The organism is Pseudoxanthomonas sacheonensis, from assembly GCF_031455975.1.
Classification (GTDB): Bacteria; Pseudomonadota; Gammaproteobacteria; order Xanthomonadales; family Xanthomonadaceae; genus Pseudoxanthomonas_A; species Pseudoxanthomonas_A sacheonensis_A.
Map to the genome: position 1 here is coordinate 1,074,607 of NZ_JAVDTT010000002.1, position 57,671 is coordinate 1,132,277.

General features: G+C 62.2%; 42 protein-coding genes (2 of these 42 only partly in view). 30 read left to right on the forward strand and 12 right to left on the reverse strand.

Features of this window, described 5'->3' with window-relative positions; translation table 11 throughout:
• The 6 genes from J2W94_RS11975 to J2W94_RS12000 all read left to right on the forward strand — a co-directional run.
• Positions 1–1,654, forward strand: partial view of a DUF885 domain-containing protein gene (locus J2W94_RS11975; RefSeq protein WP_430540589.1) — the 3' portion only. The gene continues 116 nt to the left of window position 1, outside the view; only the last 1,654 of its 1,770 coding nucleotides appear in the window; its start codon lies beyond the left edge, outside the window; it ends in the stop codon at positions 1,652–1,654.
• Between the two features lie 55 nt (positions 1,655–1,709).
• Complete coding sequence (locus J2W94_RS11980; RefSeq protein WP_310093525.1) at positions 1,710–3,125, forward strand: amino acid permease; 1,416 nt, start codon at positions 1,710–1,712, stop codon at positions 3,123–3,125.
• A 50-nt stretch (positions 3,126–3,175) separates the two neighbouring features.
• Complete coding sequence (locus tag J2W94_RS11985) at positions 3,176–4,714, forward strand: DUF5597 domain-containing protein (protein WP_310093745.1); 1,539 nt, start codon at positions 3,176–3,178, stop codon at positions 4,712–4,714.
• 134 nt (positions 4,715–4,848) lie between these two features.
• A complete protein-coding gene (locus J2W94_RS11990; RefSeq protein ID WP_310093528.1) occupies positions 4,849–7,212 on the forward strand; it encodes a Tat pathway signal protein in 2,364 nt (787 codons plus the stop codon).
• Between the two features lie 639 nt (positions 7,213–7,851).
• On the forward strand, positions 7,852–10,731 hold the full coding sequence (locus tag J2W94_RS11995) for a TonB-dependent receptor (protein ID WP_430540604.1): 2,880 nt from the start codon (positions 7,852–7,854) through the stop codon (positions 10,729–10,731).
• A gap of 95 nt (positions 10,732–10,826) precedes the next feature.
• Positions 10,827–13,187, forward strand: coding sequence for a glycoside hydrolase family 127 protein (locus J2W94_RS12000; RefSeq protein ID WP_310093532.1), 2,361 nt, complete (start codon positions 10,827–10,829; stop codon positions 13,185–13,187).
• Positions 13,188–13,359: 172 nt separating this feature from the next.
• Here the strand turns inward: J2W94_RS12000 and J2W94_RS12005 are convergent, their stop codons facing one another.
• A complete protein-coding gene (locus J2W94_RS12005; RefSeq protein ID WP_310093534.1) occupies positions 13,360–14,412 on the reverse strand; it encodes a HAMP domain-containing sensor histidine kinase in 1,053 nt (350 codons plus the stop codon).
• Position 14,413: 1 nt separating this feature from the next.
• Positions 14,414–15,109: a response regulator transcription factor gene (locus J2W94_RS12010; protein ID WP_310093536.1), complete on the reverse strand. Its 696-nt coding sequence runs from the start codon at positions 15,107–15,109 to the stop codon at positions 14,414–14,416.
• 133 nt (positions 15,110–15,242) lie between these two features.
• Here J2W94_RS12010 and J2W94_RS12015 point away from each other — a divergent pair, with 133 nt between their 5' ends.
• From J2W94_RS12015 to J2W94_RS12030, 4 genes are all read left to right on the forward strand, one after another.
• Positions 15,243–16,697: an efflux transporter outer membrane subunit gene (locus tag J2W94_RS12015; protein ID WP_310093539.1), complete on the forward strand. Its 1,455-nt coding sequence runs from the start codon at positions 15,243–15,245 to the stop codon at positions 16,695–16,697.
• A gap of 29 nt (positions 16,698–16,726) precedes the next feature.
• Complete coding sequence (locus J2W94_RS12020; RefSeq protein WP_310093541.1) at positions 16,727–17,812, forward strand: efflux RND transporter periplasmic adaptor subunit; 1,086 nt, start codon at positions 16,727–16,729, stop codon at positions 17,810–17,812.
• Positions 17,809–20,934, forward strand: coding sequence for an efflux RND transporter permease subunit (locus tag J2W94_RS12025; protein ID WP_310093542.1), 3,126 nt, complete (start codon positions 17,809–17,811; stop codon positions 20,932–20,934). Before J2W94_RS12020 ends, J2W94_RS12025 begins: the two co-directional genes overlap by 4 nt.
• 339 nt (positions 20,935–21,273) lie before the next feature.
• On the forward strand, positions 21,274–21,735 hold the full coding sequence (locus tag J2W94_RS12030; RefSeq protein WP_310093544.1) for a DUF3617 domain-containing protein: 462 nt from the start codon (positions 21,274–21,276) through the stop codon (positions 21,733–21,735).
• A 308-nt stretch (positions 21,736–22,043) separates the two neighbouring features.
• Here J2W94_RS12030 and bamA read toward each other — a convergent pair whose 3' ends face one another.
• The 3 genes from bamA to J2W94_RS12045 all read right to left on the reverse strand — a co-directional run bounded on the left by bamA (position 22,044) and on the right by J2W94_RS12045 (position 26,431).
• A complete protein-coding gene (gene bamA, locus J2W94_RS12035) occupies positions 22,044–24,476 on the reverse strand; it encodes an outer membrane protein assembly factor BamA (RefSeq protein WP_430540590.1) in 2,433 nt (810 codons plus the stop codon).
• On the reverse strand, positions 24,473–25,645 hold the full coding sequence (locus tag J2W94_RS12040) for a hypothetical protein (protein WP_310093549.1): 1,173 nt from the start codon (positions 25,643–25,645) through the stop codon (positions 24,473–24,475). Before J2W94_RS12040 ends, bamA begins: the two co-directional genes overlap by 4 nt.
• Before the next feature lie 84 nt (positions 25,646–25,729).
• On the reverse strand, positions 25,730–26,431 hold the full coding sequence (locus J2W94_RS12045; RefSeq protein ID WP_310093550.1) for a hypothetical protein: 702 nt from the start codon (positions 26,429–26,431) through the stop codon (positions 25,730–25,732).
• Between the two features lie 142 nt (positions 26,432–26,573).
• Here J2W94_RS12045 and J2W94_RS12050 point away from each other — a divergent pair, with 142 nt between their 5' ends.
• The gene (locus J2W94_RS12050; protein WP_310093553.1) at positions 26,574–27,245 is read left to right on the forward strand and encodes a response regulator transcription factor; all 672 of its coding nucleotides are present in this window, start codon (positions 26,574–26,576) and stop codon (positions 27,243–27,245) included.
• A gap of 1 nt (position 27,246) precedes the next feature.
• On the forward strand, positions 27,247–28,608 hold the full coding sequence (locus tag J2W94_RS12055) for a sensor histidine kinase (RefSeq protein WP_310093555.1): 1,362 nt from the start codon (positions 27,247–27,249) through the stop codon (positions 28,606–28,608).
• A gap of 113 nt (positions 28,609–28,721) precedes the next feature.
• Here the strand turns inward: J2W94_RS12055 and J2W94_RS12060 are convergent, their stop codons facing one another.
• Entirely contained in the window at positions 28,722–29,216 is a 495-nt protein-coding gene (locus J2W94_RS12060) for an Ohr family peroxiredoxin (protein WP_310093557.1), read from the reverse strand.
• Positions 29,217–29,286: 70 nt separating this feature from the next.
• Positions 29,287–30,057, reverse strand: a complete 771-nt coding sequence (locus J2W94_RS12065) for an SDR family oxidoreductase (RefSeq protein WP_310093559.1) — start codon at positions 30,055–30,057, stop codon at positions 29,287–29,289.
• 507 nt (positions 30,058–30,564) lie between these two features.
• Here J2W94_RS12065 and J2W94_RS12070 point away from each other — a divergent pair.
• From J2W94_RS12070 to J2W94_RS12095, 6 genes are all read left to right on the forward strand, one after another.
• A complete protein-coding gene (locus J2W94_RS12070) occupies positions 30,565–31,044 on the forward strand; it encodes a carboxymuconolactone decarboxylase family protein (protein WP_310093561.1) in 480 nt (159 codons plus the stop codon).
• A 74-nt stretch (positions 31,045–31,118) separates the two neighbouring features.
• Positions 31,119–31,529 (forward strand): cupin domain-containing protein, encoded by a 411-nt coding sequence (locus J2W94_RS12075; protein ID WP_310093562.1) that lies wholly within the window; start codon positions 31,119–31,121, stop codon positions 31,527–31,529.
• A 297-nt stretch (positions 31,530–31,826) separates the two neighbouring features.
• Positions 31,827–32,444: a glutathione S-transferase family protein gene (locus tag J2W94_RS12080; RefSeq protein ID WP_310093564.1), complete on the forward strand. Its 618-nt coding sequence runs from the start codon at positions 31,827–31,829 to the stop codon at positions 32,442–32,444.
• 121 nt (positions 32,445–32,565) lie between these two features.
• Entirely contained in the window at positions 32,566–33,873 is a 1,308-nt protein-coding gene (locus J2W94_RS12085; protein WP_430540605.1) for a cytochrome b, read from the forward strand.
• Between the two features lie 11 nt (positions 33,874–33,884).
• Positions 33,885–34,943 carry a bestrophin family protein gene (locus tag J2W94_RS12090; protein WP_310093568.1) on the forward strand — a complete coding sequence of 353 codons (1,059 nt, stop codon included), beginning with the start codon at positions 33,885–33,887 and terminating at the stop codon, positions 34,941–34,943.
• Between the two features lie 20 nt (positions 34,944–34,963).
• Entirely contained in the window at positions 34,964–35,767 is an 804-nt protein-coding gene (locus J2W94_RS12095) for an SDR family oxidoreductase (RefSeq protein ID WP_310093570.1), read from the forward strand.
• Between the two features lie 11 nt (positions 35,768–35,778).
• On the opposite strand, the gene J2W94_RS12100 is transcribed toward J2W94_RS12095, so the two are convergent.
• Positions 35,779–36,762, reverse strand: a complete 984-nt coding sequence (locus J2W94_RS12100) for an alpha/beta fold hydrolase (protein WP_310093572.1) — start codon at positions 36,760–36,762, stop codon at positions 35,779–35,781.
• Between the two features lie 289 nt (positions 36,763–37,051).
• Between J2W94_RS12100 and J2W94_RS12105 the strand changes: the two genes are divergently transcribed.
• Both J2W94_RS12105 and J2W94_RS12110 read left to right on the forward strand, forming a co-directional pair.
• Complete coding sequence (locus J2W94_RS12105) at positions 37,052–38,086, forward strand: HlyD family secretion protein (RefSeq protein ID WP_310093574.1); 1,035 nt, start codon at positions 37,052–37,054, stop codon at positions 38,084–38,086.
• Positions 38,083–39,714 carry a DHA2 family efflux MFS transporter permease subunit gene (locus tag J2W94_RS12110; protein WP_310093575.1) on the forward strand — a complete coding sequence of 544 codons (1,632 nt, stop codon included), beginning with the start codon at positions 38,083–38,085 and terminating at the stop codon, positions 39,712–39,714. Before J2W94_RS12105 ends, J2W94_RS12110 begins: the two co-directional genes overlap by 4 nt.
• Positions 39,715–39,766: 52 nt before the next feature.
• On the opposite strand, the gene J2W94_RS12115 is transcribed toward J2W94_RS12110, so the two are convergent.
• Together J2W94_RS12115 and J2W94_RS12120 are read right to left on the reverse strand one after the other, a co-directional pair.
• Positions 39,767–40,393, reverse strand: coding sequence for a response regulator transcription factor (locus tag J2W94_RS12115; RefSeq protein WP_310093577.1), 627 nt, complete (start codon positions 40,391–40,393; stop codon positions 39,767–39,769).
• Complete coding sequence (locus J2W94_RS12120) at positions 40,386–43,463, reverse strand: sensor histidine kinase (RefSeq protein WP_310093579.1); 3,078 nt, start codon at positions 43,461–43,463, stop codon at positions 40,386–40,388. The genes J2W94_RS12115 and J2W94_RS12120 overlap by 8 nt, the downstream gene beginning before the upstream one ends.
• A 113-nt stretch (positions 43,464–43,576) precedes the next feature.
• Between J2W94_RS12120 and J2W94_RS12125 the strand changes: the two genes are divergently transcribed.
• The 5 genes from J2W94_RS12125 to J2W94_RS12145 all read left to right on the forward strand — a co-directional run bounded on the left by J2W94_RS12125 (position 43,577) and on the right by J2W94_RS12145 (position 50,938).
• Positions 43,577–43,972, forward strand: a complete 396-nt coding sequence (locus tag J2W94_RS12125) for a hypothetical protein (protein ID WP_310093581.1) — start codon at positions 43,577–43,579, stop codon at positions 43,970–43,972.
• A 72-nt stretch (positions 43,973–44,044) separates the two neighbouring features.
• Positions 44,045–45,088, forward strand: a complete 1,044-nt coding sequence (locus tag J2W94_RS12130) for a LysR family transcriptional regulator (protein WP_310093584.1) — start codon at positions 44,045–44,047, stop codon at positions 45,086–45,088.
• Between the two features lie 199 nt (positions 45,089–45,287).
• Positions 45,288–46,280 (forward strand): N(4)-(beta-N-acetylglucosaminyl)-L-asparaginase, encoded by a 993-nt coding sequence (locus tag J2W94_RS12135; protein ID WP_310093585.1) that lies wholly within the window; start codon positions 45,288–45,290, stop codon positions 46,278–46,280.
• A gap of 521 nt (positions 46,281–46,801) precedes the next feature.
• The gene (locus J2W94_RS12140; RefSeq protein ID WP_310093587.1) at positions 46,802–49,756 is read left to right on the forward strand and encodes a TonB-dependent receptor plug domain-containing protein; all 2,955 of its coding nucleotides are present in this window, start codon (positions 46,802–46,804) and stop codon (positions 49,754–49,756) included.
• A gap of 693 nt (positions 49,757–50,449) precedes the next feature.
• A complete protein-coding gene (locus J2W94_RS12145) occupies positions 50,450–50,938 on the forward strand; it encodes a hypothetical protein (protein ID WP_310093589.1) in 489 nt (162 codons plus the stop codon).
• A 293-nt stretch (positions 50,939–51,231) separates the two neighbouring features.
• Here J2W94_RS12145 and J2W94_RS12150 read toward each other — a convergent pair whose 3' ends face one another.
• On the reverse strand, positions 51,232–52,290 hold the full coding sequence (locus J2W94_RS12150; protein ID WP_310093591.1) for a DUF5694 domain-containing protein: 1,059 nt from the start codon (positions 52,288–52,290) through the stop codon (positions 51,232–51,234).
• A gap of 332 nt (positions 52,291–52,622) precedes the next feature.
• Here J2W94_RS12150 and J2W94_RS12155 point away from each other — a divergent pair, with 332 nt between their 5' ends.
• From J2W94_RS12155 to J2W94_RS12175, 5 genes are all read left to right on the forward strand, one after another.
• On the forward strand, positions 52,623–53,738 hold the full coding sequence (locus J2W94_RS12155) for a sensor histidine kinase (RefSeq protein ID WP_310093593.1): 1,116 nt from the start codon (positions 52,623–52,625) through the stop codon (positions 53,736–53,738).
• Positions 53,735–54,511: a LytR/AlgR family response regulator transcription factor gene (locus J2W94_RS12160; protein WP_310093595.1), complete on the forward strand. Its 777-nt coding sequence runs from the start codon at positions 53,735–53,737 to the stop codon at positions 54,509–54,511. The genes J2W94_RS12155 and J2W94_RS12160 overlap by 4 nt, the downstream gene beginning before the upstream one ends.
• Before the next feature lie 104 nt (positions 54,512–54,615).
• The gene (locus J2W94_RS12165; protein ID WP_310093598.1) at positions 54,616–55,116 is read left to right on the forward strand and encodes a nuclear transport factor 2 family protein; all 501 of its coding nucleotides are present in this window, start codon (positions 54,616–54,618) and stop codon (positions 55,114–55,116) included.
• Positions 55,113–56,702, forward strand: a complete 1,590-nt coding sequence (locus J2W94_RS12170; protein WP_310093601.1) for a serine hydrolase domain-containing protein — start codon at positions 55,113–55,115, stop codon at positions 56,700–56,702. The genes J2W94_RS12165 and J2W94_RS12170 overlap by 4 nt, the downstream gene beginning before the upstream one ends.
• 71 nt (positions 56,703–56,773) lie before the next feature.
• Positions 56,774–57,064 carry a hypothetical protein gene (locus J2W94_RS12175; RefSeq protein ID WP_310093603.1) on the forward strand — a complete coding sequence of 97 codons (291 nt, stop codon included), beginning with the start codon at positions 56,774–56,776 and terminating at the stop codon, positions 57,062–57,064.
• Positions 57,065–57,194: 130 nt separating this feature from the next.
• On the opposite strand, the gene J2W94_RS12180 is transcribed toward J2W94_RS12175, so the two are convergent.
• Positions 57,195–57,671, reverse strand: partial view of an alpha/beta hydrolase gene (locus J2W94_RS12180; RefSeq protein WP_310093605.1) — the end only. 477 nt of this gene lie beyond the right edge of the window; 477 of the gene's 954 nt are visible here — the last part of the coding sequence; its start codon lies beyond the right edge, outside the window; it ends in the stop codon at positions 57,195–57,197.

The following is a 57,671-nucleotide window of genomic DNA, read 5'->3' on the forward strand; positions in this document are numbered from 1 at the left end:
CGAATGGGACTGGCGGCAAACGCAGTTCGCCGGCGCAGACGACGAAGACAGCGAGGGAAAGACGGCAGACCACTTGCCGAAAGTAGATCCCGCCACCCAGGCCGAGCGTACGCGCTACTGGCAGGACGTACTGCGGCAACTGGATGCCATTCCGGTTTCGGCGCTGCCAGAACAGGAACAGGTGAACTATCAGGTCTATCGCAACCAGATAGAAGTGCTGCTGGACCAGCAACGGTTCCATGCCTGGGAAATGCCGTTCAACAGCGATAGCGCCTTTTGGACCAATCTGGGATTCACGGCGCGCAAGCCGCTGCGCGATACCGAAAGCTATCGGTCCTACTTGGCGCAGCTGGCCGACGTTCCGCGCTATTTCGACGAACAGATCGACAACATGCGCGCCGGCCTGGTGCGCGGTTTCAGCGTGCCACAAGTGACGCTTAAAGGGCGCGATCAGTCCATCGCCGAAGTGATCGACGCCAAGGGCGAAGCCAACCTGTTCTACACCCCGTTCAAGCGGATGCCGTCCGTAATTTCCGCGACCGAACAGGCGCAATTGCGCGAACAAGCGTTGCAAACGATCGAAACCAAGGTGGTCCCTGCCTATTCCAAGCTGCTGGCCTTCATCCGCCAGGAATACACCCCGCAGGCGCGCACTAGCCTGGCGGCCCGATCCATGCCCGACGGCGAAGCCTATTACCAGGCGCAGATCCGCGAATTCACCACGCTGGACATGAGCCCGGACGAAATCCACGCGCTGGGGCTGAAGGAAGTGGCTCGATTGCGCGCGGAAATGGACGAGGTGATCGCGCAAGTCGGCTTCAAGGGCGACTTCGCCGATTTCCTGCATTACCTGCGCACCGATCCGAAGTTCTATCCGAAGACCGGCGAAGAGCTACTGATGCGCGCTGCCTGGATCGCCAAGCGCGTGGACGGAAAAATCGGCGAGTACGTCGGCCGTCTGCCGCGTCAGCGCTTCGCGATCGAGCCGGTGCCGCCCGACCTGGCGCCGTTCTACACCGGCGGTCGCGGCGGACCGACCACCTATCTGGTCAACACCTACAATCTGCCGTCGCGGCCGCTTTACAACCTCACCGCGCTGACCCTGCATGAATCCTCGCCCGGACATTCGCTGCAGATGTCGCTGGCCGCGGAGCAGGACGCGATGCCGGATTTCCGCCGCTACACCTATATCTCCGCGTACGGCGAAGGCTGGGCGCTGTATTCCGAATACCTGGGCATCGAAATGGGCATGTACGACACGCCCTACGACCGTTTCGGCTACCTGACCTATCAAATGTGGCGCGCGGCGCGGCTGGTGATCGACACCGGCGTGCACCACCTCGGCTGGAGCCGCGAACAGGCGCTGGCGTTCCTGCGCGACAACACCGCGTTGAGCGAGCACGAGGTCACCACCGAAGTGGACCGCTACATCGCCTGGCCCGGACAGGCGCTGTCCTATTACCTGGGCGAACTGACCATTCTGCGGCTGCGTGAAAAAGCCGAGCGGGCGCTTGGCGGCAAGTTCGACCTGCGCAACTTCCACGATGCGGTACTGGCCCAGGGTTCGGTGCCGTTGCCGGTGCTCGAACAGCGCATCGATCGCTTCATCGCCGAAGGCGGCAAGTCGCCCTGGCCGGAGAAGGACAAGAAATAGATTTCAGGCACACCGCATTTCCACCGCCAGGACGGCCTAACCGAGAGAGAACGCTATGGGCTTGCTGAACGACATGATCCGCCGGAAATCCGTGGAGACGATGCAGACCGAAGTGCGGAGCCGAGGCGAGTTGCGCCGCGTACTCGGGTTATGGCAGCTGACCGCGATCGGTCTGGGCGGAATCATCGGCGTCGGCATCTTCGTGCTGACCGGTACGGTCGCCGCGACCCAGGCCGGACCGGCGGTGGTGCTGTCGTTCCTGATCGCCGGCATCGCCAGTGCGGCGGCGGCACTGTGCTACGCCGAATTCGCTGGGCTGATTCCGGTCAGCGGAAGTGCCTATACCTACGGCTACGCGGTGCTGGGCGAGTTCGCCGGTTGGATGATCGGTTGGGACCTGTTGCTGGAATTCGCGCTGATCGCGGCGGTAGTGGCGGTGGGTTGGTCGGGCTATGTGCAGGCGCTGCTCGATGCCGGCGGCGTGCACCTGCCGCTATGGGCTCAGGGCGCCTACGGCACGGCGCCCGGCCGCTTCATCAATCTGCCGGCAGTGTTGATCTCGGTGCTGATCACCGCCTTGCTGGCGATGCGGATGGAGTGGGGCGCGCGTTTCAATATGCTGATCGTGGCGATCAAGATCGGCGCGGCGGTACTGATCGTGGCGGCCGGGGTCGCTTTCGTCGACCCGGCGCGCTGGCATCCCTTCATGCCGTTCGGCGTGCACGGCGTGGTCACGGGTGCGGCGGTGGTTTTCTTCGCCGTGTTCGGCTACGAGATGATGACTACCGCCGCCGAGGAAGCGATCAATCCGCAGCGCGATCTGCCCCGCGCGGTGATCCTGTCGCTGAGCATCGCGATGATCCTGTATTTCGCCATCTGCCTGGTGCTGACCGGAATCGTGCCGTACACCACGCTCGACAACGACGCGCCGGTTGCCCACGCCTTCACCGCCATCGGCCAACCCAAAGTGATGATCGCCATCTCGCTGGCGTCGATCTGCGGTATCACCAGCGTGATCTTCGCCAACCTGCTGGCCGGGGCGCGAATCTGGTTCGCCCTGTCGCGCGACGGTCTGCTGCCGGGCTGGTTCGCCAAAGTGCATCCGACCTGGCGCACGCCGCACCGCACCACCGTGCTGATCGGCCTGGTCACCGCGGTCGCCGCCGGCTTCTTCCCGCTGGACGAACTGGCCAAGTTGGTCAACATCGGCGTACTTGGCGCCTTCATCGTGATCTGCTCTTCGGTGATGGTGCTGCGCTGGAAGCGTCCCGAGTTGCAGCGTCCGTTCCGTACCCCGCTGGTGCCGCTGGTGCCGCTGATCGGCATCGGCTTTTCCGCATGGCTGATCTGGGGCCTGCCGACGATCACCTATGAGCGCTTCCTGATTTGGCTGGCTATCGGTTGCGTGGTCTATTTCGCCTATGGCATCCGCCACAGCAAGCTTGCCGGGCGGCCGGAGCCCGCGGCGTGAGGCGGCGCGGCGCTGTCTGGCTGGCGGCAACGCTGAGCTTGTTGCTGGGCATGGCCGCGCATGCGGCCACGCGCGAGATGCCGCGCTACGTCAGCGAAAACGGGCGCCACGCCTTGTTCGTCGACGGCGCGCCGTACAGCATCATGGCGGCGCAACTGCATAACTCCAGCGCCTGGCCGCAAGTGCTGCCGCAGGCGCTGGACCAGGTGGAGGCGCTGCACGCCAACACGGTGGAAGCGCCGGTGTACTGGGAACAATTCGAGCCGGAGCCCGGCCGCTACGACTACACCAACATCGATGCATTGATCGCGCAGGCCCGCACACGCGGCCTGCGCCTGGCGTTGCTGTGGTTCGGCACCTGGAAGAACGGTCAGATGCACTACGTGCCGGACTGGATCAAGCGAGACCGTGCCACGTATCCGCGCATGCTCGACGCCAATGGCGTGCCGGTGGACGTGCTCTCGCCGCATGCGCAGACCAACCGCGACGTCGATAGCCGTGCGTTCGCCGCGTTGATGCGTCATTTGCGCAAGGTGGACGAGGGTACCTACACCGTCATCCTGGTGCAGGTGCAGAACGAACCGGGTGCGATCGGCACCGTGCGCGACCATGGCGAAGCCGGCGAGCGCGCATTCCGCGAACAAGTACCCGAAGCGGTCGCCCGCGCGCTGTCCAAGCCTGCCGGTACCTGGACCGAAGTCTTCGGCCCCGGCGCCGCCGAGGCGTTCAGCGCCTATGCCAACGCTGTCTACATCGAACAGGTGGCAGCCGCCGGCAAGGCCGAATATCCGTTGCCGCTCTATGTGAACACCTGGCTGCGCTACAAAGGCAAGATCCACCCGGGCTTGGATTATCCCAGCGGCGGCGCGACCTGGAACGTGTTCGATCTGTGGCGCGTGGTCACGCCGTCGATCGACTTCATCGGCACCGACATCTACACCAGCGACTACAACGAATACACCAAAGTCGTGGACCAATACGCACGGCCGGACAACCCGGCCTGGGTTTCGGAAACCGGTTTCGAGGCCGCCACCGCGCCGTATCACTTCTATGTGTTGGGAAAAGGTGGATTGGGCTTCTCGGTGTTCGGCATCGACGGCAACGAAGACACGCCGGAGAACCGCGCGGCGACCGAAGCGTACGCCGCCGCCTTCGGGTTGCTGACGCCGATGCAGAGGATGTTGGCCAGCGCCGCGTTCGAAGGACGACTGCAGGCGGCGGTGGAAAAGCCGGGTACTCCGCAGCAAGACCTGCGCTTCGGTCCCTGGCAGGCCCGCGTTTCGTTCGGCGCGCCGATGTGGGGCGATGCGCCGGCGATCCTGCCGGGCACCCCCGACCACGCCGGTCGCGTGCTGGTGGTCCAACTGGAACCCGAGGTGTTCCTGGTTACCGGATTCCAGGGGCGAGTGGAATTCCAGCGCGATACCACCGATGGCAAATACGGGCAACTGCTGAAGGTGGAGCAGGGCCGCTACGTGGACGGGAAGTGGCGGACCGTGCGCTGGTTGAACGGCGATGAGACCGACTACGGGCTAAATTTCCGCGTGCGCGATCCGTACGTGCTGAAGGTCACCGTAGGCACACATTGAATCGGCGGCTGCGGATCGAAATGAGCTTATCTGTGTGCGATTCCGCACGGATACGCAAGGTCGCGGACAAGACGCCATCGGGTGCTTGCCGCAGCATGGCCGGATACGGGCTGTAGAAGTTCGGGAGCGTGGAAATGGACAGAAGGCGATTTCTGCAACATGGCTTGACCGCCACCGCAGTGGCCGGAGCCGGCTTCGTTGTCGACGGCGCAGCGGCGGCCGCTACGCCCGCTGTTACTGCGAAGCTGCCCAAGCCCAAGCTGCAACCTTTGGCGGAGGATGCACTGCAAGGTCATACCCGTCTCTGCGCGTTCCGCGAGGAGGGCGTCGAGTGGACCGTGTATGAAGATCTGCGTACGCCGGACGGTGCGATCAGTTTCGTCTGCGCCGATGGCATGGTGACCCTGGGCAAGCGCACGGAAGCGGCGTTTCCCAGCGACAAGCCGCCGTATTTCGGCATGAAACTCGCCGACGTGGCGCTGGCCGACGCCGACCTGCTGGCCAACCACTTGTTGCGGAACGGCGATCCGTCGGCGGAAGAAGTGCGCGATGCCGCACCGCCGCCGGCGTCGCTGCTAGATCCCAAGGATCATGATGGGCGCTGGCCTTGGACCACCTTCGTCGGTACGCGTGAAGCCGTCGATACCATGCCCATCCTGCCCAATGGACGCAGCCGCACCTGGCGTCCGGAGCATGCCTTCGCTCAACTCGGCGAAGTCGCGCTGATCAAGCGCAGGCATGAAGGACTGTTGGGCGGCTGGATGCCGGCGGTGCACAAGGTGATGCCGGTGTCGGCCAACCGCCACTACGACCTGTTGGTATTCGCCGACGTACGCGCCGAGGATCGTTTCATCGTCCAGACCTGGCACCGCACCGTGCTGGTGGAGAACGGCAAGGCGCTGAAGACGGTGTACACGCACAGCTATCCCGACTATCTGCCGCGGCGCGGGGGTGCGACGGCCGAGGATTTCTATCGCGGGCTGCTGGCGTTCGCGGGTTACTGGCAGGACCTGCTTGCCGGCACCGTCGAAGCCAGTCTGCCGGATCCGAGCTGGAACGACATGGCGCGCTTCGCTTTCGCCCGTGAACTGGTAGTGCGTCCTGGCGGTACTTATCCCAAGTACGGTGCGGTGGATCGCGACTATTACGGTAACGAGTACGACGGGTTCCAGGACACCTTCACCAGTTCGCTGTACGCCAATCTGGAGTGGGGCCGCTTCGACCAGGCCGCGGCGGTACTGGACGGCTACTTCACCTATTTCGTGCAGCCCGACGGCATGCCCAACATGCGCGGGCCGGAGACCGGGCAGTTCGGCCTGATCCTGTCGCTGATGGCGCGCTATCTGCACTACACCGGCGATGCGCCGCTGTTGCGCAAGCATCGCGGCAAGATAGAAGCCACCGCGCAAATCCTGGAAGAATTGCATGACCAGAGCCTGGCGCTGCCATCCGATGCGCCGGGCCATGGCCTGATCCACGGCTGGAACGAATCCGACGCCTGCCTGTTCCCCGATCCCACGCTGTGGTGGAAGCCCTACTACGCCAATAGCGCGTTGGCCGCGCGCGGCTTGGCCGATATCGCGCCGGTGTGGACGCATATCGGCGGCGCGGACGCACCGGCGACCGCGCGGCGTTGGAACCAGCGGTCGCAACGCCTGACTGCGCAGACCGAGCGCACGCTGCGCGCCAATGTCCGTCGCGATCTGAAGCCGCCTTACATCGGCCCGCTGCCGGGCGTGAAGCTGACGTTCCGCCAGTCGCTGCTGCAGGAAAATCCCAGTGAGCAGGGATGGCCGCACCGCGTCTATGCCGAACTGTTGCAGGCCGATGTGTTGCCCGACGATCTGGCGAACCTGGTGATCGACTGCGTACGCGGTCACGGCGGCACCAGCCTGGGTGTGGTCGCCAACATCGCGCCGCCGAGCAAGGACGCGCGCGACCTGCTCGGTTTCATTTCCTACGGCTATGCGCAGCAATTGCTGCGCCTGGACCGGATCGAGGAATACCTGCTGTTCCTGTACGCGCACCGCTATCACGTGCACACGCGCGGCGGCTGGACGGCGGGCGAGGTGAGCGGCATCACCGGCGGCATGCCGCTGTTCTGCATGCCGGCGCAGTCGACCATTCCGCTGCTGCTGCGTTGGATGCTGGTATTCGAAGACAGCGCCGGCGAGCAGTTGTATCTGGCGCGGGCGCTGCCGCGCGAATGGCTGGCAAGCGGCGAGACCATCGGTATTTCCGATGCGCCCACCCGCTGGGGCAAGGTCGGTTTCCAGTTGCGCGCCAATGCGCAGGCGCAGCGAATCGAGGGCCATGTCGACCTGCCATCCGGAGTGCCCGATGGCGTCTGGCTCAGCCTGCGCTTGCCAGCGGGAAAACGCCTGCTCGCAGCTACGGTGGATGGCAAGGAAGTGACGTTAGCCGGAAGAAACAGTGACGCATTGCGCATAGCGGGGCGTGCGGGAACGCGCGTGACTGTGCAGGCTGCCTATGCCTGAATGAATCCACCTGTGGAGAGTTTTCCGCAACGGCCTGCTGCAGCGCTGAGAGCGGCAGCTACGCTGCGAAGCTCTGCGCTCCGCGATATCGGCAGGGGATAAAAACATGCCGTATTCCGCATCCGAAAACGACAATTGCGACAAGACGCACCGGTCATTGTGCATGCAGGATGAGGGTAAGCCGGATCCATGACGCATGCGTGACATACGGACATGGAACGCGTTGAACGCCACGTCGCGTTTCCGTTCAGCGAACTGCGCGTCTGAACAAAACCGGAGGTGATGCAGAAAAATAAATGCTTTTGGTGGATGGTGGCCCGGCGACAGCGCCGGATGCGGACGGCGACGCTCCAGGGAAGCGCACGGAGCGATCCGTTGCGCTACATCTTCTCCACCGGCGAATCAGGCAGTACCCGTTCGGCCGCGCACAAGTGCTCGGCAAGCAGACGGGAAAGGTTTTTCGCGCCGCTGCCGTCACCGGTACAGACGCGGCGAATCCAGGCGTTTCTTGCGCTGGCGCAAGCCGGCACGGGCGCTCTTACCCCACGAATCCTATCGCCCCAATCGAAGCCGTCTGAGGAGACACCCATGCGATCCGCCGAAATAATGCTCGCTCCTTCCCGCCATCATCATCTCGCGATTCCGTTCCTAGCTGTTCCGCGTCCCCGCGCAACGTTGGTACGAGCCATTACGGTCGCGCTGATACTAGCCGCCGCCTGCTCGGCGCAGGCGCAGGAAACGCCGACTGCGGAGAGCGCTGGCGACGCCACCACTCTGGACAGCGTCACCGTCACCGGCTCTCGCATCCGCCGCGTCGACACCGAGACCGCCAATCCGGTTACCACCATCGGCCGCGAAGCCATCGAAGCCACCGGCAAGGCGACGCTGGGCGATCTGATCCAGGAGTTGCCTGCGATCGCCGGCAACGCCACCAACCCCAACGTCAACAACGGCGGCGGCACCGGCGCGTCCGCGGTCTCGCTGCGCGGCCTGGGCGAGAAGCGCACCTTGGTGCTGGTCAATGGCGTACGTCTGGCCTACAACGATATCAACAGCATTCCGGCCGCTATGGTCGAGCGCGTCGAAGTGCTGGGCGACGGCGCGTCCGCCGTCTACGGCTCCGATGCCATCGGCGGCGTGGTCAATTTCATTCTGCGCGACCGCTTCGAAGGCGTGCAGGCCAGCGCCGATTTCGGCCAGACTTCGCGCGGCGACGGCAGCCGGCGCAACTATTCGCTCACTGCCGGGCATGCCTGGGATCGGGCCAGCGTGGTCGGTGGCGTGTCCTACCACAAGATCGATGAAGTATCGGCAGCGCAACGCGCGTTCTCCAAGGATGCGCTGAATCTGGTCAATGGCGAGGCGGTCAGACAAGGTTCTTCGGCGACCCCCTTCGGGACGATCAGCTTCAACGACGGTTCCGCCGAAGCCGCGGCCCTGGCCGCCAGCGCGGGTTGCTCGCGCGTCACCCTCGATTCGGCCACCGGCAGCGGCCCTACCGACCGGGGCGACTATCACTGCTACGACGCCACGGCGGATTCCTTCAACTACCAGCCCTTCAATCTGCTGCAGACGCCGCAGGAGCGCACCAACGCCTTCGTGCTGGGCAGCTTCCGCCTGACCGACAACCTCGAAGCCTACGGCAACGCCTATTTCACCAAGACCCATTCGGCATCGATCATCGCGCCGGTGCCGATCTTCGCCATCGGCGACAATTTCCTGGTGTCGGAGAACAGCTACTACAATCCCTTCGGCATTAATTTCGGCGCCGATCGGGCCACTGGCACCACCTACAACACTTTCAATACGCGGCTGGTTTCGCTGGGCAACCGCCAGTACGAATACAACACCTACAATCTGCAGACCAACGCCGGCCTGCGCGGTGGTTTCGGCGACAGCTCCTGGCAGTGGGACGCCAATTTCAACTATGGCCAGGTCCGGCAGAAGTCGATCAACAACGGTTTCCTGAATTACGCTGCGTTCAATCAGGCGGTCGGGCCCTCGTTCCTGGACAGCGATGGAGTGGTCAAGTGCGGCGCCGCCGGCGCGGTCATCGCCGGCTGCACTCCGATCGACATCTTCAACACCAACGATCCGGCCACCGTTGAGGCGCTGAAAGCGATGGTCGTCAATCCGATCAGCACCAGCACTTACACGGTCAAGCAGTTCGAAGCAAACGCCAACGGCAATCTGTTCGATCTTCCCGCCGGGACGGTCAATCTCGCGGTCGGCTTGTCCTATCGCAAGGAAAGCACCTCGACCAAGACCGACGATTTGGCCGTGGCCGATCTGGAAGGTCTATGCGGCGTCGTCGAGTTCTGCACCACGGTGCTGAACGGCAGTTTCAACGTGAAGGAAGCCTATGCCGAAACCCTGATTCCGTTGCTGGCCGACAAACCTTTCGCGCACGCGCTGAACCTGTCTATCGGCACCCGCTTCTCCGATTACGATTCGGTGGGCAGCACCACCAACAGCAAACTGGCGCTGGAATGGCGACCGATCGAAAACCTGCTGCTGCGCGGCACGGTGTCGGAGGTATTCCGCGCGCCCAACATCAACGAGCTGTACGCCGGCATCGGTGGCGATGCGGCTTCGGCCATCGATCCCTGCAACGGTTATACCGGTGGCAATGACGTAGCTTGCGCCAACGTGCCGACGGATGGCAGCTACCAGCAGGCCGATCCACAGGTTTCCGGACGCACTTCCGGCGCATTGGTGGCCGGCTACGACGGCCTCAAGCCAGAAACCGGCAAGTCCTACGATTTCGGCGTGGTCTACGATCCGAAGTGGCTGGAAGGACTTTCGCTGAGCGCCGATGTATGGCGCATCAATCTGGTGGACACCATCGCCACGGTATCGGCGCAGACCGTGCTCAACCAGTGCTACGCCAATTCCGCCAGCGCGTTCTGCCCTCTGATCCACCGCAACGGCAACGGCACCATCTACTACATCGGCGAGCCGACGGTGAACCTGGGCCAGTTGTGGACAAAGGGCGTGGATTTCGGCGCGAACTATCGTCTGCCCGATACGCGCTGGGGCAGCTTCAACGCAAGCCTCAACGGCACCTATGTGGCGCGTTACGACATTAATCCCGATCCCACCGACCCGGGCACCGTGGTGATCCACAGCGCGGGCAAGTACACCTATTCCTATGGCAATTTCCCGCGCATCCGCGCGCTGGGTACGTTGACCTGGAAGCAGGGGCCATGGAGCGCCGCCTGGCGTATCCGCTACGTGGGGCACACCTCGATCGGCAGCACCGACGCAAGGCAGAATCTCTCCGCCGATTCGGCGCTGCCGGCGGTCGAGCGCGGGATCGGCTCGTATGCGTACCACAACCTGCAGGGCGGCTACGACTTCAGCGACTGGCATACCCGCGTCGACGTGGGCGTGGACAATCTGGGCGACAAACAGCCGCCCTTGTTCTACAACAACAACGCCAACAACGGTAATACCGATGTGACGACCTACGACGTGCTCGGCCGTTACTGGTGGGCGCGGGTCACGGTAACGTTCTGATCCACCAACGCGAGCCGCCCGTCCGTCCAGGCGGCTCGCGTTTTCCGCCGTCACGGATTTCCGTTGCGGTCAGCAGGAAAACGAGGATTCACTGCATGACCATCAGCCTTTCGAGACGGCGTTTCCTCGCCTGGAGCGCCATGGCGTCGGCGGCCGGCTTCGTCGGCTTCCCGCTCGAAGCGGCGGCATCCGTACCGCAACGGGCACGGGCGGTCCCGCTACGCAACGTACGGTTGAAACGGTCGATGTTCCTGGATTCGCTGCAAACCAACCGGCGCTACATGCTGCAGTTGGAGCCGGATCGCCTGCTGCACAATTTCCGCCAGTACGCCGGGCTGAAGCCGAAGGCACCCGTCTATGGCGGCTGGGAAGCGGATACCATTGCCGGGCATACGCTCGGGCACTATCTCAGCGCGCTATCGCTGATGCATGCGCAGACCGGCGACACCGAATGCCTGTCGCGTGCGGATTACATCGTCGCCGAACTGGCGTTGTGCCAGGCACAAGCCGCCGATGGTTACGTGGCCGGTTTCACCCGCAAGAACCGCGATGGAAAGATCGAAAGCGGGCGCGCGGTCTTCGATGACCTCAGGCAGGGTAGGGTCGAAACCCAGCCCTTCAGCCTGAATGGAAGTTGGGCGCCGCTGTATACCTGGCATAAGCTGTTTGCGGGCCTGCTGGACGCGCACGTGCATTGCGGTAATGCGCATGCGCTCGAGGTGGCGGTGCGTTTGGGCAATTACCTCGATGCGGTGTTCGCGCAACTGGACGATGCGCAGATGCAGCGGGTGCTGTCGTGCGAGTTCGGTGGGCTCAACGAATCCTTCGCCGAACTCTATGGCCGCACCGGCGACCCGCGCTGGCTCCGGTTGGCCGAACGCCTGCGCCACCGCGAAGTCATGGACCCGCTGGCCGCGCAGCAGGACAAACTCGACCGGCTGCACGCCAACACACAGATTCCGAAACTGATCGGCATGGCCCGCCAGTTCGAACTGACCGGCGATCCAGAGCCCTCGGCAGCTGCGCGTTTCTTCTGGCTTACGGTCACCGCGCACCATACCTATGTGATCGGCGGCAACGCCGACCGCGAATACTTCCAGGCGCCGGATACGATCTCCAAGTTCGTCACCGAACAGACCTGCGAGCACTGCAACAGCTACAACATGCTGAAGCTGACCCGGCACCTGTATCGCTGGACGCCACGGGCCGCCTATTTCGACTACTACGAACGCACCTTGCTGAACCACATAATGGCGCAGCAGCATCCGGGCACCGGCATGTTCGCCTACATGATGCCGCTGATGGCCGGGGCCAAGCGCGAGTTCTCCACTCCGTTCGACGATTTCTGGTGCTGCGTCGGTTCCGGGATGGAGAGCCATGCCCAGTTCGGCGATTCGATCTACTGGCGCGACGACGAGGACGAAACCTTGTTCGTCAATCTCTATATTCCTTCGAGCCTGGACGACGACCCTTCCGGCCTGCGGCTGGAGCTGGACAGCGACCTGCCTTTGGGTGGCGAGACCCGCCTGCGCATAACGGCGGCACCGGAAGCGGCGCAGCGCATTGCGCTGCGGATCCCCGGCTGGGCGCAGTCGTGGCGACTTACGCTCAACGGCAAGCCCGTCCGCGCAGAATTGGCCGACGGCTACGTGCGCCTGCGCCGCCGCTGGCGCGCAGGCGACATGCTGACCCTGGAATTGCCGATGCCGTTGCGCCTGGAACCGAGCGACGATCCGGACGTTGTGTCGGTGATGCGCGGTCCGTTGGTGCTGGCGGCCGATCTGGGTTCAACGGAACAACCCTACGCGACACAAGCCGATCCGGTGTTGGTGGCCGAAGGCGACGTGCTGGCGGGATTCGCACCGCAGGAAGTCTCCGGACGTTATCTGGCGACCGAGGTGGTGCATCCGGGACCGTTGGCGTTCGTGCCGTTCTACGCGCAGCACGACCGGCGCAGCGCGATCTATTTCGGACGCCTCGCCCCACAGGCGTGGAGGGAAGCGCAAGCGAGGCAAGCGGCGGCTGCCGAGGCCATGGCGCGATTGGATGCCGAAGCGATCGACCGGGTCGAACTGGGCGAAGAAGCATCGGAAAAGGCGCATCGCCTGCGCAGCGAGTTGTCCTACAACGTCGAGTATCGACGGCGGAAAGGACGCGACGCCCGCAGCGGTGGATTCGTCGAATTCGATCTGCGCAACCAGGCCGGTCCGCTGCATTTGCGTCTGCGCTACTGGGGTGGCGAGCATCGACGGCGCTTCCGCATTCTGGCCAATGGACATCTGGTAGCCGACGAAGTGCTGGACGGCGATCGCGGCATCCGTTTCGTCGATGTCGACTATCCGTTGCCTGCCGCTGCTACGAAAGGAAAGGCTTTGCGGGTGCGCATCGAACCGGAAACCGGCTTCAGCGCCGGCCCCGTGTTCGGCTGCTGGCTATTGGCCGGCACGGAGGCATAAGAAGGCCGCGCTGCGATCATCGGAAATAGTAAGTGACGTACCTTGGACAAGCTATGGGTGAGCAGCAAGTGGAGATTAACAGTCAGAAGCGGGCATTCTTACTTGACCGATATCACGGCGCAGCCGGAAAGCAGCACCGTGATAACCATGACTGTCAGCACCTCAGACCACCTCAGTCCTTGCCCTCCAGAGGCAGCACGAGAAAGACTTCAAGCCCGCCCCCTTCACGAAGCGCTGCGTTCACGCGGCCTCCGTGCATCTCTATCGCCCGTTGCGCGATCGCCAAGCCCAAGCCCACGCCGCGGATCGGCTCGCTGCCTTCCACCCGGGTGAAGGGTTGGAAGATCGCCTTCAGCATATCGGGTGGCACGCCCGGGCCCCGATCGCGCACGAGCGTTTCTAGCGCCCTGCCATGGCCAGTCACCCTTGCGTGAATTTCAACCGTGGCACCTTCCGGGCTGAACTTGACGGCATTCCGAATCACGTTCTCGAACGCGCGGTAGATCAACTCACCGTTGACGTTCGATATGAAATGGTCCGGAGCATCGATAGCGACCGAGCGCGAAGAAGCCCGTGCCTCGAAATCGGCGTCCTCTGCGATCGCGTGCAACAACTCGACGACGTCCACGCGCTCATGAGCCACCTCTACCGATCCCGACTCTATTCGATGCAACGTCAGCAGTTCCTCGATCAGCGCGTCGAGCCGTTCGCTCTCTCGCTCGATGCGACTGATCATCGCGTCGGTCTGCGTCGAATCTTGACGCAGCAATCCGATCGCCGCCTGGATGCGCGTCAGCGGCGAGCGTAATTCATGGGAAATATCATGGAGCAGGATGCTGCGTGACTCGGTCAGCTGCTGCAACTGCGTCGCCATGCGATCGAAATCGTGCGCCAGATCGACGATTTCGTCGCTGCGGTTGCCCATCAGAGGTTGCACACGCGTATCAAGACGACCCTCAGCCATCCGGTGCAGCGCCCAGTGCAAGTGCTGCAAGGGGCGCGAAAGGTACCAAGCCAGCGCCAGTCCTGTAATGAGGATCGCGATTCCTGCCGATACCAGCGGCACTATCGGCAGCACGCCAATTCGCGCGATCCTTGCGTCCTCCGGCGGAGTCATACCAGTGAGATGAAAATAGGTTGCCGCCCCCGTGATCGTCAGGATCATGCTGATCCACAGCGCCAGCAAGAGCTTCCAGAACAAGCGCCCGGGTTTCCACTTGAACATCTCAGTCCTCCAGAAGCTGGTAGCCCAGCCCCCGCACGCTCTGGATCCAGGACTGGCCGTCCGGACGGGTGCCCAGCTTCTGGCGAATGCTGCTGATATGCACATCGATACGACGATCGAACCGGGCCAGGGGACGGTCGAACGCCTGCTGGGAAATGTCTTGCTTGCTGACCAACTGTCCGGAATGCCGCGCGAGCACCTCCAGCAAGCTGAACTCCGTGCCGGTGAGTTCCAATGACGCGCCGCGCCAGGTGGCTTGTCGGTTTCCTGGCCACAACGTCAACTCGCCGACCTGCACCATGCGCTGAGCGGCAGCCATACCCGAGGATCCGCGACCTTCCGTGCGCCGCAAGATCGCGCGGATACGCGCCACTAGTTCACCCGGTGTGCAAGGTTTCGGCACGTAGTCGTCGGCGCCCAAATCGAGCCCGACGATGCGGTCGATATCATCGCCTCGGGCCGTGAGCATCAGGATGGGAACGGGACTGGTGGCGCGGATACGGCGCAGCGCTTCGATGCCCGAGAGGCGCGGCATCATGATGTCCAGCACCACAAGTGCGTAATCGCGGGAAATTGCTTCCATAACACCGGTCTCGCCATCGCGGACCGTTGTCACGTCGAAGCCTTCCCGCACCAGGTACTGCGAGAGCATCGAGGTGAGATCGACGTCGTCGTCGACGAGTAAGATTTTGACCATGCCCACAGTATCTACCGGAATTTTTCGGGAAACACTCGTTTCTGCGGGAATTTACCCAATTTAACCTCGCCAAACAGCAGCCAACGATCGGCGCTCCTACGATGCCGCCTACCCTTTATTCCGTGTCATGCGCATGCAGGAATTCTCCCTTCTCCGCGCCGCGCTATGGGCGAGCCTAACCCTGGCGCTCGCTTCCTGCGCGGTCGGTCCCACCTATCGCGAGCCGGTTCCTGAGGCGCCACCCGTCTGGAGCGCACCGTTGCCACATGAAGGGGATGTCGCAGCCATCGCCCAGTGGTGGCGGCAGTTCGACGATCCGCTGCTGGAACGCCTCATCGCGATGGCCGAGGCCGACAGTCCGTCGCTGACCAAGGCATGGGCGAATATCGAAAAGGCGCGTGCCACGCTGACTTCCGCAAAGGCCGGGGGCCTTCCCGCCGTGACGGCGGGTGGTTCGGCAACTCGTGGCAAGCAGCAGACGCAGAACGGAACGGAGGCGATTTCCGAAACCCACAGCGGCGCGCTGGACGCATCGTGGGAAATCGACCTGTTCGGCAAGGCCCGTCGCAGCGCGGAGGCCGCACAGGCGCGCGTGGACGCGCGGGTGAGCGACTGGCACGACGCCCGCGTTTCGCTGGCCGCCGAAGTGGCGGACACCTACGTGCAGTACCGAGCCTGCGGGCTGCTTGCCGACACCTACGCACGCGAGCTGAGATCGATGACGCAGACAGAGCAGGCGACCGCGGTCTTAGTCCAAGCGGGCTTCCGGGCGCGATCCGAGGGCGCGCTTGCCCGGGCGAGTTCGGCCAGTACCCGCTCGACCCTGGTTTCGCAACGTGGTCAGTGCGATCTGTTGGTGAAATCACTGGTCAGCCTCACTGGAACCGACGAGACCAGCTTGCGTGCGTTGATGATGACGGGCGACGCAAAGCTGCCGCAGCCAGCGGGATTGGATGTGCAAAGTATCCCCGCACAGGTGTTGCGGCAGCGGCCCGATTTGGCTTCCCTGGAGCGGGAGCTGGCGGCTGCCAGTGCGGAGATCGGCGTCGCCCAAGCCGACCTGTACCCCAGCCTGTCTCTCTCCGGCTCCATCACGGTATCGGCGAGCGATCTGGCCTCCTCGGCGACGACCTGGTCGTTCGGACCTTCTTTGTCGATTCCTCTCTTCGATGGCGGTAAGCGCCGTGCCGCTGTGGAAAGCGCGCGAGCAGGCTACACCGCCGCGATCGCCGACTATCGGCAAGGCACGCGCAACGTGGTGAAGGAAGTCGAACAGGCGTTAGTGAATCTGGACAGTTCGGGTCGCCGGGCCGAAGACGCCAACATCGCGGCCCAGGAATACCGTCGCTATTTCCAATCGACCGAAGCCAGCTGGCGCGCAGGACGAGAAAACCTCCTCACGCTGGAGGAGGCACGACGTAGCGCGCTTTCCGCCGAGATCCAGCAGATCACACTGCAACGAGATCGCATTTCCTATTGGGTCGCGCTCTACAAAGCCCTTGGCGGAGGTTGGCAATTCGATAGTCACGCGTCGTCGCCTGAAACGATGGCAGAGCAAGCGGCAAACCAACAACGGGGTGAACCTTGAATCGAAAGCTTCGTATCGGCGTCATCGTCATGGCGCTGCTGGCCCTAGGCCTAGTCGTCTGGCGGATACTGTCCGGCGGGACCGAGTCCTCGGAAGACGCACGCGCAGCAAGCGCCTTGACGGTCCAGATCGTTGCGCCGCAGGCGCAGACCTGGCCGCAGTCTGTGGTGGCCAGTGGTCCGCTCACCGCATGGCAGGAAGTCATCGTCAGCCCAGAAACAGGAGGGCTGCGCATCGCCGAACTGCTGGTGGACGTAGGCGCGAAAGTCGAGCGGGGGCAATTGCTCGCGCGCCTAGCCGACGACAGCCTGCGCATGGATTTGCGAATGCAGGAGGCCTCGGTGGCACAGGCCTCCGTGTCGCTGGATCAGGCTACATCCGACCTGAAGCGAGCACGCGTCGTGGAAGACAGCGGTGCCCTATCCGAACAGCAGTTGGAGGAGTACCGCGTCGCCGAGGCCAAGGCGCGCGCGTCGCTGTCGTCGGCCAGGGCGGAATTGGACAGCATCAATTTGAAACTCAAACAGACCCGCATCGTGGCGCCGGACAACGGCTACGTCTCGTCCAAGTCGGCGGTGCTCGGCAACGTCGTCAATGCGGGCGCCGAACTTTTTCGTTTGGTGCGCAAGAGCCGCGTCGAATGGCGGCCGGAGTTGGATGCCCGCCAATTGAGCCTGATCCAGACTGGACAATCGGTGGGTGTCATGCTGCCCAGCGGCGCACAAGTGCTTGGCGAGGTACGGGAAGTGGGCCCTACGCTCAGCGAAAAGACGGGTCGTGCCACCGTGTATGTCAGCCTACCCACGGACAGCGCGGCGCGACCAGGCATGTTCGCCAATGGCGAGATAGCGCTCGAGTCCAAGTCTGCGGTGACATTGCCGCAATCGTCCATCGTCTCGCGCGACGGGCGCTCCTACATCTTCCTGCTCGATGCACAGAACAAAGTCAGCAGTCGCGTGGTAGCCATCGGGCGCAGGCAGGGTGACCGCATCGAGATCCTGACCCCCATCGACGGCAAGGCGCGCATTGTGGCTAGCGGCGGCGCGTTCCTTTCCGAAAATGCCCAAGTCACCGTGGCCCCGGTCGGACAGGCCAGGACGAGTGCCGTGCTATGAATTTCTCCGCGTGGGCCATTCGCAAACCCGTTCCTTCGCTGCTGCTGTTCGTCCTGCTGACTGCTGTCGGCCTGATCGGCTTCCATAAGCTGAAGATCCAGGACTTCCCGGACATGGATCTGCCCACTGTGCAGATTTCCGCTTCGCTGGAGGGTGCGGCGCCCTCGCAACTGGAAACCGAGGTGGCGCGCAAGATCGAGGACAAGCTGGCCTCGCTGACGCGCCTGGACCATATCACCACCACGATCACCGATGGCGCGGTCAACATTAGCGTCACCTTTGACTTGGACAAGGATGGCGAAGAAGCCCTGAGCGAAGTCCGTAACGCGGTGGACAGCGCCCGTGCCGAGCTTCCCGCCAGCATGGCTGCGCCCACGGTATCGAAGATCACGTCCGCCGGTTCGTCGCTGCTGACCTACACCATTGCCTCCCCCCGCATGGATGAACAGGATCTTTCCTGGTTCGTAGACAACAAGGTCTCCAAGGCGCTGTTGGCGGTGAAGGGCGTGGCCTCGGTCGCACGCGTTGGCGGCGTCACCCGCGAAGTCCACGTGGATCTGGATCCCACGCTGATGGCCGGAATGGGCGTGACGCCTTCCGACGTGTCCCGACAGCTCAAGGCCGTGCAGAAGGAAAGCTCCGGTGGGCAAGGCGACGTGGGCGGCCAGCGGCAATCAGCCCGCACTATCGCCACAGTCGGAAGCGCGGCCGAAATCGCCGCCATTACCATCCCGCTGACCGACGGCCGCTACGTGCGCCTGGACCAGATAGCCCGCGTGAGCGATACCCACGCCGAGCGCAGTTCACTGGCGTTCCGCGACGGAAAACCGGTAATCGGCTTCCAGATTACCCGCTCCCGCGGGTACTCCGACGTTGGTGTGGCCACAGACGTGCGCAGCGCCATCGATGCCTTTGCCAAGGCCCATCCGGAGACCACCATCGACGAGGCCAGCAACACCGTTGCGCCCATCGAAGAGAACTACGAAGGTTCGATGCACCTGCTGATCGAAGGCGCGCTGCTGGCGATCATCGTAGTGTGGTGGTTCCTGCGCAACTGGCGCGCCACGTTGATCTCTGCCACCGCACTGCCCTTGTCGATCATTCCGACCTTCCTGGTCATGTGGCTGCTGGACTATTCGCTGAACACAGTGACGTTGCTGTCGCTTTCCCTGGTCGTCGGCGTCTTGGTGGACGATGCCATCGTCGAAATCGAGAACATCGAGCGCCACCTGCAGATGGGAAAGACGCCCTACCAGGCCGCGATGGAGGCCGCCGACGAAATTGGTCTGGCGGTGATCGCCACGACCTTCAGCTTGGTCGCGGTGTTTCTGCCGACGGCCTTCATGAGCGGCATCCCGGGGCTGATCTTCCGCCAATTCGGCGTGACCGCATCGGTCGCGGTGCTGGCTTCGCTGCTGGTTGCGCGCTTGTTGACCCCAATGATGGCAGCGTACCTGCTGAAGCCGGCCAAGCCGAACGCCGTGGGCCACGAGGAAGCTGCCGACAGCCCGATCATGAGCCGCTACCTGCATTGGGTGCGCAGTGCGTTGGCCAAGCGCAAGACCACCATCGTCGGCGCGAGTCTGTTCTTCGCCCTCGCCATGTTGGTCATCCCTTTCCTGCCCACCGGCTTCATCCCGGTTAAGGACCAGGCCCAGTCGCGCATTACCTTGACCCTGCCGCCGGGCAGCACTCTGGAAACCACGACAGCAACCAGCCAGCAGGCGGCCAAGCTCCTGCAGTCATTGCCGGAGGTGCGCAGCATCTTCGTTGCCGCGGGCACGTCAATGTCCGACAGCGGGCCGGGGTCGGTCAGCGCTTCGAGCGACGTGACTAGTGCGACGCTGACCGCCGATCTGGTGCCGCGCGGCGACCGCGACCTCAAGCAGTCGCAGGTCGAAGCGAAGATGCGTGATTTGCTGCGCGGCCTGTCGGGCGTGCGTGTTGCGGTGGGCGGTGGCGGCGTCAGTGGCGAAACCCTGGGCATCACGCTGGCCAGCGACGATCCCGATATGCTCGCTTCCACCGCCACCAAGATCGAAGCGGAACTGCGCACCCTGAAGGGCATCGGCAACGTCACGTCCAGCGCTGCCCTTCAGCGCCCCGAAATCCAGGTACGCCCCGATGCCGCGCGTGCCGCCTCGCTGGGCGTCACCTCCGAGGCGCTGGCCGATGCCGTGCGCCTGGCGACCTACGGCGACTATTCGACCACCCTGCCAAAACTCAACCTGCCGGAGCGGCAGATCCCGATCCGCGTGCAGATGGATCCCGCCGTGCGCGACGACATGGTGTCGGTGTCGCAATTGCGCGTGCAGGGCAGCCAAGGCACGGTGAGTCTAGGTTCGGTCGCCGACATTTCCATGGGCAGCGGTCCGTCGCAGATCGCCCGCCTGGATCGTTCGCGCAATGTCACCCTCACCGTCGAGCTGAACGGGCGTTCGATTGGCGAAGTCCAGAAGGAAGCCATGCGCTTGTCTACGCTGAGCGCGTTGCCTAATGGCGTGCAGCAGGTCGAACAGGGTGAATTGCAACGCATGTCCGAACTGTTCGCCAGCTTCGGGCTGGCCATGGCCATCGGCATCTTCTGCATCTATGCCGTGCTGGTACTGCTGTTCCACGACTTTCTTCAGCCCGCCACGATCCTATGCGCCTTGCCGCTGGCACTGGCGGGCGCGCTTCTCGCCCTGTGGCTAACCAACCAGTCGTTCTCGATGCCGGCTGTGATCGGGGTGCTGATGCTGATGGGCATCGTGACGAAGAACTCCATCCTGCTGGTTGAATACGCCATCCTGGCACGACGCGAACGCGGGATGAGCCGCTTGGAGGCGCTCATCGACGCTTGCCACAAGCGCGCACGTCCCATCGTCATGACAACGATCGCGATGGGCGCCGGCATGTTGCCGAACGCGCTCGGACTAGGCGCCGAACCGAGCTTCCGGCAGCCGATGGCGATCGTCGTCATTGGCGGTTTGATCACCTCGACGGTGCTGAGCCTGCTCGTCATTCCCGTGGTCTTCACCTACGTCGATGACCTGCTGGAATTCGGACGCCGCTGGTTCTCGAAGCAAAGCGAAACGACAGCGCCAGCCGCAGCTGGCGGCGTTCGCACGGATGAGCCTTGATTACAACCACAAGGATGGGATGCCAATTCAACCCTCCCACCTTCTCTGCCGGTTTTGACCGGCGCACGAGATAAAAGCATGCGTTTCCTATCCAGAATTAAGTTTCTGCTCGTGGCCTTGGCTTTGATGTTGTCGCTGTCTGCTTGCGCGTCCATTGGCCCGCGGCCACCGCCCGCTCCGGGTCCACTCCCGATGGCTCCCGCCGTTGCGCCGACACCGGCTCCGCTGCCACCGCATCCTTGACTCCTAATGAGGAAGAAAACGAATCGATAGCATCGAGGATGCCATCGATTCTTCGGGCAGGGAATTATTTCAACATTCAATCATCGAGAATCAATAATGAATCGAATCACTTTCTACACGGTCTTCATTCTCGCTATAGCCACGCCAACCCGCGTATTCGCACAGATTTCCGTGCAACCGGGAAAATGGGAACTGACCAGTACGTTCAAAGGGCTTCCCTTCGGCGACGGCGGGGAGCGTACCCACACCGTATGCCTCACGCAGACAGCGCTGCAAACAATTCCCGAGAAGGCGCTGATCGAAGCCTCGCCGCCGCCGAGTGATGGCGCGGATAGGCATCCAAGTCCGCGATGCGATTACCTCCAGGTGCGCCGTGACGGCGCGAAGTCGTCGTGGTCGACAAGTTGCAGTGAGCCAAAGGCGACGGGCAGCGGCAACGCAACAGTGCATTCGCCGCAGCGAGTGGAACTGCACGAAGAACTAGAGGTGAAGATGGGATTCAAGTCCCGCCAGATTCGCCATGACATCCGGGCTCGGCGCGTTGGCGATTGCCCTTGATGTCTGGCTCTTTCACTTCAAACTTGAGTCCAATTCTCCTCATGGCAGCTTCCTCGCGATGCCCATCTTTCCCTTCGACTGGGGACGTACATGGGAGATTACGTCGCTAGCTTGGGAGCTTTGTGGGGTTCTAGTTATGGAAATCGTCTTAAGATGCAAGGAGATCCAATGCGACTACCGCCAGCACCGGTCCGGCTGATCCGCGGCCGTCTTATCGAGCACCAAGTACCCCCGCGATAGCCCATGTCCGCCAAGAGAATGACCAGAGCCACTTCTGGCCGACCGTTCATTCATGCCCCCAACTAGTTTCAGAAACCCCCGCCGAAAGTGAACTGAAGTCTTTCGATCTCATCGTCGTCGCCCTGGCGAAGCGGGAAGGCATAGCTGATGGAAATCGGGCCGACAGGCGCGCGCCAAAGCAATGAAATGCCAGTAGACACGCGGAACTCCGCGGTATCGACGCTGTCCACGTCGGCAAAGACATTGCCGAAATCGACGAACGCCGAGACGCGTGCGGCCTTGGAGTCGAAAAGTTTGGGGAAATACATTTCCAACGAGCCGGTGGTCTTGACCGCACCGCCCAAGGGTTGGCCATCGGCGTAGGAAGAGGTGGGCTCGGAGCGCGGGCCGAGAGTGTTGTCCCTAAAGCCGCGGATTGAGCGGACACCGCCGGCGTAGAAGTTCTCGAAGAAGGGAAGCCCTGTGGCGGTTATGGTGGATACTTCGCTGGAACCGGACTCACATTCGGAACCTGCTTTGACGATGGGATCAGACCCTTGTACCTGGCAGAACCTGCGCGTGGTGTCCTGGCCATAGCTGTCGCCATAGCCCAGTTCTAAGCGCGTGTTGAGGACCAGGAACGGAGCCAGCGGGATGTATTTGGAGAACTCGTAGTTGAGTTTGAAATATTCCACGGTGGAACCCGGCAGGGTGATTTCCGCCGATGTGCGCTGATAGGTGCCTCGCGTGGGCATGAAATAGTCGTTGCGGCTGTCGCGCGCCCATGCCAGTTCGGTGCGCCACGCATGGAAGGTGCGATGGCCTATGGCGTCGATGTAGTCGATGATGGCCTGGGGAGTCGATCCGCTATAGGTGGATACCTCGTTGGAGTCGATGCCAAAGGCCACGGAGACCGAATCGTTCTCGGTGATAGGCAAGCCCAAAATGGTTCGGGCCGCGGCATTGGTGGTGGCGTAGTAGGCGGTGTTGTAATCAGAGTAATCGGTCTCGCTCCAGGACAGGTTATAGCCGAGCGAGGCGCCGCCATCGGTGAAGTAGGGGTTGGTGAAGGAGAAAGCGTAGCGGTCTTGATAGGTGCTACGCGAGGCACTGACGGCCACGCGGTTGCCGGTGCCCAAGAAGTTGTTCTGGGACAGATCGATTGAGGTGGTCAGGCCTGAGGATTGGGAATAACCCAGGCCGAACGAAAAACTGCCTGAGCTGGTTTCCTTCACCGAATAGACCAGGTCCACTTGGTCGTTGCTGCCCGGAACTGGCGGGGTTTCGACATCTACGGTTTCGAAAAACCCCAGGCGTTGCAGCCGGATCTTCGAGCGATCCACCGCCGCTTGGGAATACCAGGCGCCTTCGAACTGGCGCATTTCACGACGCAAGATCTCATCGCCGGTGCGTGCGTTGCCCTTGAAGACGATGCGCCTTACGTTGACCCGAGGGCCGGGCACCACCTGCAGGTTGATGGCGACGGTGCGATTTTCCCGATCGACGGTGGGAATGGGGTTGACCTGCGAGAAAGCATAGCCAATGTTGCTCAATGTGGAGGTGATCGCATCGGAGGTGTATTCAAGCAGGGCGCGCGAGAAGGTTTGGTCCTTCTTGACCAGGACCAGTCTCTCGATGTCCTGCAGCGGGAGCACCGTGTCGCCGGTTACTTTTACGTCGGAGACTTTGTACTTGACCCCTTCGGTGATCCCAGCGCTGATAAACATATCCCGCTTGTCAGCGCTGATGGCCACCTGGGTGGAATCCACAGCGAAGTCGACATAACCGCGGTCAAGGTAGAAAGAATTTAGCTTCTCGATATCTCCGGACAATTTTTCTTTCGAATACTGATCGTCACGGCGATACCAAGATAGCCAGTTGCTTTCCCTGGATTCCCACCCTTCCATGATGTCTTTGCTCTTGAAGGTCTCGGTGCCCACCAAGTTGACATGCCTGATCTTGGCCGCCTTGCCTTCCTTGACTTTGATGGTAACGTCCACTCGGTTGCGTCCGAGCGCCTTGACATCGGGAGTGATCTCTACGTTGTACTTGCCTCGATTGTTGTATTGGCGCGTGAGCTCTTGAGTTACCCGGTCCAAGGCTAGGCGGTCAAAGGTGTTGCCTTCGGAGAGCCCGATCTCCTGGAGACCTTTCATCAAGTCCTCGGTCTTGATGTCTTTATTGCCCTCCAGCTTCAAAGAGTTCACCGCTGGGCGCTCGGCCACCGTGATGACCAAGATTCCGTCTTGGCGATCGAGCCTTACGTTTTCGAAAAAGCCCGTCTTGTAGAGCGCTCGGATCGCCTCGCCAGCCTTGCTCGAGTCCAAGTGATCGCCTTTTTCTACCGGCAAGTATGTAAGCACCGTGCCCGCGGAAATGCGCTGCAACCCATCGACGCGAATGTCCTCAATCACATACTCGCTTGCCGCGCCCTCCTGTGCGCGAGCCTCGAAGGCCGCCGCTAGAGTGAAAGTCATCAGAATTGCCAAGAATAGCGTGGACCGCTTCGCCGAACCTTTCATGCAGCGCCTTCCAGAGACTTCTCGCCATGCATGAAGTTCTCGCTTTCCCAGCCACCGCCCAGGGCCTGGAACAGCTGTATAAGCGCAAGGTAGGTTTCCCCGCGAACGACAATCTCACGATCATTGAAGTTGAACCGATTCACGTGCGCATGCGAAACCGATTCGGTGTCTGCATTACCCTTACGTAGGGCCGATTGGGCCGCCCGTGCAGTGGCGTCGGCATTGGCCGCGCATGCCCTGGCCGGAATCAGACTGCTGCAGGCCGTTACCATTCTATTGATGGCCTGCTCTACGGTCGTAGTGGCCATTAAGCAAGCACGTTCGTAGTTCAACTGGGCTTGGCGCAGTTCGAACGCAGCCGATGGCCCGATGCTTTCCTCACGCATCATGGCGTGATCGAGCGCCACCAGATCGGGGCGACGCAGAGTGAGATCTTCGGGGGATCCCACCATCGGAAGCACCGCCATGCTCGGCGGCAAGCAATGAGCGGCCGTGCGCGTCCGGGTAATGCTCGCCGGCTCGCATAGTTGTTCGGACAGGGCGAGCAAGATTGCGTTGCGCTCGCCATTGAGCGTTTCGCGGAAGGCGTGGAGCTCGGCGATGGGGGAGGACGCTAATCGGGCCGCAGGACTGCGCTCGCCGGTCTCGTGCGACCTGCGGTCTGCGATGGATTGATGCAAGTTGATCGAGTGATCGGCGTTTTGAACGCGTTCGGTCAGAATGAGCAGGCGCGCGTAGGTAGTTGCGAGTTTGGCGATAGCGCTGACACGGGTGTGCTGGAACTGGGCGATCTGGCTGATGAGCAGATGCATGGCCTGCTCCAACTCGTTTTCCGGACTTGCCGAGTGTCTGGACGAAAAGAGCGCTGTGTGATGTTCCATTTCCAAGCGCGCTTGGGAGAGCTCGATTGATTGGGCCAACCAGACTTGCACAATCGTGGCCAGTCCCTCGAGGCCGGCGTGTTCCCACCAATGGGTTAGGAGCTTCTCGTCGCACTCGCCGGCCTTGCCGGGGAAAAACAAAAAGCGGGGCGAGGCGACATTGACTTCGGGTCCTTCAGCACCATCGTTGCGCGAGCCTTCAGGCAAAGACGGTGTCGAAGAGCGGAGTAAGGTGGGGATCATTGCTGAAGACCAGATAATTTGAGTAGAAGGACGAACGGCGGACATGGACTGGGAGGCGGTGCTGCCGTTCGGCGGGCAAAATTTGAGAAGGTGCCCAAATGACGAAGCGATCTGCTTGACGGTGGAGACTCAGGGTTTTCGGACGAATACGCGCTCCATATCGATGCCCCCGGGGATGGGCGACATGCGCCCGGCAACGTTGGTGTGAACACGCAGGCGATTGCCTTGGTCTTCCAAGGCATAGGTGTGGGTTACGCGCGCGCCATCGTCGGTGTTGAACTCCACAACGAACTGGCTTTGCTCCCAGGCGGCGAAGACCCGGGTATGGCCATCGGCCAACTCGGTGGCCCCGCGTCCCACCGCGATTTCAGTGAGGGGGCCTCCGGCGCGGCCCAGGCGAAACTCGCTCTCGGTGCTCACAATTTCCAGATCGCCCTGCAGAGGGGATGCAAAATCCATTTCTTGGCGCATCACGCCATGGGCGTTGGGCTCGGGCATCGCATGGCCCGGCGGACCGCCGCCGGGCGGGCCACCGGGTGGTCCCCCTGGTCCCCCAGGACCGCCTACGCCACCGCCCGGGGGAGGCGACCCGCCGCCAGGGCCCTCATAGCCGGGAGCGCGTTCCTTGGGCGCGGCCTGCTTCATCTTCTTGCGCATGACCTTACGCATCAGCCGCTCTAGTTCGGCGTTGGCCTTGGCATCCGGCGTCCAAACGCCCGAATAGTCCGGCCTACCTTGAACCGTTATCCTGTCCAAGTCCTGCTGTGCGCGGGCTTCCACGCACTGGGTTAAAAGCAGTGCCGCAAGAACGCCGAGAGTGATGGATTTCATGACAGGCGCGATGGGAGAGGAGCAATCTATGTTCTAGATTTGCGCGCAAGGTTTCGTGGGGGAATAGTCAGATCTGACTGGGCGTTCAGTAAATATACGTAAAGGCCGAAAAACGCCTCAGAGCGCGTGTGAGAATGCAGTTATGAAAGTGCTTCTGATCGACGATGACTCTGAGCTGTGCGACCTGCTGGAAACCTACTTGGTTCAGGACGGGTTTGACGTCGAGGTGATGAATCGCTTCGACGAAAATCGGTGGGCCAAGCTTGCCGATGAAATTGGATTTGTTGTGCTCGATGTGGGGCTGCCGGGCAAAAACGGATTCGAAGTGCTTCGTTATCTGCGCGGCACGAGCAAGGTTCCGATCTTGATGCTCACCGCGCGGGGCGAAGATGTGGATCGAATCATTGGGCTGGAAATGGGCGCTGATGACTACTTGCCAAAACCGTGCAATCCGCGCGAATTGTCGGCGCGGATCCGCGCTATCCAGCGCCGGGTAGATGGCCCACAAACCACTACGAAAGACCGCTACCTGAGTGTTAGCGGGGTGGACCTCGATGCGGGCACGCGTTCGGTCAAGCGCGGCAGCAGCAGCATCCAGCTCACTAGCACCGAATTCAATGTGCTAGAGCGATTGATGCAACGCGCGGGCGATGTGGTTAGCAAGGAAGAGCTCACCCGCGATGTCCTGGGGCGCAGGATGTCTTCATACGATCGGGCGGTGGACATGCACATCAGCAGCATCCGCCGCAAGATCGGTGAAGGCCTGGTCTGTACGGTGCGCGGCGTGGGCTATCAGTTCTTGCTCAGGAAATGATATGGGGAAGTTGTTCTGGAAAATCTGTCTGGGTTTGTGGTTCGGCAGCGCTCTGCTGATGGTGGGGACCGCTCTTCTCTTCGCGATGACGATCGAGCGACGGATCCCTGAAGGTGTTGCCGACAGCCTGGAACGTTTTGGCACAGCTGCCGCCCGCGCGGTGCTCGCCGCGCATGAGTCCGGATCCAGGCGAGATACCTCCGAGTTGCTCAACGACCTGGAAAGGTTTCACGGTTTGCGGATGTATTTTCTTGACAAGAACGGAAAGGATATCTTGGAACGCCAAGTGCCCAGCATCCCGCCCTCGCTGAGAAGCTCACGCGAAAGGGCGTCAGATCCATCGGGCAATCCCCAAGAGAGCGCGTCGAACCGGAGTCTGACCATACCCATGAGCACCAAGGCTGGTGGTCGTTATCAGGCCGTCATCATTTTTAGCCGGCCGCCGGGCCCACCACTGGATTTTCTGTTGAAGAGGTTGCTTCTGCCGGTGATCGTCTCAATTTTCCTGGCCGGAGTTGTCAGCGCAGTGGCGGCTCGCTACCTGGTCAACCCCATCTCCAAACTGCAGTCGGCCGCGCAGCGGTTAGCCAGGGGCGAAATGGACTACCGGATCGGTGCTGCGTTGACTTCACGCAAGGACGAATTCACTGCGCTGGGGGAGGACTTTGACCGGATGGCCGATCAGATTGGCCGGCTCCTGGCGTCGCAGCGGCAACTCATGCTCGATCTGTCGCACGAACTGCGCTCGCCACTGGCCAGGATCAAGGTGGCCCTGGAATTGGCGCGCAGGCAAGAAAGTCCGGATGAGCTGATTGACAGAATGGATCGGGATGCCGACCGCATGGACGCGCTTATTGGTGAATTGTTGCTGCTTGCGCGCTTGGAATCGCCAGATCCACCGGCCAATGATCAATCACTGGATCTCTCTGAGCTCATAGCCTCTATCGTTGAAGATGCGCAGCTTGAGAGTTCAAATTCGGGCCATTTTGTCCGCACTCTTATTGCGCCTGGGCTTACTACGGTGGGCGACAGGGAACTTCTGACGCGCGCTATCGAAAATGTACTGCGAAACGCACTCAAGCACACCCCCAACGGCGGCGATATAGAACTTGAAGCTTCCCGCAACGGCGAGGGGATATTGATCAAAGTACTAGATAGTGGAAAGGGCGTGCCAGAGCATCTCATCGAGCAGCTATTTACGCCCTTCACCCACGGGGAGGGCGCCCGAGCAGGCTTCGGTCTGGGTCTGGCGATCACGCGAGCGGCCATTATCCGACATGGCGGCACTGTGGCCATCAGAAACCGCAGTTCACGATCAGGCTTGGAAGTGAGATTGCACTTGCCTGACAAGGCGGCCGACTAGAAGTTCTGCGCTGATGTTCGTTGGGCGGCTCTCCTGAAGTACGGAAAGATCAGAAATATCGTCATCGGCCCTCTGCGCGCTCCCACGTGGCGGCTTCAGAACGAGCCGACGCGCTACGTCGCGAGGGCCACCACGCTTTCGATGCCTTGGCGAAACATCTTCGTATACGGGCAATTCCGCTCGGTATTGCGTAGCAGCTCTTCCGCCAGTGCGCGGTCGACACCAGGTATCGCAACGCGAATTTCGGAGGTAAGCAGGAACAGGCCGTCGATCGGATCCCTGCCGAACGTGACGGCGGCGGTCACCGTGACGTCCGGAATGTCCAACCCGCGCCGCGCCGCCAGCAGGCTGAGCGCGCCGTGGAAACAGGCGGCGTATCCAGCGGCAAGCAACTGCTCCGGATTGGTACCGCCACCGTCTCCTCCCAGCTCTCTGGGCAAGCGCAGGTGCAGTTCCAGTTCGCCGTCCTCCGACCGTGCGACGCCGGACGCGCGTCCATGCGCCGCTTCGCCGCCGGTGACCACGACCTTGCCGGTGTAGAGCGCTTGCACCTCATTGCCATGGAATTTATCCAGGAGACTAGTGGGCGGTCGGCGCAATCGTCTCATTGGAGTCCCCTGGATCAGCCGGCGTGGATATCGAAACTCGAAAGCTTGCGTGGCTAAGCCCGCCGCAAACTCACTGCGCAGGAGCGAAACGCGCGAATTCCGAACCCCGTAGCCAACCCTCGAAACCGATCTTTCCCAACCATGCGCCATCGGCGGGAACCAACGTATCGGGTTCCAGTTCGGCGCCGAAGTAGGGCGCATGGACATCGGAAACCAGCGTCCTCGGATCCTGGATGAGGGTCATCAGTCGCTGTGCGAGTTTCGAAAGATGCTCGCGCTCAGGGCCGGCGATCTCGACGACGCCATTGGCCGGCGCTCCCAATGCGACGCGGGTCACCGCGTCGGCCACGTCGTCGGACGCGATGGGCTGTACGAAGGCAGGAGAGAGCCGAACCGTGTCGCCATCGGCGCCTGCCTTGATGATGCCAGGCAGGAATTCGTAGAACTGGGTGGAATGGATGATGGTGTAGGGGATGCCGGATTCCCTGATCAGCCGCTCCTGGGCGATCTTGCCGCGGAAGTAACCGCTGGCCGACAGTTTGTCGGTACCGACCACCGACAGAGCGACATGATGCGCAACGCCTGCCTTGGCCTCGGCGGCCGCGAGGTTGCGCCCCGCAGTCCGGAAGAAGTCCAGCACGGCCTGGTCCTCGAACGACGGCGAGTTGGCCAGGTCGACCACCGCATGGGTGCCGGCCAAGGCTTCGTCCAAGCCTTCGCCGGTGAGCGTATTAACGCCCGAGGAAGGCGCAGCGGCCAGGACTTCGTGGCCCTGCTGGGCCAGGCGTGCCACCACCTTGCTGCCGATCAGGCCGGTACCACCGATTACGACGATCTTCATGGTTCACCTCTTCAAGCAAATGGGTCGTCCCAGCACTTACCGACAACGCAACGGGACGAGACGGCGGAATGATGAAGCTGCTCCGGACGCAAACGAAATCGTAGGGTCCCTCCGCTTGAGCCGGTAGGTACCCCACTGGATTCATGGTGTTGCCTGTTACGCACCAATCGAGATCAGAGCTTCGGGCTCGCTGGTCTGTTGCGGCTGTTTGCCGAAGGAGATGTCTCTGCATCCACCACTGTGATCGCCGTCAGACAAGGGCTTCGCGGTTACTGGCTGCAGCGCATGGACAACGGGGGCGGCAGGTGAGTGCTCGGAACCAGCCACGAACGTACGGCGCCATGTCGCTGCGACACGGATGCGTGCGAATTGTTGCGCAGCGGACAACACGATGCGTCCGTGGCCAGGTCTACCGCCGTCCGGAACGCGGACCTAACCTGTTTTCAACGAGGAACGACGACTTCCACGTTGCCCCTATCCAGACTCCTCCCCCACAGAGAACTTGCCATGACACAGCGCATCGACTATCAGAAGCAATCCCCGGAACTCTTCAAGAAGTTCGTTGATTTCAATCTGGCCATGCAGGATTCGGCCATCGAAGAGTCCATTCGCGACCTGGTCGTGATCCGCGCTTCGCAGATCAACGGGTGTTCTTTCTGCCTGGACATGCACGTCAAGCAGGCGACGCTCCATGCCGAACGACCCCTGCGTCTGTACCATCTTGCCGCGTGGCGCGACTCCACGCTGTTCATTCCACGCGAACGCGCAGCCCTGGCCTGGACCGAGGTGCTGACGCAATTGCCTGCGCAAGGCGTGCCGGATGACCTCTATGACCGCGTACGCACCCAACTATCGGAGAAGGAAATTTCCGATCTGACCTTCCTGGTGATGGCGATCAACGCCTGGAACCGCGTGAACGTCGGTTTCAAAACCGTGCCCGGTACTTACGACAAGGCATTCGGATTGGACAAGGCCAAGCTGAGCTGACTGCGGTCAATCGCCTGAACTACTTCGGCGGACATCTGTATCCGATAACGCCACCAGAGAAGGAGGAAATCGTCATGCAAGCACCCGCACTAATCTTCGGTTCGTTGCTGCTTTTGATGTCCGGCGTGGCAGTTGCCGGACAAGCGACCAAAGCACCGGAGCCGAAAGTCACTCCGTTGATGACACAGGCATTGAAGGATTATCCAGGCAAGGAAGTGCTGATGATCACCGTTGAATTTCCCCCCGGCGGAGCCGATCCCGTCCACCGGCACGATGCCCATGGCTTCATCTACGTGCTCGAAGGTTCCATCGTCATGGCGGTGAAGGGCGGCAAGGAAACCACGCTGCTGCCGGGTCAGACCTTCTATGAGGGTCCGGAGGATCTTCATACGGTGGGCCGCAACGCCAGCGCCAGCCAACCGGCCAAGTTCCTGGTCTTTCTGTTGAAGGATCAGGGCGCGCCTGCCGTCATACCAGTGAACTGATGCCCATTCCCGACGGAATGGAAGAGAGAAGGTATGGCCCAGGGTTGAATAACACGGACCGGCGTCTGCCCGTCCGGTGCGAAATTGCAAGGCGTCAATGCTTCTTGTCCGTCGTAACGAAGAAGACGGATGTCAGTTCGCCGAGGAGGCTGTAACGGGCGTGCACTTTCCATCCGTTCGTGCACGGGACAACCCACGTCGGCGCGGCGTCCCCGCGGAATACCGACCAGCGACACGGCGAGACGGCGGACAAGAAGCCCCAACAAGCGAAGTGCCACCTCATTTCTTGGAAGACTCATGAAACTCTATTACTTCCCCGGCGCATGTTCTCTGGCGGACCATATCGTTCTGCAGTGGACCGGCATTGCGCATGAAGCCCTGCGCATGAGCCGCGAATCGATCAAGTCCGACGAATACTTGGCAATGAACCCGAACGGCAACGTGCCACTGCTCGCGCACGACGATTTCATGCTGACGGAGAACGCCGCGATCCTTGGCTATATCGCCGAGCAGCGCCCGGAAGCGGCTCTCCTCGGTGATGGCAGTAGCCGTGGCCGCGCGGAAGTAATGCGTTGGCTGGCCTACCTCAACTCCGACGTGCACGGGGCGTTCAAGCCGATCTTCTCCCCGGCACGCTTCCTGCCCGACGAATCGTTGGCGGAAGCATTGGGCGACCAGGCGCGACTGCAGATCGCCACGCACCTGCAACGCCTGGACCGTCAGCTTGAAGGAAAGGACTGGCTGGTGGGGACCCGATCGGTAGCCGACCCCTATCTGTTCGTCATGCTGCGCTGGGCGGTCGGAAAGAACATACCGCTGGATCCCTACAAGAACCTTTCGCGCTTTCTTGAGCGGATGTACGCCGATGCGGGCGTGTTCGCGGCGATCGCCAACGAAGAAGACGCGCCCGAATAGGAGTCGGCCCGCAGACATTGCCGGTAGGTAGGCGGCCGTGCGCGATAAAACGGGCTCCTCGCTCATTGCAATCGGGACAGCCCGTCCCGCGGATCCATCGAGAAGAGATCGCGATATGGCAATCAAGTTCGTCCGCATCTATCCGAAGAACCGCTTCCTGGCATGGACCGAGGAGCGACTGCCGCTGCTGTCGTTCCTGGCTTCGCATACGACGGGCTACTACACGCCGAAGAACCTGAACATCTGGTACTACTTCGGCGTATTCGCGTTGCTGGTGCTGGTCAATCAAGTCGCCACCGGCATCTTCCTGACCATGTTCTACAAACCCAATGCGGCCGAGGCGTTCGCATCGGTCGAGTACATCATGCGCGATGTGGAGTGGGGCTGGCTGATCCGTTACATGCACAGCACCGGCGCCTCGCTGTTCTTCGTGGTGGTGTACATCCACATGTTCCGCGGCTTGATGTACGGCTCGTACAAGAAGCCGCGCGAACTGGTGTGGATACTGGGCATGCTGGTGTTCCTGGTGCTCATGGCCGAGGCCTTCATGGGCTACGTGCTGCCCTGGGGCCAGATGTCGTTCTGGGGCGCCAAGGTCATCATTTCGCTGTTCGGCGCGATCCCGGTGATCGGCAACGGTCTGACCGAATGGATCATGGGCGACTACCTGCCCGGCGACGCCACCCTCAATCGCTTCTTCGCCCTGCACGTGATCGCGCTGCCGCTGACCCTGTTGCTGCTGGTGACGCTGCATATCCTTGCGCTGCACGAGGTGGGCTCGAACAACCCGGAAGGCATCGAGATAAGCGAAAAGACCCGGCCGGATGGAATCCCGCTGGATGCCATTCCTTTCCATCCGTACTACACCGTCGAAGACACGCTCAGCGTGTTCCTGTTCCTGCTGGTGGCGGCCTTCATCGTCTTCTACGCACCGGCAGTGGGGGGCTGGTTCCTCGAGCACGACAATTTCACCGAGGCCAATCCACTGGTAACCCCGGCGCACATCAAGCCGGTTTGGTACTACACGCCCTACTACGCGATGCTGCGGGTCATTCCGCACAAGCTCAGCGGCGTGCTCACCATGTTCGCGGCCATCGCAGTACTGTTCTTGCTGCCCTGGATAGACCGTGGAAAGGTCCGCTCGGTTCGCTATCGCGGCAGGGGATTCAGGATCGCCCTCATCGTTTTCGCCCTGTCGTTCGTGCTGCTGGGTGCGGTCGGTGCCGGCGTCACCGCCGAACTGATCCCTGCATGGCTCGGTCCGGAGGCGCCGGCCAACACCATCGAGAACTGGTTCGGCCGTTTCCTGGTGTGCCTGTATTTCGGCTACTTCGCATTTCTTTGGGTCTACACCTACTTCGGAATCGAAAGGTCGCGTACGCCACCCGATCGGGTCGATATGGGGGCTACGGATGAAGTCCGTCGATAGACAAACATCGCTTGGAGTCCGCGGTATCGGCCGCGACTCCTATCAGCAGGAGATCCAGAACCATGTACGCCGGTAGATCCTACAAATTCTCGGAATTCATCGTCTGGACCAGACGCTCGTTGTACGTGCTGATAGTCCTCAACATCGTTCTGGTCGCGCTCTACCAGGTCTTCGGCCTCAAGTGGCTATCCATTCCCTGGGGAATCGTTTTCCTATTGGGAACGACGGTCGCCCTGATGGCCGGGTTCAAGAATACGCAGACCTACAACAGGACCTGGGAAGGGCAACAGGTTTGGGCTTCGATTGCGGCGATGAGCCGTCTCTGGGGTTCGATGAGCAGGGATTTCCTGACCGACGCCAAGGATTCAAGACGCCTGGTCTACCGCCACCTGGCGTGGCTGACGGCGCTGCGCTACCAGATGCGCGACAGCAAGGTCTGGGAAACCCTCAAGAACGCCCCCAACGCGGAGTACAGGAAGCACTACGGCGTTCCCGAGAAAGAGAATGCCCTGGAGGCGGAAATAACCAAGTACGTATCGCCGGAAGAGACAAGGCGGATTCTCATCGCCACCGGAAAGGCGACGCAGGTTCTGGGCCTGCAAAGCGAGGCGCTAAGGGAAATGCTAAGTGCAGGAACGATCCCGGCCAATGTCTTCGTCGAGTTGCAGAAAATTCTCAAGGAATTCCACGATCAGCAAGCGAAAAGCGAACGGATCAAGAACTATCCGTACCCGCGGCAGTACGCGATTGTCAGCGCGATATTCGTCAGAATCCTGTGCTTGCTCCTGCCGCTGGGAATGATCGGCGAGCTGGAGCGCATGAATCAGGTCGTCGGCGGCGCGATGGCAGGCCATATGGTCTGGTTGGCCATCCCCTTGAGCGTGCTCATTTCCTGGATGTACGCGGCGCTGGATCAGGTGGGGGAAAGCAGCGCCAACCCGTTCGAGGGCGGCGCGAACGATGTGCCGATCTCGCAGATATGCGCCTCCATCGAAATCGACCTGAGAGAGCTGCTTGGCGAAAGCGGGCTGCCTGCCAATGCTCTTCCGTCCAGTCCCATCGTGATGTGACCCAGAGAGGAGTCCGGAACATGAAAGTCGTAGTGGCCGGCGGAAGCGGTCTTGTCGGTGCCCGGCTCGTGGCCAGGCTGAGGTCCCGCGGATATGAGGCGATCGCCGCTTCGAGAAGATCCGGGGTCGATACAGTCACGGGCGAAGGATTGAAGGAAGCGCTGAGCGGAGCGCACACCGTGGTCGACGTCACCAATGCGCCGTCGTTCGAGGAGCCGGAGGTGACCGAGTTCTTCAGGGAGTCGAGCCAACGGCTGCTTGCGGCTGGGGAAAGCGCCGGCGTTTCCCGTCATCTGGCGCTTTCGGTCGTGGGCACGCAGCGTCTGCAGGACAGCGGGTACTTCCGAGCGAAGGAAATTCAAGAAAGCCTGGTCAGCAGTTCGAAGGTTCCCCACACCATCGTGCAATCGACGCAGTTCTTCGAATTCATGGCCAACATCATTCCGCCTGGCAGCGGCAAGGAGAACGTCCGTTTATCGCCTGCCCTGGTGCAGCCGGTGGCGGCGGACGACGTAGCCGACCTGCTGGCCGATCTGGTGGCCACGCCGCCATCGCACGCAGTCGTCGAGATTGCCGGGCCGGAACCCTACCGGCTATGCGATCTCGTTCAATGGGTGATGTACAGCTATCAGGACAACAGACCGGTGATCGCGGATAGGAGTGCGAGTTACTACAACGCGATCCTGGACGACCGCACGCTCACGCCTGGAGCGCATGCATTGATCGCCAGAACCTATTTCAGAGACTGGCTCGATGGCTATCTCTCTGGTTCGGTCCGGATTCCGCATGTCCATCACCCCAATCCTATGGCTCACACACGATAGTCGCGAAAAGGTCAGCCGGAAATGCTTGCGGTGGCGCGGGCCGTGGACGGCGACGGATTGAAGGCGGCTGCCGGAATATCGATCGGTATCGCGGCGACACCTTCCGATCGATGTCGCAGCAAACGATCGATCCTGACTGTCGAACGCCAGAACTCCGAGAGATGCTCGACGAGTTCGCTAGGTTTCTCTTCGGATATGAAATGGCCGCAGTTCGATAGAACGCAGCCCTGGACATTCTCGGCCACCGTGGCCAGCATCTCGCGAGTACGGTCACCGAAGCTTTCATCGCCGCCAAGGGCAAGCAGCGGCACACGGATCCGCTTGCCGATGAACGGCTCGGTTTGCATCTGCGTTTCAAACAGGGCCCGGTACACGCCCATCGCCCCGCGAGCGCCACCGGGCGCCGCGAACGTACGCGCGGTTTCGGCTACGTATTCCTGATCGACCACGCGTGGGTTGGCGCAATAGTAGCGATAGAACCATGAGAGCATTTCCCGTTCGTGCCCAGCGAACAGCATTTCTGCCAGTTCCGGCGCCAATGCGAATGGCCACCACCAGAAGCCGCCCCTGACGGTGCCTTCTTCGGTGAACTGGCTCACCTCCCGCATGCAGGGCCCGGTGATCGTGGGCTGGTCCAGGTAAGCGAGTGTGCGGACTTCATCGGGGTACGTTCCGGCCCAGACAAGCGCAGGCGGAGCGCCCATGCCATGGGCGACGATATGGACGGGACCAACGCCAATATGTTTCAGCAAGGCGCGGAAGTCGGCAATGATGGTGTGGGCGTCATAGCCATCGGCAGGCTTGCCGGAGTCTCCGAATCCGCGCATGTCCGGCGCAATGACGGTGTGGGTTTTCTCGAGCAGGGGAATCACTTTCCGCCAGGCGCTTGAGGTGCCGGGGAAGCCATGCAACAGGAGGACCGGATCACCTCGGCCCGCCATCGCATAGTGCATGCGAATGCCGTTGACTTCTACGTCGTCTCGAATGGGTCGCATGAGGATTCCAGCCGTAAGAAGGAGAGCTCGATAGATCTATTGCGCATTAGGGGCACGAATCAATCCTGTGCGCGGGGCGGCAAGGACGGTAGGCATGCGAGCCGAAGCGCCGTGTTGCTTGGCCGGAATCAATTGCATCAGGGCCGTTCGAAGGACCGGGTTCGCGACACGACCCCGCGCATTGGTGCACTACGCTCAACACCACGTGTCCGTGTGTATATCTACCTACCCGCCGCAGCATTGCCTAGATTAAGGAACGCCTTCATCCCACCCACCATCGGAGGGCGTTATGGCGAAGATCGACAAGAAAAAGATGATCGGCCTGTTGCTGCTTCTCGCTGCCGTGCTGGTCGCGGTTGCGGGATGGACCTGGGCTCGTTCCAGCGGCGAGACGTCGACCGATAACGCTTATATCCGCGGAGACGCGACCTCGCTCGCACCGAAGGTTTCCGGTTACGTCACGGCGGTAGAGGTTACGGACAACCAAACCGTCCGGACGGGTGAGGTGCTGTTCCGGATCGACGATCGGGACTACCGCGCACGACTCGCGCAAGCTGCGGCCAATGTCGGAGCCGCGCAGGCGCGCCTGACCAATGTCGATGCGGAGATCCGACTTCAACACGCGCTGATCCGGCAGGCCCAAGCGCAGAGACGCTCCAACGTGGCCGAGATGAATCTGGCGACCAAGGTATCCAACCGTCGCCGCGAACTCGTTCGCGACCGCTTCGTCAGCCAGGCCCAGGTAGATGAAAGCGACGCGGCGCAGTCGAGAGCGGAGGCGGGCGTATCCGCGGCGTCGGCCACGTTGGAGGCGCAGCAGAAACGCATCGCCGTGCTCGCCACCCAGCGCGAAGCCGCCGTTGCCGCCGTCGCCCAGGCGCAGGCCTTACGCGATCTGGCCCAGATCGACCTCGACAGCACCGTAGTGCGCGCGCCGGTCGGCGGTGTTATCGGCAATCGCCAGGTCCGCATTGGCCGGCTTGTCGCGCCGGGTGCGACCTTGCTCGATATCGTTCCGGTCGACGATCTGTGGATCGTGGCGAATTTCAAGGAAACCCAGCTCGAGCACATCCGGCCCGGTCAGCGCGTTCGCATTGCCATCGATGGCTATCCGAACGAGAGATTCGAAGGCGTAGTGGACAGCTTTGCGCCCGGCAGCGGCTCCGCTTTCAGCCTGCTTCCCGCAGACAATGCAACAGGAAACTTCGTGCGCGTCGTCCAGCGCGTTCCGGTGAAGATCCGGTTTTCCGGCAATCCATTGCCCGGCCGTCTGGTGCCCGGTTTGTCCGCACGCGTCGAGATCGATCGAAGCAGCGGCTCATGAGCACGGCCGTCGCCGCCACAGCGAGCCGCGACAGGCCTGCGACAGGAACCCTTCTTGTCGCTGGCATCGTGCTTGCCACTCTCACGGAGGCGATCGCCAGTACCGTTCTATCGCTCGGACGCGGCGACATCATCGGCGACACCTATGCCACGCCCGATGAGTTCGCTTGGCTGGATATCGGATACATCGCTTTCAAGCTGATCGGGTTCATCGCCTCGTCCTGGTTGATGACCCGCATCAATCCGCGCAGCCTGCTCGTCGGCTCGACCCTGGTCATGGGCACGGCCTGCGCCATGGCCGCCATCACGACTCGGTTGGATCTGCTGGTCGCGCTTCGATTCATTCAGGGCTTCTCCGGCGGGACCCTGCTTGTCGGGGGGCAGGCGATCCTCTTTCTCGCCTATCCGCGGTCCCGCCAGCCGCTCCTTCAAGCTCTGTTTGCGATGGGCTCGGTCGTCGCCCCCGCGACGATCGCCCCGGCCCTTGAGGGATGGTTGCTCGATAGTCAATCCTGGACCTGGATCTTCTTCAGCAGTGTTCCGGTGGCCATGGCGGCTGCCGCATTGCTGCTGATCGCCGATGGCCCGATGCCCGCTAGGACTGCGCGCCGTCCGTTCGATTGGATCGGCCTCTCGTTGATCTCCGTCGTGCTTTTCTGCCTCACCTATGTCTTCAGCCAAGGCAGCCGCTGGGATTGGTTCGAGGAACCTCGCATCCAATGGCTGACCGTGATCGGCGCAGCCGCCCTGCTCGCATTTCTCGGCCAACAGACGATGGCCAAGGGCGAAGGTCTGCTCGATTTCAGCGTGTTCCGGTCGGACGATTTTTCCTTTGCGTTCCTCGTCAGTTTTGTCGCTGGCGCGGCATTGTTCGGGAGCGCGTTCCTGATTCCGTCGTTCGCCGTGTCGGTACTGGCGTTCACACCGACCGCCGCCGGACAGCTCCTGCTGCCAAGCGGCGCGCTTTTCGTCGGCGCGCTTCTTATCGCAGCCTTCCTGATGCAGGTCCGGCGCGTTCCTCCGATCGCCACGGTGCCCTTTGGGATCCTGATGATCATGGTTGCGATGTGGATGCTGTCCGGCTCGACCAGCGAAAGCGGTCCGGACGACATGATGGCGGCCATCCTGCTGCGCGGCTTGGGCCTTGGCTTCCTGTTCCTATCGATCACCCTGATCGCATTCGGTAATCTCAACCGCCGAAATATCGCGGCCGGTATCGGCCTCTTCAATACGGGTCGCCAGCTTGGCGGCCTTATGGGAGTCGCCGGACTGCAGACGCTGATCGACCACAACGTCGCCAACAACGTCGCTGTGCTTGGCGCAAACCTCACCGCAGGCAGTCCTGTCGTCGGCGAGCGGCTGACGACCACGGCAGCCATGCTGGCTGCCAGAGGAATGGACACCGTGGCCGCCAGTCGGGCAGCCACGAGCCTACTGGGCAGGATCGTCACAGGCCAGTCCACCGTGATCGCCTTCGACACGGCGTTCAATGCGGTCGCCTTGCTTTTCGTCGTCGCCGCGCCGGTGCTGGTCGCCATCAAGATCGGGCTCTCCCGACGCACGAAATCAAACGCTCCGCGGGATCGACGAGCCGTAGACATCCCACCAGAAAGAATGCCGGCGAGATGAGGGCGCTTCATGCGCCACGCCATGCTAGGTAGCACCCTATCGCAGGCGTGGCTCAGAGCTCAATAATGCCTCGTCGCGCCGCCACCGTAACGGCGTGAGTGCGGTCCGCCACGTCCAACTTGGAGAAGATGCTCTTCAGGTGCCCCTTGACCGTCTCTTCGGACAAACCGAGCTCTGAGGCCACCTGCTTGTTCGCCTTTCCGATCGACACGAGCCGAAGCACCGCGATCTCACGTTCGGTCAACGCCTCATCGACCACATGCAGCGCGATCTCGTCGGCGACATCGCGGTGAACGTGGCGCTGGCCGCGATGGACGTTGCGAATCGCATCGATCAACTCGGTTCGCAGGCTGCTCTTCAACAGATACCCGGTCGCGCCCGCCTTCAGCGCGCGAACCGCCTGCACATCGCCCGCATAAGTGGTGAGCACGATGATCCGGGCGCCAGGGTGCTCGGAGCGGATCGCGATGATCGCATCAACGCCGTTCATGCGCGGCATCTGCAGATCCATGAGCGTCACATCCGGATGCAACGCGCGAAAACGCTCGATGGCTTCGCTCCCGTCGCGCGCCTCTCCGACCATCGTCATGTCGGTCTGGTTCTCCAGGATCGCGGCAACGCCGTCGCGGAGCACGGGATGGTCGTCGACAACGAGAACGCGAATCTTCGGCTCACTCATCGGACGGGCTCCTGTGCAAAAAACGCGGTAGCCGAACGCGCCGCCGCGCCCTGCGTTTCGCGAACGCCAGCTCGGCCGGCAAGGTCAGTGTAATCTCGGAGCCATCTCCAGGGCTGCCGCTGATCGTGATGCCGCCGCCGATCCTTTCGGCGCGCTCGCGCATGCCGATCATGCCGAAATGACCTTCCTTGTGGCCACGCGCCAGCACATGTTCGGGAATCCCGACGCCGTCATCCCGCACGCGTATGGCCAGATGCCGCGTCTCGAAGTCGATCGCGACCTCGGCCGACGACGCGCGTGCATGATGGGCGATGTTGAACAAGGCCTCGCGCACGATCCTGGTGACTTCTGCGGCGACAAGCGGATGCAAGGGCCTTGGCTTTCCTTCGACGACGATGCGAACCGGAATCGGTGGGTCGAACGGTGCGGCGGCCACGAGTTGTTCGATGATCGCGCAAAGATCGCCCGTGCCTTCGATGCCACGCAGGTCGTGCACGCGGTTGCGGGCGTCCACGACGACGTCGTCGGCCGCCGCCAGCGCCTCCTCCAGCTGCTCTCGCGACTTCTCCTCGACCGGAATCCGGTCCGCGACCGCCTGAAAACGAAGGATCAGGCCCTGGACGCCTTGCAGCAGCGTATCGTGGAGCTCGCGCGCGATGCGTTCGCGCTCGCTAATGCGTTCCTCCAGCCGGCTGCGAATGCGATGTGCAATCTGGGCCACGCGCAGCCGATACAAGAACCAGAGTGAAGCGAGCGCCAGCCCGGAGCACAGCAGAAGGAACCACACCGATTGAATGAAGGTGGGCGGAATCTCGAAGTCGAGCGTCGCGCCAGTCCGGTTCCACACGCCGTCATTATTGGCGGCGATGACGTGGAACCTGTATTTGCCCGGCGGAAGGTTGGTGTAAAACGCTTGTCGCCTCGTCCCCGGATCGACCCAATCCCGGTCGAAGCCTTCGAGCATGTAGCGGGCACGCACGCGGCCGGGATCGGCGAAACTCAACACCGAGAAGTCGATTTCGATATTGGCCGTCGCCGCCGATAGCTTCAGCGCCGTCGGATCGCGGTGTACGCGGCCATCACCGTTTATCGATTTTATCGCAAGGCTTGGGGGCAAGGCATTGCGGACAATGCGTGCAGGGTCCATCCACAGCGTTCCGGTTTCGGTCGCGATCCACAATCGTCCGTCGCCGCCGCGCACCATGGACCGCTGCGAGTGCGAATGCGGGCGGCTCGTCAACCCGTCGCCCAGGCCAAGCGATAGCGTCGGCGCCGAAAATTCCTTGTCGGAAAATGCGCGCTCGAGTTCCCGCGACTTGATCCGAACCAGCGACCTTGGATACGCCAGCCAAGTATCTCCTTCCGGAGTCCGCACCATCCCGTTGATGCGGCTGCCCGGGGACACTTCCGTGGCCCGCACGGTCTCGGCATGTCCCGCGCGGAATCGGGACAATCCGAAGGCGCCGGCGGCAAAGACATCGTCTCCGGCGGAGTAGAGCGTGAGCACCTTGATGCCACTTGCGCCGAAATCCAGACGCGTGAACGAGCGTCCGGAATCCTCAATCCAGACCAATCGGTCTCCCGTTTGGACGACCACGCCACCTTGCGGCGTTCGGATCATCGTCGTTGGAAAAAAATCGGCCCGATCACCGGGCTCCAGAACCAATTCCCATCGCCCGTGCCGGTATCGGCGCACGCCGCCTCCGGCGGCGGAAATCCAATAGTCGCCATGCGCATCGAAGGCGCAGTCGTAGATGATGTTGTGATTGGCGTCCTTGTCGGGCCGTTCGATCGTCCGGCGAACGCCACCGCCCGTCCAGACCAGGATCTGCGTCGGCAAGCCAATCCAGAGCGCGCCGTCCGGCGCTTCGCAGAGACTCTGTGGGTCCGCGACATCGCGCAAGAGCGGCTCGGGTGTCTCGCCGGGTCTGACGCGATAGAGGGTCCGCGCTTGACCGATATAGATGCTCCCATCGGATGCAGTCAAAAGCTTGTCGCCATAGGTGGCGGGGGATACAAGCGCCGGTTCGGCGATCAGCGTAGCGGGCCGGAACTTATCCAGCCCCCGCTCGGTGCCGACCCAGATGTTTCCTTCCCGATCCTCCAAAACCTGGTTCGTCACGTTTGAGGACAGTCCATCGCGGCCCGTGAAGGATTCTGTTTCGGTGCCGCCGCTCCCAGAAGAGACGCGCGGCGCGGCGAAGCGCTGCACGCCGTCGTAGCGTGTCGCGATCCAGAGATTTCCCTCGCGATCCAGCAGCGGCGCGCCCCGGATCTGCACGTTGCCGGTGCCATAAGGCGCGCTCAAGGGTTGCGGCGATCCACGCCCGCCAGGTCCCGTGATGGGATAGCTTCCGCGCCTCTCGGAGAGCCATATTCGGCCGGCCGGATCCTGAGATACCCTAGTGTCGAGCGCCTTCCGATAGATCTCGAATCGCGCCGCGCCCGGCGGCAAACGTGCGACCCCGGTGCTGCATGCGATCCAGACGGCGCCATCGGCCGCCACCAGCAGGTTCGCGGCATTGATTTGCGGAAGACCATCGGCCGCGTTGAACGTTCGCCAACGCCCGTTGTGGAAACGAAGCACTTCCGCGTCGTAGTTTTCCGTCAGCGCCCAAATCGCACCATCCGCGCCCTCCGCCATTGCGACGATACGGCTCGGAGCGGCCGGCGCGTCAAGAATGCGCAGTGCGCTGTGCCGATAGACCGCGAAGCGGCGTGAGGTCTCGAAGTTGGTCCAGACATCGCCGCTCTTGGTTACCAACAGAGCGCTCGGCTGATCGTGTTTCTGGTCGCTGCCTTCGGGCTCGACCCGCTCGAACCGGACTCCGTCGAATCGGAACAGCCCCTCTCCGGTCGCAAGCCAGAGGAAGCCGTCCCGTCCTTGCGCCATCGCCAGCACCGGCGCCGGCGCTTCGCTGCCCTCGATCCAGCGTTGATGCGAATAGTGCGCAAGGCGACGGGGTTCCTCCGCCGACGTCGCCAAAGACAGTGCCGTCAATACGGCAAACAGGAGGGTTCTGAATAGCCACACTGTCGCTTTCACCCGTTTCTCGGCTTCGGCCAACAAGCCCACTTTGTAGTTTGCCGCCTGGACTCGAACATCCTACCCCTCGATAGAGGGGCCGCGACATCCCTCGATCGAGGCTTAGCCGAAGGTCGGCAGGGCGATATCGTCGGTGGATGACCAAATACGTATACCGTTACCCCGATGGCGCGGTCGGGTTCGCTTTGCTGTTCGTTCGCATGTGCTACGCCTTTGTCGCCTTTGGCGTCGTAACGCCGTTAACGGAAATTCCGGTAAACGCCTACCTTCTTCATCTGGCCGCGGGGCTAATCGCCCTGTTGCTGGTGATTGGGTTTGCGACTCGATTCGCTGCCCTGTTCCTCGGTATCGCGGCCGCCATTGCACTGGCTATGTCCGGCCCGGTCCAGCAGCTGCTCCTGGTGGGTCATATCGGCGGCTGCGTGGCGATCGCGCTGATTGGAGCCGGCGCCTTCTCGATCGACGCCCGGCGCCACGGCCGCCGCGTCATCAAACTACAAACGAACACCCCGGATCGAGGGGCTAAGGATTGACCTGTCCTGGGCTGCCGGTCACGCGGTGTTGCTGGCAGCCTCTATGGACCGCGCCGACGACACGAGGGCACCATGTCAATCATCTCGCCACCTAGAGACTCGTTTGACCATCGCGATCCGCTGACGTCCAGCTTGTCGGCCAGCTATGCGGGCGTGGTCGCCTTCATAGCCGTGGCCAACGAGGGCAGCTTCTCCCGGGCGGCCGATCGGCTAGGCGTCGGTCGTTCCGCGGTCAGCAGGAGCGTGCAGAAGCTCGAACAGCAACTCGATACGCGATTGTTCCTGCGCACGACACGCAGTACCACGATCACTGGCGAGGGCGAGCTGTTCTATGAAAATTGCCGTCCCGGAGTCGAGCGGATCCTGCAGGCCTTGGAAGAAATGCGCGACCTGCGCGAGGGTCCGCCACAAGGGCAGCTGAAGATCAGTGCTCCCCATGGCTTCGGCCGCAAGGTCGTCGCGCCATTGCTGGCTGAGTTCCGTGTGCATTTCCCCGCGGTGGCGCTGGAGTTGCTGCTGGAGGAGCGCGCCGTCGATCTGGCGACCGACCGGGTCGACGTCGCCTTTCGCGACGGTCGCTTGGAAGACAGCCAGGTCATCGCCAAGCAACTGATCCCCATGCGGATGCACGTTTGCGCATCACCCGATTACGCTCGTCGGCACGGCCTGCCGGAGTCCGTCGACGACCTTGCCGCACACGCCTGCATCAACCAACGCCTGACGAATGGCCGTTTGCAGTACTGGGATTTCAAGATCGACGGTTATGCGCGCAGCATTACTCCGCATGCGGACATCGTCGTCAACGATCCTTCACTGGCGATGGGAGCAGTGCTCGACGGCCAAGGGCTGAGCCAACTGGCGGCGTACCAAGTCTGCGATGCGTTGCGCGCCGGAACGCTGGTGGAGTGCCTCGCCCACCTCGTGCCCGACGACCGCGGACATTACCTGTGCTACCTGAGTCGCCAGCAGTTGCCCAAACGTATCCGGGTGTTCATCGACTTCATGACCACCCGGATCCGCGCTCTGGATCTGGATTGCTCCACCATCGAACTCAACGCACGACGGCAATCCGCCGCGATCCCGATGCTTGCCGCCGAGGCCGGCGTTGCGGCCTGAACCGACGGGATTGATATGCGGCGGACAATCCTGCGCTAGCTGACGCCGGACTGCTGTCGTCGCAGTGGACCATCCATCTTTCACCCTGGCCCACTGTCCGCCTTCGTGGGAATAAGCGGTATCGTAAGATGGATAGAGCAGCGTTCGTCGTTCGCGAATGCGGACGCGTCCGCCGGTTCGATTAGCCATGGAGATCCGCATGACCACACGCCGTCGTTTTCTGCATTCGACCCTGTTGGCCGGCAGCGCGCTAGTGCTGCCGAATGGCGCAGGCGCCGCGCCCACGTCCTCGCGCATGCGCGTGGTATCGACCTGGGATTTCGGGGTCGGCGCCAACCAGGCCGCATGGCCGGTGCTGACGCGCGGCGGCGGCGCGCTGGATGCGGTGGAGGCCGGTGCGCGCTGGGCCGAGGGCACGCTTTGCAACAGCACCGTCGGCCGCTGCGGCTATCCCGATCGCGACGGCACGCTGACGCTCGATGCCAGCATCATGGACGGCGACGGCCGTTGCGGCGCGGTGGCGGCGCTGGAGGATATTGCGCACCCGGTCTCGGTCGCGCGCGCAGTGATGGAGAAGACGCCGCATGTGCTGCTGGTCGGCGACGGCGCCCAGCAGTTCGCGGTCGAGCAAGGGTTCGAAAAAGAAGCGCTGCTGACGCCCGAAGCGAAGCAAGCCTGGCGCGAATGGTCGAAGGCCGCGAAGTATCAGCCGCAGATCAATGCCGAGCGCGCGAAGCGGCCTGGCAACCGCGACAACCACGATACCCTCGGCATCCTCGCGCTCGACGCCGATGGCCGTCTTGCCGGCGCCTGTACCACCAGCGGCATGGCCTGGAAGCTGCACGGCCGGGTCGGCGACAGCCCGATCGTCGGCGCCGGGCTGTACGTCGACAACGAGGTCGGCGCCGCGACCGCCTCCGGTGTGGGCGAAGAAATGATTCGCAATGCGGCCAGCTTTCTGGTGGTCGAATTGATGCGTCAAGGTCGCTCGCCGATGGAGGCGTGCCGGGAGGCGATCGAACGCGTGGTGCGCAAGCGCCCGGAAGCGAGCAAAACCTTGCAGGTGTGCTTCCTGGCGATGAACAAGGCGGGCGAGGTCGGCGCGTTCGCGCTGCACCACGGCTTCGTTTACGCGGTGTGCGATGCGGGGAAGCAAGACGCGCTGCTGGAGGCGCGTTCGGTCTACGCGTAGAGGTAAGGCGTGATCCTCCATCCCGTTACGCAAGTGGCTTGCATTCGAATGATCGGGTTCATCATTTCGTTCGGGATGACGAACGCTTGAGTCCGTAGGATCTGTCTCGAATCGACTGTGCGTTTCTTCGTCGTTCCAGTGGTTTTCACAGCGACGCCGGTCAAGCTGGGATGACTTCGGCGACGCTCGCGTGTGCGTAATCGCGTTGGTGCGGTGTAAAAGAGCCGGTGTCGAATGCGGCGCAACGGCGTAGATTGCCTGCCCTGCCTGTCTACGGCGCGTGAGCAGGAAACGGCCTCGACCAAGCGAAATTTGGCTTACGCCAACATTTTTTAGATCGTTCTAAAAGAGTGATGCAAACCGCATACTTGGACCGATTTTGTCGCGTATGGTCAAAAAGGGGGTCGATGTCGCACGAGTGTCACGTCCTCTGCAAATCAAGCGAACGCGTTGGTTCTGAATTGGAGTCTGTCCATCGCAGTTGGCCCATTAGACAAATTCAACGTAGAAGGGGGCTTTCCATGCAGCAATCCGATTTCCACCGCAACGCCTTGGCGAGTGCGCTCGCTCTGGCACTGTTGGCACCGCTCGCGGCGCTGGCCCAGGCGCAGGACGCGCAGCCGCCATTACCCGCAGAACAAGCGGAACCGGCGGATGCACCCGTCCAAACCGAGGCCGACAAAAGCGCCAAGACGCTCGATGCGGTCACCGTCACTGGCTCGCGCATCAAGCGCGCCGAGGTCGAAGGCCCGGCACCGGTGACAGTCATCACCGGCGATCAGATCAGGAAGGAAGGCTTCACCACGGTCTATGAGGCGCTCAGCTCTCTGACCGAAGTCACCGGCAACGTGCAGAACGACTACGACTGGGGCCAGAGCTCGGTGAACGCCAGCCCGCTCAACCTGCGTAACCTCGGCCCCGGCCGCAGCCTGCTGCTGATCAATGGCCATCGTGTGGCCGACTACCCCATGCCTTATACCGGCAAGAGCAACTTCGCCAATTACAACAACATCCCCACCGGCATCGTCGACCGCATCGAGGTGCTCTCCAGCGGCGCTTCGGCGATCTACGGTTCCGACGCCGTGGCCGGCGTGGTCAACGTCATCCTGAAGAAGGACATCGACGGCGATACCCTGCGCGCGCGCTACGGCACCACCACCGAGGGCGGACGCACGGTCAGCGATGTCTCTTGGTCCGGGGGCCGGCATGGCGAAGACTGGAGCGTTGCCTACACCTTGCAGTATTTCAACCGCGAGCCGTTGTGGGCGCACGACCGGCCGTGGATGGATTCGGAATTCGATTCGCCGCGCCGCAACTGGAACTATGGCGGCGTGCAGCAGGGCGTCGCGACCAATACCCCCAGCGTCGGCATCCGTTTGTTCGATGCGACCAACGGTCAACGGCTGATGCCGCCGCAGGGCGCGTGCGAGCAGTTCGGCGGCGATTTCTTCCTGCACAACCGCATCTTGTACAACGATTTCAACGGCGCGCAGACCGATACCGGCTGGCAATGCGCCCACACCGCCGTGTTCGAGCACTGGACTTTGCGCAACGGCAGCGAGGATCTTTCGGCCTATCTGTACGGCACCAAGCAGTTCGGCAACGTCGAAGCCTGGGCGACCGCCGGTTACTGGAAATCCACCGGCGAGAGCAACACCTTCATGCCGGCCTGGGGCAGCGCCAACTACATCGACCGCGACAGCGGCCAGGAGCGCAGTCTGTTGCGCTATTTCGTACCGAGCGAGATCGGCGGCGTCGACCGCGCGTTGACGCTGTCGGAGGAAACGAACTGGGATTTCAACGCCGGCCTGCGCGGTAGGATCTTCAACGACCGCTTCGACTGGGATGTCATGGTCGGCCGCGCCGAGTACGAAGTGCGCGAACGCTTCCCGACCATCCATGAGGCGCGGGCTGCGGAATTCTTCCTGGGCCCATCGCTGGGTATCGATGCGGCCAGCGGCCTGGAAATCCATGCGCCCGACTACAACCGGCTCTGGAACCCGGTGTCACGCAGCGACTACGACAGCGTCCGTGCGGTCGGCGACAAGAAGGCACGCACTTGGCTCACCCAGGGCAGCTTCGTGCTCAGCGGCGACTTGTTCGAGGGCTGGGCCGGTCCTATCGGCTTCGCCGGCGTCCTGGAAGCCGCCAAGCAGGGCTACAAGCTGTATCCCGACCCGAATACCATGGGCACCAACCCGGTGTACTTCACGCCGTTCGGCAACATCGAAACCGGCGGCGGCGAGCGCAACCGCTACGCGGCGGGCGTGGAATTCAAGATTCCCTTACTCAAGAACCTGACGCTCTCCACCGCCGGCCGCTACGACCGCTACGACGCGGTCGCCGACGACGCGGCCACCACTTACAACCTGGGCTTGGAGTGGCGTCCGTTCTCCAATCTGCTGTTGCGCAGCAGTTATGCCACCAGCTTCCGCGCGCCTGACATGCACTTCGTCTATGCTGATCCCAGCGAGAGCGTGGCCGACCAGGTCGACTACCTGACTTGCCTGCGGGATCCCAACCGGCAGACCAGCAATTGCCCCGGCGGCGATGGCGACCCGTACCACATCGACAATCCGCTGATCGCGCGACAGGGCACCGAAGACCTGTTGTACGAAACCGGCGATTCGTTCACTTACGGCTTCGTGTGGGATGCGTTCGAGGGCTTCTCGCTCAGCGCCGACTACTGGCGGGTCAATATCGAGAATGCGATCGACGACGTCAGCGCCGACCAGGTGCTGCTGGACGAGGCGTACTGCCTGACCGGGCAGTCGCCCGCCGACAAGCCGCGCCGTACTCCGCCCAGCCAGGCGCTATGCGATCTGCAGCTCAGCCGCGTCACCCGCGACGCCAACGGCGTCGTCACCCGCGTCGAGATCGGCCCGATCAACCGCGCCAAGCAGAGCGTGAGCGGCATCGACGTGGCTTCGCGCTATCAGTGGCAGACCGCGAACTGGGGAACTTTCGACTTCGCGTTGAACTACACCCAGCAGCTGACCTACAAGTTCGCTCAATTCGAAGGCGATCTGTTCGAAAATGTCCGCGACCAGGAACGGCAGATCCGCTATCGCGGTCGCGCCAGCGCCACTTGGACAATGGATCCCTGGACCGCGGTGTTGTACGTGGACTGGACCGCGGGTACCCGCAGCGACCGCTACGGCGGCTGCGCCGCACTGCCCAATGGTTTCCGCCCGGATGTGGCCACCGACTGCACCGACCTGCGCGTGAACGAGCTGGGCGAGCGCAGCATCAGTTACGGCCAGCAGAGCGAACTGGTGGACTTCTACAACCAGGACAAGATCTACTGGAACGCCAGCGTCGGTTACCAGTTCAATGACGCTCTGCGTCTGAACCTCTACGTCAACAACATCTTGGACGATCACTTCCAGGACAAGTGGTGCGGCGGCTTCGCCTACTGCGTGGCCAATCCGGTGGGCCGCGAAGTGGCGGCGGAGGTCGTGTACAGATTCGACTGATGTAATCACCATAACATGCGAAAAAGCGGAGCCCGGTGCGAGCCGGGCTCTTTTTTGTTTGCGCGCTTTCGTAATTTACTGAACAACGGCATCTCACAAAAGACGCCGGCCGGTCCGAATCTAAATTTTCGCTTCACCAGCAATCCGCGCAGGTACGGCCTGCGCATGCGCTACAACTTCTGGGGGAAGCGTGTCGAATAACTCACTCAAGCCGAAGCAACTTCGCGAGACCGCGAGAAAGTGAGTGCTCTCACATTTGAATTCTCCGATTGACGCATGTCTGGTCCGTACTCAGAATCCGCGCTGCGTCTCATGTTGGATTCAATCGTAGTTAGGCCCCATTACCGAGTACTCATGTGAATCGACAAGAGCTCCGAGAAAAACTGATTCGCGCAGACGTCCACCCGAGGCTCTACTGGCTTGACGGACCAGTGTTGGACAGTGAGTCCTACTCATTAGTAACGGATGGGGAAACTTGGAAAGTTCGTTATAAAGAGCGTGGTCAGTTCCGTGAAATCCGTAACGGCCTTTCGGAGAGCGATGGATGTCAGCTCATCCATAGGCTGCTAGACAGGGCTTTGAGTCTCAGTTCAAGGCCCGGTGACCAGTCGCATGGGGCCTAACAATTCATTCAAGCCGACGTCGCTTTGTGGCTCGGCTTGTTTCAGTGGTTAGAGCTTTGGACACCATCCAGTGATCGACGGCTTTACCGCGGACCCGAAGATTCAGCGGATCGCGGAGGCATACGCACTCGACGCGCTGGATTTCGCAAGAGAAGGCTTCGGACTGGAGCTGGATTGGAGCGACGGCAGTATCGCGCAAATAGAAGAACTGCTTGGGGTTCTGCACGACCAGGTGGCCCAGATGAGCGAAGAACAGATCCTCCAGTTTGCGACAATGCTAGGAAGTTACGTCGGTGAGGTTTTTCGCCGCAACCATGGAGCCACATGGGGCATGGTTACTCTGCAGAGGCAATCTTTCCCGGGACTTATGGCCAGCCGATCTTCCGGTATTTTTTGGCCATGGGAGCGAGCCCGCAGCCGGATCGTTGATGGCCCAAGCGACAACATGCGGCACTACTACCAAGTTCTGATCGAAAAGCATGGGGCTCCTGGCGATCGTCTCGTAACTGGGACGGCAACTTCAAGGAAATCGTGGTCGGGCCGCCTGGCAGGGGGTTAGCAGCTCATCCAAGCCAACCCGCTTCGCGGCTCGGCGTAGTCACGCGTTAGATGGCAAACACGGTGACCTCCTGCTGGTTTCAGAGACGTCGCCTGGTCCCGCTCATAAGACTTTGGAACTCTATAAAGCCGTTCGGTCTGTCCTGGCAGATCGTGCCACGGGACGTCATCCAGATGTACAACAGTCCCGACAGCGCCGCGGCCATGCGGGCGACATCGCCGCGCTTCGCGCCGCTTACGACGGCAAACCAGCGTAGTCCGAGATGGGGGACCGTCCAGCCTAAGGAGCAGCCATCACTTCAACACCTGCTCCACGTCGACGATCTCAACGCCCTGCATCTGCCCGAGCCAGCTATCGAACCAGGGCTTGTGCGAGACGCCGACGATGGAGAGCACGCGAACGCCGGGGCGTTCGCGGAAGGTCTGCTGGATGTTGGCGACCATGCGCAGGTTGCGGATTTCCCAGCCGGACACCCAGATTTGCGGGTAATGCTGCGGCGATGCCGCACGCATCGTAGCGCCGGCATTGATGTCGGCGCGCAGCCACAAGTTGTCGGGGCGATTAAGGAAACGATATAGCGGCAACAGGTCGCGTGCTGGCGACAGGCTTTTCTCCTGTTGTTCCATCGAGTCCAGTTTTTCGGACCGGCCCGCCTCCCAGGTTTGTTGGACCGACTGGCCGAAAGCCTTGGTATCCGGGAGACGGGTGTTGTCGCCCGTATGGTCGTCCACCGGGTACACCCGTTGCAGACCGAGCCGCGCGGCCAGACGTGCCGCGATCTGGTAGTTCTCGTTGTTGCGCGCTGCCGTCTGCCGCAGCATCGTCACCAGCGCGTCGTCCAGGCCATCGCCGGCGCGGCGTTCGGCAGACGGCAGTTGCAGCCATTGCACGTAAGCGGAAGCGCGTTCGCCGGCGGCCAGGAATAAAGCGGCCAAGTGCCGCCGCTGCGCGGGCGTAGGTTGTGCGGGCCAATCGGCCAGCGTCTTGTCTATCTCCGCGATAGCCGCGGGCACATCCCGCCCGGTCGCGGCTTTGGCCGCATCGGTGGACGCGCAGTAATCCTGTCCATACATGCTGGGATGGCGTGCGGCGAGATCGCATTGCTCGCCGCCGATAGCCTCGATGGTGATGATCTCCGGCTTGAATTCGGCCAAACGATCAAGCAACGGATCCAGCGACTTCGGGTCGAAATCCTTCGGCAGCTCGCTCAGATGCACCGAGCCCAGCACCAGTACCTGCGTACGCGGACCGGCCATATCGCGGTCTAGCGTGGTCAAATCGACCTGTGCATGCGCCAAGGCCGGTATCGCCAGCGCCAACCATCCAACCCGCCTTGCCCATCGTGTGTGCATGCCGCGCTCCCCATTCGGATATCGGGTATTCGATGCGCGTTCGGGGCCCAGGGTTTAAACAAGGCCCGGGCGAATCGATGGAACCTGGGACTCTTCTCTTCGCTCCACGCCTTTGCGTTCTGCGTCGTAGCAGGTAGGGGTCCGGTTTGCGAGGATAACGTCCACTTTCTGCGGCGAGCTGGGTCTCACCACCAACCTCCGCTAAGAACTTGGTAACCTGTTTCAAGAAAACCGGCAAGCGGGACGTTGAAGGTCGTGGCCATTCGCAACAGAGTCTCTAGTGCCGGACGCGCGCCGTTGCCAGCAAACGGCGGCACCGAGCGGAGCCGATCTTGAAGCACATACGGATCGATGCGACCGACCGGCAACGGGCCGAGCCGCCCTTCTGGCTTCCGCTCGCCGCCGGCCTTCCTATCGGCTTCTGCATGGTGGTGCTGGCATTGCCAGCGCTGGGCAACGGCCAAGATCTGGCATATCGCGCGCTTTACCTGGCGGCTTATCTGCTCTGGTGCATTCCGTTGACCTTCATCCAGCGCGCGCTGTGGCGACGGCGCACGCCGTGGTGGATCTTCGCGCCGACGCTGCTTTCGGTGGCCTATGTCCTGTCGTTGGCGAACAACGTGCTCGGCACGGCGATGGCGCTGGCCGCCGGATGGGAGCGGTCGTTCTCGTTCGAATGGGCCGAAATATTCAGGGGAATAGACGATTGCTGGTTGGCGTTGATCGCGTTCTGCGCGATCCATGCGGTGGTGGCCTACTACGCCGAACTGAAACACGAGCAGGCGCGGACGATCGAGGCGGTCTCGCTGGCCCGCGATGCCGAGCTGCGTGCGCTGCGTTACCAGCTGCATCCGCATTTCCTGTTCAACGCCCTCAACGCGATTTCGTCTCTGGTCGCCAACGAACGCAACGACGAAGCGCGCCACATGATCGCAAGGCTCGGCGATTTCCTTCGTGCCACGCTGGACGGCAGCGAAAACCACGAGGTCGCGCTGGCCGATGAGATCGCGCTGACCGAAACCTACCTGGCGATCGAGAAAGCGCGCCTGGGCGACCGGCTGCTGCTCAAATGGCATGTCGGCCCGGAGGTGCTGTCGGTACGGGTGCCATATCTGTTGCTGCAGCCGCTGGTCGAGAATGCGATCCGCCATGGCATCGCCTTGCGCAGCCAGCCGGGAAAACTGGACATCCACCTGAGCCGGCACGGCGATCGGCTGCAGGTGGGCATCCGCAACGAAGGCGCAGCTGCGGCCGCGATGCCCGCCGACGAAAGATCGCAGCCCTCCATGCTGGGCCTGCGCAATGTTTCCGAACGGTTGGCCAAGCTCTATCCCGGCGAACACACCATGGACGCGCAAGCGGACCAGAACGGCGACTACCAGGTGGATATCGAGCTGCCCTTCCGCGAGGCGGCCGCACCCACCGGGCAATGGAGCGCGCGCGCATGATCCGCGTGGCTGTGATCGACGATGAACCTCTGGCGCGAAGCGGCGTCATCGCCCGGCTCGCCGCGCATGCCGATATCGAGCTCGTCGGCGAGTACGCCGACGGCGCATCGGCGCTGCAAGGGCTGCGTGCCAAAACGCCCGACTTGGCGTTCGTCGACGTGCAGATGCCGGGCATGACCGGCCTGGAAGTGCTCGCGGCCCTGCCGGCGCACCAGCGGCCGATGGCGATCCTGCTGACCGCTTACGACAATTTCGCGGTGCGCGCCTTCGAGCTGCATGCGATCGATTATTTATTGAAACCGATCGACGACGACCGTTTTGCGGAAGCACTCGACCGCGCGCGCGAGGCGCGCTCCTTCCGTCGCCGCGAATCGGCGCTTGTCGGCGGCCCCGCGACCGGACCCAAATCCGCTCGGCCCGCGTACCTGAGCCGCTTCGTCGTGCGCGTCGGCCGCCGGGTAGCTTTCGTGGACATCGCGGAAGTGGAATGGATCGAAGCCGACGGCGATTACGCGACCTTGCACGCCGGCGCCAGCGCTTATCTGTTGCGCGAATCGCTGAGCCGATTGTCTCGTCAGCTCGATCCTGCGCATTTCATCCGCGTGCACCGGTCGACCATCGTGCGGATCGACCGCGTCGCCGAGCTGCAGCCGCTGTCCAACCGCGACGCGCTGCTGCGCCTGCGCGACGGCACTCCGCTGCGGGCGAGCCGCACCTATATCGGACCCTTGCTCGAACGCCTGAAAGGATTGGGCGACGCGGTTCGTTACTGATCGCCAACGCTTCGGCGCAAACGGCGCACGGCTCGGCGACCGGGCCGCGCTTTCCGCGCGGACCGCCGTTATGTTGCTCCGGCCTTGCCCATGCCGGAGTTTCGATGAAGTCGTTGTTGCTGCTGTTCGCCTGCCTGCTCTCCTTCCCCGCCTTTGGCCAGAATTCCGCCAAGAATCCGGACACTGCATCCGTCGAAACGATCATTGCGGCCTTCGGCGCCTGCATCGTCGACAAGGATAAGGATCGCTTCGTAAAGCTGTTCCTGCACGAGAATACGGCGTGGCAGAGCGTCACCGGCGACGCCAACCTGCGCATTGTCCGCGAAAAGAAACCGGAGGCGCTCAAGGTCAGGGTCGATCCCAAGAGCGGGCACCTGTCCTTCATCGACAGCATCGTCGCCGACAAGGAAAGGGAAGAGGAAAAGTTCCGCGACATCAAGATCGAGACGGACGGCGACATCGCGTCGGTGTTCTTCGATTACAGCTTCCATGCCGACGGCAAGGAAACCAACCGTGGCAAGGAAGCCTGGCATCTGGTGCGTACCGACGACGGCTGGAAGATCGTGTCGGTGATCTGGTCGGTCAACTGGGCGCCCCAGGTATGAGCCGCGGCGTCCAAGCCCATGGCGGCGGCTATGCCGCCTCTCTCCTGTTGGCAGTTTCGCTGGTATTTCCTGCGGCCCATGCGCAAGCGGACGAGCGTAGCGCCGCAACGCCGCGGGCCGCGCTCGAACACGGATTGCGCCCGAGCGTGCTCAAGCCTGGCCAAGCTTCGCCAGGCTGGTCGCTGCGCGAGCGCATGGCGCACTACCGTGTTCCGGGCGTCGCGATCGGCATCCTCAAACAAGGCGAGGTGGTGTACGCCGAAGGTTTCGGTTTGCGCGAAGCGGACACGCAGGATGCCGTTGATGCGGACACGCTGTTCAACGTTGGCTCGATCAGCAAGGTGGTAACGGCGGCGACGTCGTTGCGGCTGGTGGCCGACGGCAAGCTGGACCTGGATAACGATGTGGGCGCTTACCTGAAGACGTGGCGAATTCCGTCCGCTCCGGGCGTTGCGCATCCGGTCGTGACCCTGCGCATGTTGATGTCGCACACCTCCGGATTGGGCGTGCATGGCTTTCCCGATTTCCTGCCTGGCGAAGCGGTGCCGACGCTCCGCCAATCCCTGGACGGGACCTTCCCCGCCAGGAACGATCCGGTCCGTCTGCAGCGCACTCCCGGCATGGTCGGCGACTATTCCGGAGGCGGCACCACGGTCGAGCAACTGGTGATCGAGGAAGTTTCCGGCGTCCCGCTCGAGAACGTCGCGCGCGCCCAGGTTTTCGCTCCGCTCGGCATGCGCCGCAGCACTTTCGAAAGCCCTCTGTCGGCATCGCGCGGGAATATCGCCAAGGCGCACAACGACGAGGGCGAGCGCGTCGCCCTGCCGCGCGGATGGCAAACCTTCCCGCAGGAAGCGGCCGCCGGCTTGTGGACCAGCGCGAACGAACTGGGTACGTTCGTGGGCGCGCTGATTCGCAGTTATCAAGGCACGCAGCCGTTCCTGCCGCAGGCGCTCGCCACACAGATGATGAGCGAGGTGGCGCCCAGCTGGCACGGCTTGGGGCCGCGTCTGGACGGTGCCGGCAACGCGCGCATCTTCCATCACGGTGGCGCCAACGACAGCTACCACGCCTGGATCGAGGGCTACCTGCAAACCGGCGACGGTTTCGTCATCCTTACCAACGGCGAGAATGGCTGGCAGTTGCACACCGAAATCCGCAACGCCCTTTCCGATGCGTTCGGCCATGGAGTCAACCCGCCGGTGCGCGTCGTCGCCCTGGCGCCGGAGGCGGTCAGGCTAGCCGATTACGCCGGCGTGTATCGCGTCGACAACGCCGTGCCGGTGGATCTTCGCCGGGCATTCACCGATATTTTCCCCGATGTCGAAAGTATCAAGATCAAGGTCGACGAAGGAAAAATGTCCGTCGTCCTGCCCGACGAAACCGGCGGCTTGCTGGCGCTAGCCCCGATGCGCTTCATCGCACCGAGCGTGTTCGGCACCGAGTATTCCTTCCAACGCGATGCCCATGGCGTCGTGCGCGGTGTGACCGTGGCCTACGGCGAGGCGCGCGCTTACTTCAGCCGCCAAGCGCCACCAGCGCAGCCGCACGGACGCGCGGCCGAAAGCGCGGTCGCGATCGAATAACGCATTGGATGGCGGATCGGCCCTAGCCAGCCCACTAATCGAACCGGGCCTTCAGAACAAGGAGAAGCTTCATGTCACTAAGCAGAATCACGCTGGCCGTCGCAATCTCGGCATTGGCAACCGGCTGCGCCGGTATCGCCACCCGCACCAATACCCTGTCCGACGAAAGGATCTTGTCGGAAACTTCCGGCGCGATCGGTTACCAACCTGCGGATGTCACCCTGCTCAGCAGGCGTACGGAAGGCGTCAACACTTACGTCGAGCTGAAGACCAAGGACGGCAAGCAATACTCATGCATCGTCAATGGAGGCAATCTTTTCTCGATGGGAATGACAAATCCCCCTGTCTGCAATAAGAAGTAAGTGCCTAGAAGGACGAACTCCTCGAAGCCAGCCGTATAACAACTGCTGCGGTTCGTCAGTCATCTTGGCGGCATCCTGTCGGGGTGCCGCTTTTTCACTCCGTCGTCTGACCGGCGCTCTTGGGTACGCCTCACCAAGCCAGCGCCGACTCTATGTTCGCCAAAGCGATCTCCCAGCCGCGGCGCCCTGTCGTTACTAGATCGAAATGACCGGCGCCTTCCACATTGACCAGTTCCACCTTGAGATGGCTACGCACGGAGATTGCGTAATCATGGGCGACATAAGGAGGAACCAGCCTGTCGAGCACGCCACTTATCATCACCACGCGCGCATCGCTCGCCCCCAGGACGGAGGGCGAGGTGTCTGCGAAAGCATCAGGGTCCGTGGTCGACGCGGCCACGAGGTTCTCGAGGATTCCCTGTCCGCAGATTTCCGGAATCAACGGCGAAAACGTCTTGAGATTACCTACGCCGGCTAGCGCCACCACCCGCTGAGGGACGAAGGGCTTGGCGACGTGCAGGCGGCTGGTGTCCGAAAGCCTGTCCCTCCCAGCGGCCCAAAGCGCCAAATGACCGCCAGCCGAGTGGCCGACAAGTACCGTATGCGA

Bases quoted from the DNA above. Each gene is read 5' to 3' on its own strand.
- J2W94_RS11980 (WP_310093525.1), top strand. From the start codon at position 1,710: ATGGGCTTGCTGAACGACATGATCCGCCGGAAATCCGTGGAGACGATG.
- J2W94_RS11985 (WP_310093745.1), top strand. From the start codon at position 3,176: ATGGCCGCGCATGCGGCCACGCGCGAGATGCCGCGCTACGTCAGCGAA.
- J2W94_RS11990 (WP_310093528.1), top strand. From the start codon at position 4,849: ATGGACAGAAGGCGATTTCTGCAACATGGCTTGACCGCCACCGCAGTG.
- J2W94_RS12000 (WP_310093532.1), top strand. From the start codon at position 10,827: ATGACCATCAGCCTTTCGAGACGGCGTTTCCTCGCCTGGAGCGCCATG.
- J2W94_RS12005 (WP_310093534.1), bottom strand. From the start codon at position 14,412: ATGTTCAAGTGGAAACCCGGGCGCTTGTTCTGGAAGCTCTTGCTGGCG.
- J2W94_RS12010 (WP_310093536.1), bottom strand. From the start codon at position 15,109: ATGGTCAAAATCTTACTCGTCGACGACGACGTCGATCTCACCTCGATG.
- J2W94_RS12015 (WP_310093539.1), top strand. From the start codon at position 15,243: ATGCAGGAATTCTCCCTTCTCCGCGCCGCGCTATGGGCGAGCCTAACC.
- J2W94_RS12020 (WP_310093541.1), top strand. From the start codon at position 16,727: ATGGCGCTGCTGGCCCTAGGCCTAGTCGTCTGGCGGATACTGTCCGGC.
- J2W94_RS12025 (WP_310093542.1), top strand. From the start codon at position 17,809: ATGAATTTCTCCGCGTGGGCCATTCGCAAACCCGTTCCTTCGCTGCTG.
- J2W94_RS12030 (WP_310093544.1), top strand. From the start codon at position 21,274: ATGAATCGAATCACTTTCTACACGGTCTTCATTCTCGCTATAGCCACG.
- bamA (WP_430540590.1), bottom strand. From the start codon at position 24,476: ATGAAAGGTTCGGCGAAGCGGTCCACGCTATTCTTGGCAATTCTGATG.
- J2W94_RS12040 (WP_310093549.1), bottom strand. From the start codon at position 25,645: ATGTCCGCCGTTCGTCCTTCTACTCAAATTATCTGGTCTTCAGCAATG.
- J2W94_RS12045 (WP_310093550.1), bottom strand. From the start codon at position 26,431: ATGAAATCCATCACTCTCGGCGTTCTTGCGGCACTGCTTTTAACCCAG.
- J2W94_RS12050 (WP_310093553.1), top strand. From the start codon at position 26,574: ATGAAAGTGCTTCTGATCGACGATGACTCTGAGCTGTGCGACCTGCTG.
- J2W94_RS12055 (WP_310093555.1), top strand. From the start codon at position 27,247: ATGGGGAAGTTGTTCTGGAAAATCTGTCTGGGTTTGTGGTTCGGCAGC.
- J2W94_RS12060 (WP_310093557.1), bottom strand. From the start codon at position 29,216: ATGAGACGATTGCGCCGACCGCCCACTAGTCTCCTGGATAAATTCCAT.
- J2W94_RS12065 (WP_310093559.1), bottom strand. From the start codon at position 30,057: ATGAAGATCGTCGTAATCGGTGGTACCGGCCTGATCGGCAGCAAGGTG.
- J2W94_RS12070 (WP_310093561.1), top strand. From the start codon at position 30,565: ATGACACAGCGCATCGACTATCAGAAGCAATCCCCGGAACTCTTCAAG.
- J2W94_RS12075 (WP_310093562.1), top strand. From the start codon at position 31,119: ATGCAAGCACCCGCACTAATCTTCGGTTCGTTGCTGCTTTTGATGTCC.
- J2W94_RS12080 (WP_310093564.1), top strand. From the start codon at position 31,827: ATGAAACTCTATTACTTCCCCGGCGCATGTTCTCTGGCGGACCATATC.
- J2W94_RS12095 (WP_310093570.1), top strand. From the start codon at position 34,964: ATGAAAGTCGTAGTGGCCGGCGGAAGCGGTCTTGTCGGTGCCCGGCTC.
- J2W94_RS12100 (WP_310093572.1), bottom strand. From the start codon at position 36,762: ATGCGACCCATTCGAGACGACGTAGAAGTCAACGGCATTCGCATGCAC.
- J2W94_RS12105 (WP_310093574.1), top strand. From the start codon at position 37,052: ATGGCGAAGATCGACAAGAAAAAGATGATCGGCCTGTTGCTGCTTCTC.
- J2W94_RS12110 (WP_310093575.1), top strand. From the start codon at position 38,083: ATGAGCACGGCCGTCGCCGCCACAGCGAGCCGCGACAGGCCTGCGACA.
- J2W94_RS12115 (WP_310093577.1), bottom strand. From the start codon at position 40,393: ATGAGTGAGCCGAAGATTCGCGTTCTCGTTGTCGACGACCATCCCGTG.
- J2W94_RS12125 (WP_310093581.1), top strand. From the start codon at position 43,577: ATGACCAAATACGTATACCGTTACCCCGATGGCGCGGTCGGGTTCGCT.
- J2W94_RS12130 (WP_310093584.1), top strand. From the start codon at position 44,045: ATGTCAATCATCTCGCCACCTAGAGACTCGTTTGACCATCGCGATCCG.
- J2W94_RS12135 (WP_310093585.1), top strand. From the start codon at position 45,288: ATGACCACACGCCGTCGTTTTCTGCATTCGACCCTGTTGGCCGGCAGC.
- J2W94_RS12140 (WP_310093587.1), top strand. From the start codon at position 46,802: ATGCAGCAATCCGATTTCCACCGCAACGCCTTGGCGAGTGCGCTCGCT.
- J2W94_RS12150 (WP_310093591.1), bottom strand. From the start codon at position 52,290: ATGCACACACGATGGGCAAGGCGGGTTGGATGGTTGGCGCTGGCGATA.
- J2W94_RS12160 (WP_310093595.1), top strand. From the start codon at position 53,735: ATGATCCGCGTGGCTGTGATCGACGATGAACCTCTGGCGCGAAGCGGC.
- J2W94_RS12165 (WP_310093598.1), top strand. From the start codon at position 54,616: ATGAAGTCGTTGTTGCTGCTGTTCGCCTGCCTGCTCTCCTTCCCCGCC.
- J2W94_RS12170 (WP_310093601.1), top strand. From the start codon at position 55,113: ATGAGCCGCGGCGTCCAAGCCCATGGCGGCGGCTATGCCGCCTCTCTC.
- J2W94_RS12175 (WP_310093603.1), top strand. From the start codon at position 56,774: ATGTCACTAAGCAGAATCACGCTGGCCGTCGCAATCTCGGCATTGGCA.